The organism is Halomonas sp. ABH4_019 (assembly GCF_056159885.1).
This window is the reverse complement of the sequence record NZ_JBSWWC010000002.1, coordinates 111815-168722: the sequence shown is the minus strand read 5'-3', so window position 1 is coordinate 168722 and position 56908 is coordinate 111815. Positions and strand designations below refer to the sequence as shown.

The window sequence follows — 56908 nt, the reverse complement described above, 5'->3', positions numbered from 1 at the left end:
GATCAGCGCCCCCTTCTGGGCGCTGGTCTGTGGTATCGCGGTCTCCCTGCTGCTGGGCGAGAAGACGCTCGATCCCGAGTCAGAGAAGGCTCAAGTAGCAGACTGAGCGCGGCGGAGCAGAGGAGGGGGGAGTGATGCACGATCTCGATACCCAGGTGATCACCCAGGCGCTGGCCTGGGTCCGCGATGGCCATCCCATCTGGCTATGCACCGTGCTCTCGACCTACGGCTCGGCCCCTCGGGGGCCGGGTGCCATGCTGGTGGCGCGTCGCGACGGTCAGTATGTCGGCTCGCTATCGGGGGGCTGTGTCGAGGAGGCCTTCCTAGAGGAACTCATCGCCGGCGACTTCGAGCGGCCGGTGACCCTGCGTCGCTACGGAGAAAGTCGCGAGGAGAGCCGACGTCTCGCCCTGCCCTGTGGTGGGGTACTGGAGGTGCTGATCGAGCACCGCGCTGCCGCCGGAGCCTGGCTGGCGCATCTCGAGGCGCTGCAATTGGCTCTGTTGGGACAGCGCCGGCTGAAGCGTCGGGTCGATCTCGAGTCCGGCACCGTGCGGGCCGATAATGATGAGGAGCCTGGGGGGGCGAGCGTGGTACGACACCCCGGGGCGGTCGACATCCGTATCGGGCCCGTGTTGCGCCTGCTGCTGGCCGGTATCTCGCCGATGGCCGAGGCCTGTGCCGGCTTCGCCAAGATGTTGGGGCATGAGGTCATCGTCTGCGACCCCCGCACGGAGGCACGCGAGGGATTCCACGTCGAGAGCGTGACGGTTGTACCGCAATTGCCTTCGGCCTACATCGCGGCGGGGGGATGCCATGCCGCGACGGCCGTGGTGGCCTTGACCCATGATCCTCGCCTCGACGATCTGGCGATGATCGAGGCGGTGCGTACCGAGGCCTTCTATATCGGCGTGATGGGTTCACAGCGGACCTCGGATGCCCGCGCCACACGGCTGATGCGCTCGGGAGGGCTGTCCCAGGCAGAGATCGAGCGGATCCATATGCCTATCGGCCTCGCCATCGGCAGCAAGACCCCGGCCGAGATCGCCCTGGCCGTGGTAGCGGATATCGTGCGGGTCTACCACGGGAAATCGCGTGATGCGCTCTGACGCCGTCGTTGCCCTGGTATTGGCGGCAGGCCAGGCGCGCCGCTTCGGCAGCGACAAGCGCCTGGCGCACCTGCCACAGCGTGGGCCGCTGCTGGCCGCCTCGCTGGCTACTCTCAGGCCACATTTCGGCGAGATCCGGGTGGTGCTGGGCATCGATGATGATCCCGTACAACTGGGCATTGCCAGGGATATCGGCACTATTGTTGCCGAGATGGCAGAGCTGGGCATGGGGGAAAGTCTTGCCGCCGGTATCCGCGTGCTCAGGAACGAGAGTCAGGCTGCGGCAGTGGCAGTGATGCTGGGCGATATGCCCTGGTTGAGCGGGGATACCCTCGCTTCATTGTGCTCAAGGGCTAGTGACCAGGTGATCGTGCGACCCTTCTATAGAAGGCAAGGGGGGCACCCGGTGCTGTTCGGGCGATGTTTCTGGGGGTCGCTGGAGCGCTTGACCGGCAATGAGGGAGCTCGCTGTATAGTGGATCAATACCGCCACTGCTGTATCGAAATCGAGGTGCAGGATCCTGGTGTGGTACAGGATGTCGACCGGCCAGGCGACCTGTTCCTGGGCAGTGCATGACGGGGCTTGGGGGCTGCAGCGAGGCGCATTTTGCGACTTTGGTCTGGTGGTGACCGGTGTGCGGTCAAGAGATGGTACGCTGACGAGAACCAGCTCACCTTACATTTCTACTGACGAGGACGTCATGTCGAGTGCCCACCGCATCTTGCATGGCGAGTTTGGTCGCGTTGCCCTGCTTGACATGGACGAGTCGCTGGTGCCCCACGCCCATTCGGAATGCCATGTACTGCTCAAGGTCTCCGGGGAAGATACCTACTTCTCGGTGCGTGACCGCAGGTTGCCGCTGACCGACAGGACGGCGGTGCTCATCAACGCCTGGGAGCCGCACTTCTACGACCACCAGCGTGGTGCGGGCGATACTCTGATCCTGGCGCTGTATATTGAGCCGAGTTGGCTGGCGGCCCTGCAGCGTGGACTGGCGCTGAGTGGCCGCCCCGACTTCTTCTCTACTCCCGGCATCGAACTCACGTCCCGCATGCGACACCATGCCGACCTGCTGATCGACGCCATGTTCTGTTTCGGACTGGTGCCTCAGGACAGGCTGGAAGAGCTGCTGTGTGATTTGATGATCGGCATCACCGAGAAACACTCCGACTGGCGCCACTTAGCCAAGCTGAGAGTGGGGATGGCCAGCGACTTCTACGATGCAAGAATTCGCCAGGCGAGCCAGTTCATCCTCGACCATCCCCAGGGGGAGCTCGACATGGAGGGCATCGCCCGCCAGTGCGGTCTTTCACGCGCGCATTTCTTTACCCTGTTCAAGAAGAACACCGGCATGACGCCGCAGATGTTTGCCAACATCGGCAAGATGCGGATGGCGTTTCGCGGCCTATCCGACAATCGCTCCGGCACCCTGGGTAACTTGTCTGAAAACTTGGGATTTTCTGAGCAGGGCCACTTCACACGCTTCTTTCGCCGCCATATCGGGGCCTCACCCAGCCAGTACCAGAAGGCGATCGATGACTATTCTGCCCGTGCATCAGGAAGCTCCGTGAGTGGCTGAGAATGAGGACGCCCCGAGGTTTTATGCGCAGGGGACCACCTTGAGCACTCGCAGCTGCACGATGCCACTTCCTTCAACCACGGCCCGGAAGCGCACGTCCACGTCGCGCAGGCGTACGCCGTAGACGCGCTCCTCGGCGCCCTTTCGATAGGCGGGGCGCGGGTCCTGGGCCAGCACCTGATGGATCAGCGCGCGCAGCGACTCGCCGTCGGCCCGTGCGGCCAGGGCCGCCTCGGCGGCCGGGGCGAGGCGCACCGGCAGGGCGGCCGGGGCCCCGGGGGCGAAGCCGGCGCGGGCCTCGGGGCGCGATTCCGCCCAGGGCAGGTAGGGCTTGATGTCGAGCACCGGAGTGCCGTCGACCAGGTCGGCGCCGCGCAGCGTCAGGCGTACGCCGCCCTCGGTGTCGATGCCCTCGAGTTCGACCAGCGACAGCCCCAGACGATTGGGGCGATGGGTGCTGCGGCTGGCGAACACTCCGACCCTGGCGTTGCCGCCGAGCCGTGGCGGGCGCACCAGCGGCGTCCAGCGCTCGGGGCTCAGGTGGAAGACGAAGGTCAGCCACAGGTGGCTGAAGGTCTCCAGGCCGCGCACCGCCAGCGGGTCATCGTAGGGTGGCAGCAGCACCAGGCGGGCTCGCGCGGCGTCGGCGAGGCCCGGCTGGCGGGGGATGCCGAACTTGTCGGGGTAGTCGCTCTCGATGCGCCCGACCGGCGTCAGGGCGAAGGCGTCGGGGGTGTCGGTCATGGGGCGATCCGGTGGCTGTCGCGGTAAGGCATTGGCGCGGCGGCGCCGCTTCGGTAGTCTCTTGGCGTCTTCATCATCGCAGGAAGCCCTCCATGGGTCATATCGACACCGCACGCGGGGACGCCCCGACCACCGCCAGGGCGCCGCGGATCCTCTATCGCGAGGCCCGGGGCCAGGATGGCGCCGACCAGGCCGAGGTCTTTCACCATGCCGTCATGCAGGGCGCCATGGGGCACTACGAGCGGGCCGCACGGGAGGCCTGGGCGGCGGTGCTGCCCCGCGAGGGCAGCGCCTGGGTGGCGCGCCAGGCGCTCTATACCACCCTGGTGGCGACCTGCGACGGTCGCTGCGTGGCCTTCCTGGAGCTGGACGAGCCCCGCGGCTACGTCGAGTCGCTGTACGTCTGGCCGTCGCTGGCCCGCCGCGGCATCGGCAGCGCCCTGCTGGGACACGCCGAGCGGCTGCTGCGCGAGCGGGGCGTCGAGCGGGCGAGCATCGACGCCAGCCTGGTGATGGCCGATGGCCTCGAGCGCCAGGGGTGGCGGCGGGTGCGCGAGGAGTGGGTCGAGCGCGGCGGCCAGCGCCTGCAGCGCCGGCATCTGGAAAAGAACCTGCCGCCGCACCCGGCCTGAGGCGTCAAGCGTCCTGCTCGAGGATGCGCATCGACAGGTCGATGGCCTTGACGTCCTTGGTCAGGGCGCCGCTGGAGATGCAGTCGACGCCGGTCTCGGCGATGTCGCGCAGGGTCGTCTCGTCGACGTTGCCCGAGGCCTCCAGGGTGGCGCGCCCGTCGCCGCGGCGCACCGCCTCGCGCAGGTCGGCCAGCGTGAAGTTGTCGAGCATGATGACGTCGGCGCCGGCGTCCAGCGCCTGGTCGAGTTCCTCGAAGGTCTCCACCTCCACTTCCACCGGCAGGTCGCGGGCGATGCGCCGGGCCTCGTCGACGGCCGCGGCGATGCCGCCGCAGGCGGCGATGTGGTTTTCCTTGATCAGGAAGGCGTCGAACAGGCCGACCCGATGGTTGTGCCCGCCGCCGCAGCTCACCGCGTATTTCTGGGCCAGGCGCAGTCCGGGCAGGGTCTTGCGGGTGTCGAGGATGCGTACCCCGGTGCCCGCCAGCAGGTCCACGTAGTGCCGCGTCCGGGTGGCGGTGGAGGACAGCGTCTGCAGCAGGTTCAGTGCCGCCCGTTCGCCGGTGAGCAGGCCGCGGGCCGGCCCCTCGAGCTCGAGCAGGGCATCGCCGGCCTCTAGCCGGTCGCCGTCGGCGGCCTGCCAGTGCAGCACGACCCGGGGATCCAGGCGGCGGAACAGCTCGTCGACCCAGGCCACGCCGCACAGCACCATCGGCTCGCGGGTGATCACCCGGGCCCGGGCCCACTGTTTCTCGGGGATCAGCTCGGCGGTGATGTCGCCGGGGCCGACGTCCTCGGCCAGCAACCGGGCGGCGGCTTCGCGGATCTCTTCGGCGAGGGCATCCTGATAGTGCATGGTGGCGTGGTCTCTGTGCTGGAAAGCTTGGGACGTCCATTATAGGGGAAAGGTCACGCCAGACGTCAGGGGGAGAGATGCCGATTCACGAGGGGTGGCTGGCGGGTGCCCGCCGGGTGCCGTCACCCAACCACAATGCGCGGCCGGACGGCGAGGTGTCGCTGCTGGTGCTGCATTCCATCAGCCTGCCGCCGGGGGTATTCGGCGGCGATGCCATCGAGCGGCTGTTCACCAATCGCCTGGACCCGGCCGGGCATCCCTTCTTCGCCGAGATCGCCGACCTGCGGGTCTCGGCGCATCTGCTGATTCGCCGCGACGGCGAGTGCGTGCAGTTCGTGCCCTTCCACGGCCGGGCCTGGCACGCCGGGCGCTCGCGCTGGCGGGACGGCGGCGTCGAGCGCCGCGGGCTCAACGATTTCGCGGTGGGCATCGAGCTCGAGGGCGACGAGGTCTCGCCCTACACGGCGGCCCAGTACCGGGCGCTGGCGGCGGCCACCGAGGCGCTGATGGCGGCCTATCCGGCGCTGACGCCGGAGCGCATCACCGGCCACGCCCATGTCGCGCCGCTACGCAAGACCGACCCGGGCCCCGCCTTCGACTGGGCCTATTTCCGCCAGCGGCTGTCGCGGCGAGACAAATCTGCGTAATAAAACGTTTATATGATTTCCCGCCACGGCGCCTGGAGCGATGATGCGGCCCTTGGCGGGGCCGCGGCGGGCATCGCCGTCGATCGTGGCGAAATCGTCGCGAAGCGTGTCGCAATGGGGGCAAGGAAGGTTTTGAAAATGTTTTCCACATCTGCTTCAATTGGCAGCCGCTAGCGTTTGAGGTATCGTCGGCGCACCCGACGATATCGGTCGCGCTGACTTGTAAAACGACTACAACCTTGGAACCCCGGCATGGAGGTGATCCTTCCATGACCGCCACTCAAGCGCCACACCCCCTTGCTGCGGGGCTGTTGTTGCCCCCAACGTCATTCGGAGAGACGTCTATGAGTCTTGAGTCTAGAGAAGATCTCGATCCGGTCGAAACCACGGAATGGCTGGATTCCCTGGAGTCGGTGCTGGATCGTGAGGGCGAGCAACGCGCCCGGTACCTCATGACCCGCCTGGCCGACCGCGTGCGCCGCGACGGCATGCAGGTACCTTTCTCGGTCACGACCCCGCACCGCAACACCATTCCGGTGCACCGCGAGGCGCCGATGCCTGGCGATCTCTTCATGGAGCGCCGCATCCGTTCGGTGATCCGCTACAACGCCATCGCCCAGGTGATCCGCAACAACCGCGCGAACCCGGGGCTGGGTGGCCACATCGCCAGCTTCATGTCATCGGCGACTCTCTATGACGTGGGCTTCAACCACTTCTTCCGTGCCCCCAACGGCGACTTCGAGGGCGACCTGGTCTACATCCAGGGCCACGTGGCCCCGGGCATCTATGCCCGCGCCTACCTGGAAGGCCGCCTCACCGAGGACCAGATGGACAAGTACCGCCAGGAGGTGGACGGCGACGGCCTGTCGTCCTATCCGCACCCCTGGCTGATGCCGGACTTCTGGCAGTTCCCCACCGTGTCCATGGGCCTCGGCCCGATCCAGGCGATCTACCAGGCCCACGTCATGAAGTACGTGGACTCCCGCGAGCTCAAGGACATGTACGACCGCAAGGTGTGGTGCTTCATGGGCGACGGCGAGTGCGACGAGCCGGAATCCCTGGGCGCCATCCACCTGGCCAGCCGCGAGAAGCTCGACAACCTGATCTTCGTCATCAACTGCAACCTGCAGCGCCTCGACGGCCCGGTGCGCGGCAACTCGCGGATCATGGACGAGCTCGAGGGCGTGTTCCGTGGCGCCGGCTGGAACGTCCAGAAGGTGGTCTGGGGCCGGCTGTGGGATCCGCTGTTCGAGAAGGACACCAAGGGCGTCCTGCAGAAGCGCATGGACGAGGCGGTCGACGGCGAGTACCAGAACTACAAGGCCAACGGCGGCGCCTACACCCGGGAGCACTTCTTCGGCAAGTACCCGGAAACCGCCGAGATGGTCAAGGACATGTCCGACGAGGACATCTGGAAGCTCAACCGTGGCGGCCACGACCCGTTCAAGGTCTACGCGGCCTACCACGAGGCGGTGAACAACGCCAACGGCCGTCCCACCGTGATCCTGGCGCATACCGTCAAGGGCTACGGCATGGGTGGCGGCGACGGTGAGGCCGCCAACGAGGCTCACCAGGTCAAGACCATGGAATACGAGGCGCTCAAGAAGTTCCGCGACCGCTTCGGCATTCCGCTGTCCGACGAGCAGCTCAAGGACGTGCCCTACTATAAGCCGGACGACGACAGTCCGGAGATGAAGTACATGCACCTCCAGCGCGAGCGCCTGGGCGGCTACCTGCCGCAGCGTCGCCACGACTTCGAGGCCCTGCCGATCCCGGCCCTGGAGGACAAGACCTTCGCCTCCCAGACCGCCGGCTCCAAGGGGCGCGAGATCTCCACCACCATGGCCTTCGTGCGCATCCTGAACGGCCTGGTCAAGGACAAGCAGCTCGGCAAGCGGGTAGTGCCCATCATCCCCGACGAGGCGCGTACCTTCGGCATGGAAGGCATGTTCCGCCAGCTCGGCATCTACACCTCCGAGGGCCAGAAGTACGAGCCGGTGGACAAGGGCCAGATCATGTTCTACCGCGAGGATCAGCAGGGCCAGATCCTCGAGGAGGGCATCACCGAGGCCGGCGCCATGTCCGCCTGGATCGCCGCGGCGACCTCCTACTCGAACCACAACACCACGCTGCTGCCGTTCTACATCTACTACTCGATGTTCGGCTTCCAGCGCATCGGCGACCTGGCCTGGGCCGCCGGCGACATGCAGGCCCGCGGCTTCCTGGTCGGCGGCACCGCCGGACGCACCACCCTCAACGGCGAGGGGCTGCAGCACCAGGACGGCCACAGCCACCTGCAGGCGGCGATGATCCCCAACTGCCGCACCTATGACCCGACCTATGCCCACGAGGTCGCGGTCATCGTCCAGGACGGCCTGAAGCGCATGTTCGCCGACAAGGAGAACTGCTTCTACTACCTGACGGTGATGAACGAGAACTACGAGCAGCCGGCCCTCGAGGAAGTGCCCGCCGCGGACATCATCAAGGGCATGTACCTGCTGCGCGAGACCCAGGGCAAGAAGGCGCGGGTCCAGCTGATGGGCTCCGGCACCATCCTGCGCGAGGTCGAGGCCGCCGCCGAGATGCTCGCCGAGGAGTGGGGCGTGGGCGCCGACATCTGGAGCGTCACCAGCTTCAACGAGCTGCGCCGCGAGGCCCTGGAGATCGACCGCCAGGCGTTCCTCAAGCCGGCGGAAGAGCCGGGCAAGCCGCACGTCACGACCTGCCTGGAGGGTCGCCAGGGCCCGGCCATCGCCGCCACCGACTACATGAAGCTGTTCGCCGACCAGGTGCGCGCCTGGATGCCGACCGACTACCATGTGCTCGGGACCGACGGCTACGGCCGCTCCGATACCCGCGAGAAGCTGCGTCACTTCTTCGAGGTCAACCGCTACTTCGTCACCGTTGCCGCGCTCAAGGCGCTGGCCGACCGCGGCGAGATCGATCGCAAGGTCGTCGGCGAGGCCATCGAGAAGTACGGCATCGATCCCAACAAGCCCAGCCCGCTCGGGGTGTGAGGCGCCGATCGACCGGTGGCATGGCGGGTCCGCGGACCCGCCCCCGTGAAGAGTTTGAAGGAGCGCGACCTTGAGTAGCGAAATCATCAAAGTGCCCGACATCGGTGGCGACACCGACGTGGAAATCATCGAGATCGCGGTGTCGGAAGGCGACGTCATCGAGCCCGAGGACACCCTGATCACCCTGGAATCCGACAAGGCCTCCATGGACGTGCCGGCGCCCAAAGGCGGCAAGGTCCTCAAGGTGCTGGTCAAGGAGGGCGATACCGTCTCCGAGGGCGACGACATCGTCGAGCTCGAGGCCGAGGGCGGCGGCGACGCCGAGCCCGAGCAGCCCGCCGAGGCAGCGTCGGAGGCGCCGGCCGAGGCCGAACAGGAGGCCCCGGCCAAGCCGGAGCCGGCCGCCAAGCCCGCCGCCGGCGGCAGCCAGACCGTGGACATCAAGGTGCCCGACCTGGGCGGCTCCAGCGACGTCGAGATCATCGAGGTGGCGGTGTCCGAGGGCGACGAGGTGGCCGAAGAGGACACCCTGATCACCCTGGAGTCCGACAAGGCCTCCATGGACGTGCCCAGCCCGCATGCCGGCAAGATCGCCAGCCTGACCGTCAAGGAGGGCGATACCGTCTCCGAGGGCGACATCATCGGCACCATGCAGATCGCCGGCGGCGGTGAGCAGGCGCCGGCCGAGCAGGCCGCCCCCGAGCCCGCCGCCGAACCGGCGCCGGCCGCCGAGTCGCAGCCGGCGGATCAGCCCGCCGGCGGCGGCGAGCCCCAGCGCCGCGAGGTGCGAGTGCCGGACCTGTCCGGCTCCAGCGACGTGCCGGTGATCGAGATCGCCGCCAGTGTCGGCGACGAGGTCGCCGAGGAAGACCCGCTGATCACCCTGGAGTCCGACAAGGCCTCCATGGACGTGCCGAGCCCCTTCAAGGGCAAGCTGGTCGAGCTGACCGTCAAGGAGGGCGATACCGTCTCCGAGGGCGACCTGATCGGCTATATCGAGACCGCCGGAGAGGCTCCCGCGCCCCAGGCCGCCCCGACTCAGGGCGAAGCCAAGGCCGAGGCACCGGCCAAGCCCGAGCAGCCGGCCAAGGCCGCCGAGCCGGCGGGGCGTCCCAGCCCCGAGGCTCAGATGGCCGCCCACAAGCCGCGCGACGGCAAGCTGGTGCACGCCGGACCGGCGGTGCGCATGCTGGCCCGTGAGCTCGGCGTCGACCTCGGTCTGGTCAAGCCCAGCGGTCCCAAGGAGCGCGTGCTCAAGGACGATGTCCACGCCTACGTCAAGCAGGTGATGGCCGGCCAGGCCAAGGCACCTTCCGCGGCCCCCGCCGGTGCCGAGGGCGGCATGGGCATTCCGCCGATCCCGGATCAGGACTTCAGCCAGTTCGGCGAGGTGGAAGAGAAGAAGATGGGCCGCCTGATGAAGATGGGCGCCACCAACCTGCATCGCAGCTGGGTCAACATCCCGCATGTCACCCAGTTCGACGAGGCCGACATCACCGAGCTCGAGGCCTTCCGCAAGTCGATGAAGGCCGAGGCCGAGGCTCAGGGCGCCAAGCTCACGCCGCTGCCGTTCCTGATCAAGGCCTGTGCCTTCGCGCTGCGGAAATTCCCGCAGTTCAATGTCAGCCTGAAGAGCGATGGCGAGACCGTGGTGCACAAGAAATACGTGCACATCGGCATCGCCGTGGACACCCCGGACGGTCTGATGGTCCCGGTGATCCGCGACGCCGACCAGAAGTCGCTGATCGACCTGGCCAAGGAGTCCGTCGAGCTGGCCGGCAAGGCGCAGTCGAAGAAGCTCAAGCGCGAGGAGATGACCGGTGGCTGCTTCACCATCTCCAGCCTGGGCTCGATCGGCGGCACCGCCTTCACGCCGATCGTCAATCCGCCGGAGGTCGCCATCCTCGGTGTTTCCAAGGCGTCGATGAAGCCGGTCTGGGACGGCGCGGCCTTCCAGCCGCGGCTGACCATGCCGCTGTCGCTGTCCTACGATCACCGGGCGGTCAACGGCGCCGATGCGGCCCGCTTCACCGCCTTCCTCGGCCAGGTGCTGACCGACATCCGTCGGCTGCTGCTCTGATCGAGGCTCGGTGAGCCACGACCGACGGCGCCGCGAGGCGCCGTCGGCGTTTTCGGGCCGGGGAAGACCAAAGTGCTAGGAGGAACAGCCCGTTGAGCGCGAAGGATTTTTCGGATCGCTCGGGAGGCTGCGGCTTCGTGTCGCTTGTGTGACGACGACGGCATCGGTATGGTTCGCTATTCTCGTTTCCTCGTCTCTACGAACCATCCCAATTCCAAGGAGCTAGTTTCGATGCGTGTGATCCTCTTGGGTGCACCGGGGGCCGGCAAGGGCACCCAGGCCCAGTTCATCTGTGAGCGCTATGGCATCCCGCAGATCTCCACCGGTGACATGCTGCGTGCCGCCGTCAAGGAAGGCAGCGAGCTGGGGCTCAAGGTCAAGGAGATCATGACCACCGGCGGGCTGGTGTCCGACGACATCATCATCGCCCTGGTCAAGGAGCGCATCGCCCAGCCCGATTGCGCCAACGGCTTCCTGTTCGACGGCTTCCCGCGCACCATCCCCCAGGCCGATGCCATGAAGGAAGCCGGCGTCAAGCTCGACCACGTGCTCGAGATCGCCGTGCCGGACGAGGAGATCGTCAACCGCCTGGCCGGCCGCCGCGTGCACCCGGCCTCCGGCCGCGTCTACCACGTCGACCACAACCCGCCGAAGGAAGCGGGCAAGGACGACGTCACCGGCGAGGCGCTGATCCAGCGCGACGACGACAGCGAGGCCACCGTGCGCAATCGCCTGTCGGTCTATCACGAGCAGACCGCGCCGCTGGTCGACTACTACCAGCAGTGGGCCCAGCAGGCCCCCGAGGCCGCGCCGGCCTACCACAAGGTGGAAGGCGTGGGCAGCGTCGACGACATCACCAACCAGGTGACCGCCGCCCTCGAGAGCTGAGAAAAGTCGGGCTTCCTGCTGCGCTCGGGCTCTTTGTGAAGAGATGATCGCCGGCGGTGCTGGTTTCCGAGCCTGGCGATGCTTCGGCTTGTGCCCCCGGCTCTCGTCGCTCGCGACGGAATCCCGCGCTTTTCTGCATCCCGGTAACGGCCCGCATTGCGCGGGCCGTTGTCGTATAATGCCCCGACACTTCCCGCACCGTTAGAGACCCATGCCGATCCTGCTGGCCCTGGATGCCTCCTCGAGCGCCTGCTCCGCCGCCCTGTTGCGGCGTCGCGACGGCGCCGCCGACGAGTTGATCTCCCGCTTCGAACTCACCCCCCGCGCCCACACCCGCCGGCTGATGCCGATGGTCGACGAGGTGCTGGCCGAGGCCGGCCTGGCCCCGGCCGAGCTGGACGCGGTGGCCTATGGCCGCGGCCCGGGCTCGTTCACCGGGCTGCGCATCGCCGCCGGCACTGCCCAGGGCCTGGCCTTCGGCCTCGACCGGCCGCTGCTCGGCGTCTCGACCCTGCAGGCGCTGGCCCTCGGCGCTCATCGACGCCATCACTATCGCTACCTGATCACCGCCCTGGACGCGCGCATGGGCGAGGTCTACGCCGCCGCCTGGCAGTGCCGCCAGGGCCGGGTCGAGTGCCTCGTCGAGGAGGCGGTGCTGCCCCCCGAGCGACTGCGCCTGCCCGCCGGCCATGACGATCACGACTGGATCGGCGTGGGCTCCGGCTGGACCCTGTGGGAGGCCATGCCCGCCGAGGTGCAGGCGGGGCTCGGCCAGTGCCTGCCCGACCTGGAGGCCGCCGCCGAGGACATGGCGCTGCTCGCCGCCGACGCCTTCGTCGCCGGCGAGGGGCGGCCCGCCGCCGAGGTCCAGCCGGTCTACCTGCGCGACCGGGTCGCCTGGCAGAAGGGCCGATGAGCGCGGTCGCGGTGGCGGGCGATGCGGCCCTGGCCGCGCGCTGGGGATTGTCCGAGCGCGACGCCCTGCCGCCGGGGGAGGCGCCCGCCCTGACGCTGTGCCACGAGGATGGCCGGCTGGTGCTGGCCGGTGATCCCAGGACCTACGGCAAGCCGCTGACGGTGGATTTCGTCGCGGGCCGCGCGGCCCATCGGCGGCGCTTCGGCGGCGGGCGCGGCCAGTTGATCGCCAAGGCCTGCGGGCTGGCCAGGGGCGTCACGCCCTCGGTGGTGGATGCCACGGCGGGACTCGGCCGCGATGCCTTCGTGCTGGCGACCCTCGGCGCCGAGGTGCTGATGATCGAGCGGGTGGCGGCCATCGCCGCACTGCTCGACGACGGCCTGGCCCGGGCGCGTGACGACCTGGATACCGCCGAGATCGCCGCGCGGCTGCGCCTGGCCCATGGCGACGCCGGTCGCGAACTCGACGCCCTGGTGGCGGAGGCCGAGGTGGCGCCCCAGGTGATCCACCTGGACCCGATGTTTCCCCATCGCGAGAAGTCGGCGCTGGTCAAGAAGGAAATGCGGCTGTTCCGCGAACTCGCCGGCGACGACGCCGACGCCCCGCGGCTGCTGGAGGCGGCGCTGGACGTGGCGACCCACCGGGTGGTGGTCAAGCGGCCGCGCAAGGCGCCGCCCATCGACGGCCCGCCTCCCCGCCATGTGCTGGAGGGCAAGACCAGTCGCTATGACCTCTACGTCCACCGCTCCCTGGGCAACGCCTGAAAAGTGTCTGGGCTCGGCCATACGGCGTTAAACATCGGCTCGTGCGCGAGTCCGATCGAGGTCCTCATTGACGGCTCGTCAACTCGCACGCGAGCCCGGTCCGGCTTTTGACTCGCGACATCCATGTCGCTCGCTCTACGAGCAGCGAAGCTGCCCAAATCGGCACTCCCTGCCGATTTGTCGCTGATGCTTGCCTTGCGACCCACAAGGGTGTGGGAAGTGCGTTGGCCCGTCGGGAACGGGCCTAGCCCAACCTTCGCTCGCCGACGTTTCAGACGCCGCCTGAAACGTCTAACTATCACTGCTCCGGGCGGTCTGCCGCGGCGCCGCCTCGGACGGCGACTCTCTCCAGCCGCTGGCGCAGCGCCGGGTCGAACAGCGAACGGCTGTGCCGGGCCGCCTCGCGCAGTGCCTCGTCGTAGTGCAGACGGTCGTCGCGGACCCTCAGCCAGCCCTCGCTCGCCAGGCCTTCCACCAGGCCGTCGAACAGTCGCACATCGAAGAACTCCGGGGCCGCCCGACCGGTGAGCCGCGCCAGGCGTTCGGCGCGCTGGCGGGCGTGGTCGGCGAGGCCCTCCCGGCTGAAGTGGCCCGGCGGCTCGTCGAGCAGGGCCGCGACCAGCAGGTAGCCGCGCTCCAGGGTCGGGCGCATCAGCCGCCCCAGCATGCGCAACTGCTCGGCCTCGACCAGCCCCTCGGGACGCCGCCAGCCCCGGTCGTCGGCGACCAGCAGCCCGGCCCGGGCGAGCTGCCCCAGCATGGTTTCCAGCGCCTCGCCGAGCGAGGGCGGCGGCGCGATGGACAGCTCCTGGACCAGCACCGGCCAGCCCGGGGCCAGCAGCCCGGTCAGCGTTTCCCGGTCGTGGCGCCCATGGTGGCGGAAGGCGAAGGCCGCCAGGCCGGCCAGTGCGAAAAGGTGCAGGACGTTGTTGCGGTACCAGCCCAGACGACTGACCTGACGGGCGTCGGCGGTGACCAGGTCGCCCAGCGGATGGGGCCGATAGTCGACCAGGCCCAGGGCGCGTGCCTGGTCGATCCAGTCGCGGGGCGTTCCGCCCGGCAGGCCGTGCTGGGGAGCGCCGGGGTGCGGGCGCTGCAGCTCGGCGAGCAGGGCCAGTTGACGCTCCAGCAGCTCGGCCTCGATGGCCTGGTGAGGCGTGGACAGCAGTCCCAGGGCGACCAGGTTCACTGGATTGAGCGTGGCGGCGGCGTTGATGCGCCGGGCCAGGGTCCGGCCGAGCCGCGATACCGCCTGCGCTCGCCAGGCCGGTCGCGGATCGCCGAGGTCCCGTCGCCAGTCGGGCTGGCACTCATCCAGGAAGGCGTCCAGGGCCAGCGGTTCGCCGACGCTCACGGCCACCCGGCCATGGGGCTGGCGCAGCCGGCCGAGCACGCCGAACAGCGCCAGCGGGCTTTCCCGACGCTTGGCGCCGCCGGCCAGCTCGTGCTGATAGCTGGCCTCCTCGAGGATGCGCTCGTAGCCGATATAGACCGGCACGAACGACAGCGGTCGAGCGTCGCCCTCGCGACGGCGCAGGAAGGAGCCCAGCGTCATGGCTAGCATGCCGGGGCGCGGCGCCAGCAATCGGCCGCTGCGCGAGCGGCCGCCCTCGATGAAGTATTCCAGGCTATGTCCCCGCGACAGCAGCCGATGCAGGTATTCGTCGAAGACCCGGGCATAGAGCGCTTGGCCGCGAAAGCTGCGGCGCATGAAGAAGGCGCCGCCGCGACGCAGCAGCGGGCCGATCAGCGGCATGTCGAGGTTGCGGCCGGCGGCGATGTGCGGCGGCATCAGGCCCTCGGAATAGAGCACATAGGACAGCAGCAGGTAGTCGATATGGCTGCGGTGGCAGGGCACATAGACCAGGGTGTGGTGTCCGGCCAGGGCCTTGATCCGTTCCAGGCCGTGCACCTCGACGCCGTCGTAGAGCCGGTTCCATAGCCGCCCGAGCAGGCCGTCCATGAAGCGCAGTACCGGATAGCTCATGTTGGCGGCGATCTCCCGCCCGTAGCGTCGGGCGCGACGGCGCAGACGGTCCCGGCTGGCGGGGGCGTCGGCGGCCAGTTCGTCGATGGCGCGCTCGACGCCGGGACTCGCCACCACGCCGGCGATCAGGGTACGGCGATGCGAGAGATCCGGGCCCAGCACCCGGCCGCGGATGCGCCGGAAGTGGACCCGCAGCAGGCGGGCGACCTTGCGCTCGACGATCGCCGGATCGCGGCCGTCGGCCAGTTCCGAGAGCCGCAGCGGGGCCCCGACGTGCACTTCGAGGTCGCGGCCGTTGACCAGCACCGCCAGCAGCCGGCGCAGTCGCCCGGTGAATCGCCAGCCGTCGGCCGCCAGCAGGTGCCAGACGCCGAAGCGCTTGCCGGGCGCCCGCCCCCAGAACACGCTGACCGGCACCAGCTGCGCGTCCTGGCCGGCGTCGATCAGCCGACGCAGCGTCGTCGGTCGCGCCCGCCGGCGCCGCGCCACGGGGAGGGCGAGCAGGGCCCCCAGCGGCCGCTCGCCCAGCGGGTGGCGCGCCGCGGCGGGCGGCAGGCCGCAGCGCTCGGTCAGATGCTCGAGCAGTAGCCCATCGGACAGGGCGGGCCGCGGCAGCACGTAGACGGTCGGGAGGTCGGGGGCGAGGTCCAGGGTGGCGGGAGAGGGCTCGATCCGCCGCACCCGGACCCAGGCGGCGAGCAGCCGGCGCAGCGGGCGGCGCCACGCCCGAAACAAGTAGGCCATCCGGTTGCCTGTGTGGTCGCATGTGCGGCCAGTATACGCATGGCGGCGCCGCCGGGTCAGTGATGTCGCCACGAGCGGCGCGACGCCCGGGGCGATGCGGCAAGCGTCCGGACGACTTTCCCCGGTGGGGCAAACATGCGTCAATGAACGCTGTCATCGCGGCCAGGGAGGCCCCATGCACGGCATGTGGCGGGACGATAACCAGTTCGAGCTGCTGCCCGAGGCGGCGCGCTTCCTGCCGGCCATGTTCGAGGCCGTGGACGGCGCCCGACACTCGGTGCTGATCGAGCTCTACCTGATGGCGTCGGGGCGCCTGGCCGATGCGGTGATCGAGGTACTGGCTCGGGCCGCGGCGCGCGGGGTGTCGGTGCTGCTGCTGCTGGACGGCTATGGCGGCATGGGGCTCGCCGACGAGGATCGGCGCCGGCTGGCGTCGGCCGGCGTGGCGCTGTGTTGGTTCAATCCCCTGGGCTGGCACTCGCTGGCCCGCAACCTGACCCGGGACCACCGCAAGCTGGTGGTGGTGGACGGCGAGGTGGCCTTCACCGGCGGCTTCGGCGTCGTCGATGATTTCCTCGAGGCGTGGTACGAGGTGGCGGTACGCATCGAGGGGCCGGTGGTGGCGGACTGGGTGCGCCTGTTCTCGCGCCTCTGGGACTCGCCGATGGCGCGCGGTGCCGGTGCGCCGGCCCTGGTGCATGGCCTGGAGAGCGCCGCCGCGACCCGCGCGGGCCGGGGCGGCATGCGGGGACGGGTGGTGTGGGGGCAGGGCTATCGCTACCAGGCCATCCGCCATTCCCTGCAGCGACGGGTGAGCGGCGCCCGGCGACGCATCTGGATCTGCACGCCCTACTTCGTGCCGACCCTCAGCCTGCGACGGCGACTGGCCCAGGCCGCCCGCGGCGGCGTGGAGGTGTGCCTGCTGCTGCCCGGCGGTCGCCACGACCATCCCGGGGTGCGCTACGCCGGGCAGCGCTTCTACGGCCGCCTGCTGCGTGCCGGGGTGCGGATCTTCGAGTTCCAGCCGTCCTTCATCCACGCCAAGTTCACCCTGGCCGACGACTGGGTCAGCCTGGGATCGTGCAATTTCGATCACTGGAGCCTGCAATGGAACCTGGAGGCCAACCAGGAGGTGGAGGATGCCCGCTTCGCCACCGAGGTGGCCGAGCTCTTCCGGCGCAACTTCGCCGCCAGCCGGGAGATCCAGCGCCAGGAGTGGGCGCGTCGCCCACGACTCCAGCGCCTCCGGGAGTGGCTCTACGGCACCCTCGATGGGCTGCTGACGCGGCTGCGCTAGCTATGGGCTATGAGCTGTGGGCTATGAATTACGAAGTACAGGGAGTCTGCCCGCTGCCCGCTGCCCGCTGCCGCTTAGCGTTTCCGCTTGCCCCGTCCGGCGGGCTGCTTGCGGCGCGGCTTGGGCTTGGGCGTTTCCGGGGGGACCCGGTAGTGCAGGTAGAGGTCCAGCACCAGCTCGGGCAACTGGCCGGTCAGGGTGTCCAGCCGGTCGCCGTCCTTGGCCAGTTCGGCCATGTCCGGCTCCTCGTCGAACAGCCCGGAGAGCAGCATGAAGGGCAGCAGCAGGGTGGCGGCGGCCTCCTCGTCCTCGGCGAACCAGGCCGCCTCGTCGAGGAAGACGCCTTCCATGAAGCCGGCGCACCAGTCGCCGATCGGCGTTTCCTCGGGCGGCATGCCGCCGAGCTCGAGGTCGAAGGGCAGCTCGGGCAGGCCGCCGCCCTCCAGCACCGTGATGGCGGTGTGCCGCAGCCGCTCCAGCAGCCGCAGCACCTCTTCGCGCTCGGCGTCGTCACCGAAGGCGGGCTCGCCGTGGAAGAGTTCCGGCACCCAGGTGGCGGGGGGCACGTCGCTGGGCGACACGGCCAGGGCGACCAGGAACCCGTGAGCGCCGATCAGGTCCAGGGCGTCGGCATCGACGCGCTCGGACTCGAGGAAATCGTCGAGCCGATCCAGGGCCTCGTCGTCGAGGAGCGGCAGGGGCTGGGGCTTGTCGTCGGACATGTCTCTCCACTCGCAGGTGTCGCGCAGGGCTTTACGCCATCGAAACGGGGCGCCATTCTAGCATCCCATGACCGTTCCCGCGTTGCCCGATCCCGATCCAGAGTGGCTGGCCGGCCTCGACGCCGAGGCCGCCCGGGCGGCGCTGCTGGCGCGGACCGAGGCGGCCTGGTCGCTGTGTCGCGAGGTCCACGAGCGGCTGCCGAGACCCGGCGTGTGGCTGGACCTGCGCGGCCGCTCGGCCGGCCAGGCGCACTTCGGCCGCGGCGGGTTGCGCTTCAACCCGATGCTCTTCGACGAGAATCGCCATCCCTTTCTGGTCGAGGTGGTGCCCCACGAGATGGCCCATTGGCTGGTGCACCACCTCGAAGACGGCCACCGGGCCAGGCCCCATGGCCACGAGTGGCGCACGGTGATGCGTCGGCTGTTCGGGCTCACGCCGCGTACCACCCACCGCTTCGATACCGCCCGCTCGAGCCCCGCTCCCCATCGCTATCGCTGCGCCTGCCGGGAGCATGCCTTCACCGCCCGGCGCCATGCCCTGGCGCGCGCCGGGCGTGCCTATCGCTGCCGGCGATGCGCTCAGACCTTGGTCTACTGCGGCCTAAGGGGGCTTGGAAATTAGTCTTAAGCCTTTGTTATGAAAAAGAAAACCGCTCATACCAATGTCTAAGGGGAAGGCATGTCGTCGGGGAGGTATGCTGAAATCATCTTATGGCGCCGGTCGCCACGACCGGCATCGTCAACCTGAAGGGGCCACCCCGAGGACAGAGGCAATCCCATGAGTGATCAACCGCACGTCCATCCGGTACGCGAGGACATCGCCGCCAAGGCCTGGGCCGACAAGGCGACCTACCAGGCCATGTACCAGCGCTCGCTGGATGATCCGGAAGGCTTCTGGGCCGAGCAGGCCGAGCGCCTCGACTGGTTCCGGGCACCGACCAAGGTCAAGCACACCGTCTTCGGCGCCGACGATGTCGACATCCGCTGGTTCGAGGACGGGCGTCTCAACGCCAGCGTCAACTGCCTGGACCGCCACCTGGAAACCCGCGGCGACCAGGCCGCGATCATCTGGGAGGGTGACGATCCCAAGGATGCCAAGACCCTGACCTATCGCCAGGTGTTCGAGCGCACCTGCCAGCTGGCCAATGCCCTCAAGGCACTGGGCGTGACCCGTGGCGATACCGTCACCCTGTACATGCCGATGATTCCCGAGGCGGCGATGGCCATGCTGGCCTGTGCCCGCATCGGCGCGGTGCACTCGGTGGTGTTCGGCGGTTTCTCCCCGGACGCCCTGGCCCAGCGGGTCAAGGACGCCGGCTCCAAGGTGGTGATCACCGCCGACGAGTCGGTGCGTGGCGGCAAGCATGTGCCGCTTAAGGACAACGTCGACGCGGCGCTGAGCCGCGAGGGCACCGACGTGGCCGAGAAGGTGCTGGTGGTCCAGCGCACCGGCGGCGAGATCGACTGGAAAGAGGGTCGCGACGTCTGGTTCCACGAGCTCGTGGATCAGCAGTCCACCGACTGTCCGGCCGAGGAAATGGGCGCGGAGGATCCGCTGTTCATCCTCTACACCTCCGGCTCCACCGGTGCGCCCAAGGGGCTCAAGCACACCACCGGCGGCTACCTGCTGCACGCCGCCATGACCCACCAGTACGTCTTCGACTACCAGGAGGGCGAGGTCTACTGGTGCACCGCCGACGTCGGCTGGGTGACGGGACACAGCTATATCGTCTATGGCCCGCTGGCCAACGGCGCCACCACCCTGATGTTCGAGGGCGTGCCCAGCTATCCGACCAACGGCCGCATGGGCGAGGTGGTCGACAAGCACCGGGTCAACATCCTCTATACGGCGCCCACCGCGGTGCGGGCCCTGATGGCCCACGGCGACCACGTCATGGACTCCAGCTCCCGGGACAGCCTGCGCCTGCTGGGGTCGGTGGGCGAGCCGATCAACCCCGAGGCCTGGGAATGGTTCTACCGGGTGATCGGCAAGGAGCGCTGCCCGATCGTCGATACCTGGTGGCAGACCGAGACCGGCGGCATCATGATCGCCCCTCTGCCTGGGGCCACCGACCTCAAGCCGGGCTCGGCGACCCTGCCGTTCTTCGGCGTGCAGCCGGCGCTGGTCGACAACGAGGGCAATATCCTCGAGGGCGCCACCGACGGCAACCTGGTGATCCTCGATTCCTGGCCGGGCCAGGCGCGTTCGATCTGGAACAACCACGAGCGCTTCCTGCAGACCTATTTCGCGACCTACCAGGGCATGTACTTCACCGGCGACGGCTGCCGCCGCGACGAGGACGGCTACTACTGGATCACCGGCCGCGTGGATGACGTGCTCAATGTCTCCGGCCACCGCATGGGCACCGCCGAGATCGAGTCCTCCCTGGTGGCCCACGAGGCCGTGGCCGAGGCCGCCGTGGTCGGCTTCCCCCATGACATCAAGGGGCAGGGCATCTACATCTACGTGACCCTGGCCGACGACGTGGAGCCCAGCGACGCGCTCAAGAAGGAACTGACCCAGTGGGTGCGCAAGGACATCGGGCCGATCGCCTCGCCGGACGTCATCCAGTGGGCACCGGGCCTGCCCAAGACCCGCTCGGGCAAGATCATGCGCCGCATCCTGCGCAAGATCGCCGCCAACGAGTGCGACGGGCTCGGCGATACCAGCACCCTGGCGGATCCGTCGGTGGTCGAGGAACTCATCGAGCACCGCGCCAACCGCTGACCGGGGCTCCCCGCGGGGAGCCAGGTGACCACGGAGCCGGCCCGCGAGGCCGGCTTCTTCATGGTGCGGGACGGGATGTCGACAATGGTCCATGAGTGCTTGGGCATCGCCTCGGCCATGGGGTAACATGCCGTAAACGATAAAGCGTCCCGCAGGCGGCGGCCGGCCCCCCGCTGCTCCCGGATCCGGAGGAGAATCCATGGCCTTTGCCCAGAAATTCATCGTCGCCGATGATCATCCGCTGTTCCGCGCCGCCCTGACCCAGGCGCTGCGCCAGGTGGCCCCCCAGGCCGAGATCGTCGAGTCCGACACCATGGAGGCCACCACCGAGGTCGTCACCCGCCATCCGGATGCCGATCTGATCCTGCTGGATCTGCACATGCCGGGGGCGCATGGCTTCTCCGGGCTGATCCAGCTGCGCGGCCAGACGCCGGATATCCCGGTGGCCGTGGTCTCGGGCAGCGACGAGCTGCATGTGGTGCGTCGCGCCATCGACTACGGCGCCTCCGGCTTCATTCCCAAGTCCTCGTCGCTGTCGCTGATCGCCGAGGCGGTGGGCGAGATCCTCGACGGCGAGGTGTGGTTGCCGGAGGAGATGGCCGAGGCGCTGGGCGAGGCCGACGAGGAGGAGGCCCGCTTCGCCGAGGCCATCGCCTCGCTGACGCCCCAGCAGTTCCGGGTGCTCAACATGCTCACCGAGGGCCTGCTCAACAAGCAGATCGCCTACGAGCTGAACGTCTCCGAGGCCACCATCAAGGCCCACGTCACCGCCATCCTGCGCAAGCTCGGCGTGCACTCCCGCACCCAGGCGGTGATCGCCGCCCAGAAGCTCGAGGTCGAGCCGCCCAAGGTGGAGCAGTCCTGAGTCGAGCCACCCCCGAACGGCAAGCCGTCGGCCTGAGACGGGAAACAGAATCGCCCCCATGGTCTTGCCATGGGGGCGACTTCGTGTTGGCGACCGACCGCCCCTCCGCTAGGCGCTAGGCGCGCGGCTGGCCTGGAGCGTGCGGGTCAGCAGGGCGCGCAGGGCGGCGGGGCGTACCGGCTTGAGCAGCAGGTGGTAGCCGGCGCGCTTGATCGTCTCGGCGACTTCCTCGGTGCGATCGGCGGTGATCACGATGCCGGGCACGGCGCCGTCCAGGCGCTCGCCGAGGGCCTCCATGGCCATCAGGCCGGTGACCTCGTTGTCCAGGTGATAGTCGGCCAGTATCGCGTCCGGGTCCGAATCGAGATGGCGCAGCACCGACTTGGCACCGCCGATCGAGGTGGCGGTGAACACCTCGCAGCCCCAGCCGGAGAGCATGGCCTTCATGCCCTCCAGGATCAGCGACTCGTTGTCGATGCACAGGATGCGCTTGCCGGCCAGCTTGTTGCCGGCGCGGCGCGGGCGGCCCTCCTCGGGGCGCTCCTGCTCGCGGGCGGCCACCACCGGCACGCTGACCGCGAACACCGTGCCCACACCTTCCCAGGAGCGCACCCGGATCGGGTGGTCGAGCACCCGGCTCATGCGGTCGGCGATCGACAGCCCCAGGCCTAGGCCCTTCTCGCTTTCCTTGTGGCGCGAGGCCTGGTCCAGGCGGCGGAACTCCTGGAAGATCTCGGCCTGCTTGGCCTCGGGGATGCCGGGGCCGGAGTCCCACACCTCGATGGACAGCCGCTCGCCCTGGCGCCGGCAGCCGAGCAGCACCCGGCCCTCCTGGGTGTAGCGGATGGCATTGGACAGGAAGTTCTGCACGATGCGCCGCAGCATCTGGGCATCGCTGTCGACCCATTGCCCGGTGGAGACCACCACCAGGTCGAGGCCGCGGTCCTCCGCCATCACCTCGAACTCGGCGCGCAGCGGGCGGAAGACGTCGGCCAGGGCGAAGTGGCTGCGCCGCGGCGTCAGGGCCCCGGCGTCGAGCTTGGAGATGTCGAGCAGGGTGCCGAGCAGCTCCTCGGCGGCCTGCAGCGAGTTGTCGATGTGGCCGATGGTGCGCCGCATGTCGGTGGCGTCCATCTCCTGGGACAGCGCCGAGGTGAACAGCCTGGCGGCGTTGAGCGGCTGCAGCAGGTCGTGGCTGGCCGCGGCCAGGAAGCGGGTCTTGGAGGCGTTGGCGTCCTCGGCGACCTGCTTGGCCTGGCGCAGGGCCTGCTCGGCCTCGGCGCGTACCCGGTTCTCCTGGCGCAGGGCGGCGTTGGCCTCGGAAAGCGCCTGGGTCCGCTCGCGAACGCGCTCCTCGAGGGTCTCGTTGGTCTCCTTGAGGGCGATCTCGGCGCGCCGGCGCTCGGTGATGTCCTGGTAGAGGGCGAAGAAGCCCAGGATGGCGCCGCTGTCGCCGAAGTGCGGCGTGTAGGTGACCAGCATGTAGCGGATCCCCTCGGCCAGCGACAGCGAGACCTCGAAGCTGACCCGCTCGCCGGCGAGCGCGCGCTCGATCCAGGGCTCGCGCTCGCGGGCCAGGGCGCTGGGAATCACCTCCTGGAGGGGCTTGCCGATCACCGCGTTGCGGTCGATGGCGAAGGCCTGCTCGTAGGCGCGGTTGGTGAAGAGGTAGCGGCACTCCTTGTCGAAGTAGGCGATCAGCGCGGGCACGTTGTCGGTATAGATGCGGATGTTGTTCTCGGAGCGGATCAGCGCTTCCTCGATGCGCTTCTGCTGGGTGATGTCCTGGTAGGTGTAGACGAAGCCGCCGCCGGGCATGGGGTTGCCCTGGACCTCCAGCACGCTGCCGTCCTGGCGGTAGCGCACGTAGCGGTGGGGCTGGCCCTCGCGGATGTTGTCGAGCAGCAGCTGGACGTGTTCCTCCGGGTCTCCGGGGCCGTACTCGCCGCTGTGGGCGTTGTAGCGGAAGATGCGGTCGATCGGCGCGCCGACCCGGATCAGGTGGTCGGGGAAACGGAACAGCTCCAGGTAGCGCTGGTTCCACACCACCAGCCGCAGGTTCTGGTCGACCACGCTGATGCCCTGGTTGATGTTCTCGATGGTGGCCTGCAGCAGGGCGCGGTTGAATTCCAGCACCTGGGAGGCCTCGTCGACGATCGAGATCACATCCGAGATGCCGATGCCGCGGCCCTGGAGCGCCGAGTTGACGACGATGCGCGCCGAGGAGGCGCCGAGGACCGAGGCCAGGAAGCGTTCGGTGAACTGGATGACGTCGATGGAGGCCCGGGCGTTGTCGTCCAGCGGCGTGCCGGTGCGCCGGGCGTAGTCGTCGAAGGCCCGGCCGACCTGGTCGGCGCTCAGGAAGCGCTCGCACAGCACCTTGAGGTCGCCCACCGTGGTGGCCCCGGTCCAGGGGCGGTTCACCGAGGTCTGACGGGTCTCCACGCTGTCGACGAACAGCGAGGCCTGGATGCGCTCCACCACGCGCTGGGGCGTCATCTGGGAGACGAAGATGTAGCTGACCAGGTTCACCCCCAGCGACAGCATCACGCCGTGGGTGAAGCCGTCGCCGACGTTGAGGCCGAACAGCGAGGTGGGCGACAGCCAGCCGATGCCGAGCGGGCCGCCGTCGAGCCAGGCCTCGGGCAGCACGCCGGCGCCGATCATCGCCGGCATCAGCAGGCTGTAGGCCCAGATGGCAAAGCCGGCGTTCATGCCGACGATGACCCCCAGGCGGTTGCCACGCTTCCAGTAGAGGCCGCCGATCAGCGCCGGGGCGAACTGGGCGGCGGCGGCGAAGGACAGCATGCCGATGGCGGCCAGCGAGCTGAAGTCGCCGATCAGCTGGTAGGCGCCATAGGCCAGGGCCAGGATCACCGCGATGGTGATGCGTCGGGCGCGCAGCACCAGCCGGCCGTAGTCCCGGGCCTTGGTGTCGAACCAGCGCAGGCGGAACAGCGCGGGGATGACGATCTCGTTGGAGATCATGATCGACACCGCCACCGCGGCGACGATGACCATGCCGGTGGAGGCCGAGAAGCCGCCGATGAAGGTCAGCAGGGCCAGCCACTCGCTGCCGGCGGCCATCGGCAGGGCCAGCACGTAGCTGTCCGGGTCGACGCTGCCGTCGGCGAACAGGGTCAGGCCGGCGGCGGCCAGCGGCAACACGAAGAAGGCGAAGGCCACTAGGTAGAGCGGGAACAGCCAGCGCGCCTTGGCGGCATCGTCGCGGTGGGTGTTCTCGACCACCGCCACATGGAACTGGCGGGGCAGGCAGAGGATCGCCAGCATCGCCAGCAGGGTCTGGGCCCAGAAGCTCTGACCGAAGTCCTGCTGGGCCAGCTGGCGCTGCAGCTCGAGCTGGATGTCGGCGAAGGCCAACAGGTCGCCGAGGCCGTCGAACATGCCCCAGGTGACGTAGGCGCCGAGCACCAGGAAGGCCACCAGCTTGACCAGCGACTCGAAGGCCACCGCATGGATCAGCCCCTCGTGATGCTCGGTGGCGTCGGTATGGCGGGTGCCGAACAGGATCGCGAACAGTGCCATCACCGCGGCGACATAGAAGGCGGTGTCGCCGAACAGCGGGGCCCGGGTGATGTCCGACGCCTCGGTGAGCACGCTGAAGGAGGTGGACACCGCCTTGAGCTGCAGCACGATGTAGGGGAGGGTGCCGATCAGCGCCACCAGGCTGGCGAAGGCGGCCAGCGACTGGGTCTTGCCGTAACGCGAGGCGATGAAGTCGGCGATCGAGGTGACGTTCTGGTGCTTGGCGACGCGGATCATCTTGGCAAGCACCGGCCAGAACAGCAGCAGGGTCAGGATCGGCCCGACGAAGATGCTGGCGAACGACCAGCCCGAGGTGGCCGCCTGACCCACGGCGCCGTGGAAGGTCCAGGAGGTGCAGTAGATCGCCAGCGCCAGGCTGTAGACCACCGGACGTCGGCGGCTGGCGCCGTGGCGGCGGGCCAGCCGGTCGCCGCGCCAGGCGATGGCGAACAGCACGGCGATGTAGAGCAGCGAAACGGCGATCAGCAGCCAGCCAGCGAACATGGTCATCTCCCTCGGGTTCCCGACCATTCTAAGGCTCGCCAGAAAACTGTCCACGCTCGGCAGGTGGGAGTGGCCGGCGGTCAACCGGCCGGGATGGTCGGTCTCAGGCGTTCGGGCAGACCGCCTGGCGCAGCGGGTCGCCGTCGGCGAGCCTTCGCATGGCTTCGGTCTGCGGGCGGCCGCCCTCTTCCTCGAGCGGCACCAGCTCGCCGGAGTCGCAGTTCAGCAGGTGGGGGCGATGCGCGAGACGGTCGGCGGCGCCCATCTCGAAGCGATAGAGGATGAACTCGGCCAGTGGCTGGCCGTCGGCCCGCGAGCGCGACAGCCCGTCCTCGTCGATCACCGTGAAGGCCGTGGTCAGCGGCACCACATAGGTCCAGGGTCGCCAGAAGGCCGGCCGCTGCTCGCTGGCCACGACACGGGCCGAGTCGGGCAACTGAGAGCGCTTGTGATCGAACCAGGTGTACTCGTGGTGGACCTGGTAGGCGATCATGCCCAGGCCGGCGAAGGCCGGCACGATCCAGCGCGGCAGCCGCTGGGCGGAGAGCAGGCGCAGCAGCAGGGCGATGCCCGCCGCGCCCAGCCCGGCGAAGATCGCCGCGATCAAGTGCCAAATCATAGACAGCTTCCTGACAGCAGTCGGGCTTCCCGCAGGAAGCCCGACATGAGAGTGGGGGGCCGGCGCCGTCACGGCGCCGGGATGAGTATGACTCAGTGGTCGACGGCGGTGCCAGCGCCCTTGGGATAGCGCACGCTCTCGACCAGGTCCTGGATCTCCTGGGGCGGCTCGGCGGTCGCCCTGGAGACGGCGAAGGCCACGGCGAAGTTGATGATCGCCCCGACCGCGCCGATGGACAGCGGCGAGATGCCCAGTACCCAGTTCTCCGGGGTGTCCGCCAGGTTGTTGGTGCCCGGGATGAAGAACCAGCCCTTGTAGACGAAGATGTAGACCAGGGTGAAGACCAGGCCGGTGAGCATGCCGGCGATGGCGCCGTGGTTGTTCACCCGCTTGGAGAAGATCCCCATCATCAGCGCCGGGAACAGCGAGGCGGCGGCGATGCCGAAGGCCAGTGCCACCACCTGGGCGGCGAAGCCCGGGGGGTTGGCGCCCAGGTAGGTGGCCACGATGATGGCGACCGTCATCGAGATCCGCGCCGCCATCAGCTCGCCCTTCTCGGTGATGCGGGGATTGATGGCCCCCTTGATCAGGTCGTGGCTGATCGCCGAGGAGATGGCCAGCAGCAGGCCCGCGGCCGTGGACAGCGCCGCGGCCAGGCCGCCGGCGGCGATCAGGCCAATCACCCAGCCCGGCAGGTTGGCGATCTCGGGGTTGGCCAGCACCAGGATGTCATTGTTGACCGACAGCTCGTTGCCTTCCCAGCCGCGCGCTTCGGCGGTCGACGCGAAGGCTTCGGTGTCGTTGTAGAGCTGGATGCGGCCGTCGTCGTTCTTGTCCTCGTACTGGATCAGCCCGGTTTCTTCCCAGGTGCGGATCCAGCCGGGACGCTCCTCGTAGAGGATCGGGTTGGTCGTCGCGTCCTCGACGTTCTCGACCTGGCCGGCCATGTCGGGATAGACGGTGGTGGCGATGTTGAGGCGCGCCATGGAGGCCACGGCCGGTGCGGTCAGGTACAGCAGGCCGATGAACACCAGGGCCCAGCCGGCGGACCAACGGGCGTCGGCGACCTTAGGCACGGTGAAGAAGCGGATGATGACGTGGGGCAGACCGGCGGTGCCGATCATCAGCGACAGGGTGAACAGCACCATGTTGAGCTTGTTGTCCACGTCCGCCGTGTACTCGTTGAAGCCGAGCGCGGTGACCACCTCGTTGAGTTTGGCCAGCAGCGGCACGCCGGATTCGCTGTGATCGGAGAACAGCCCCAGCGGCGGCAGCGGGTTGCCGGTCAGCTCCAGGGAGATGAACACCGCCGGGATGGTGTAGGCGATGATCAGCACGATGTACTGGGCCACCTGGGTGTAGGTGATGCCCTTCATGCCCCCCAGCACCGAATAGAAGAAGATCACCACGGCGGCGATGATCAGGCCGGTGGTGGCATCCACCTCCAGGAAGCGCGAGAAGGCCACGCCGGCGCCGGCCATCTGGCCGATCACGTAGGTCACCGAGGCCACGATCAGGCAGATCACCGCGACCATGCGCGCCTGCTTGCTGTAGAAGCGGTCGCCGATGAACTCGGGCACGGTGAACTTGCCGAACTTGCGCAGGTAGGGGGCCAGCAGCATGGCCAGCAGCACGTAGCCGCCCGTCCAGCCCATCAGGAAGGTGGAGTTGGCGTAGCCGCCGGCGGCGATCAGGCCGGCCATGGAGATGAAGGAGGCCGCCGACATCCAGTCCGCGCCGATGGCCATGCCGTTGGTGATCGGGTGCACCCCGCCGCCGGCGACGTAGAAGTCCTTGGTCGAACCGGCCTTCGCCCAGATGGCGATGCCGATATAGAGGGCGAAGGAGGCGCCCACGAAGAGCACGTTGATGGCGAATTGACTCATGCTGGCTTACTCCCCGAGCCCGTATTGCTTGTCCAGCCGATTCATCTTCCAGGCATAGAAGAAGATCAGGACGATGAAGGTGAGGATGGAACCCTGCTGGGCGAACCAGAAGCCAAGGTCGGTGCCACCCACGGGAATGCCTGCCAGCAGCGGGCGAAGCAGGATGGCGCAGCCATAGGAAACGGCTGCCCAGACGACCAGGCAGCCGGCGATCAATCGCAGGTTCGCCCTCCAGTAGGCTTCGGCATTGGATGTCTCTTCAGCCATGATGTTGCTCTCCAGTTGTTGTTGGGGTCCGGGGCCTGCATCGGTCCGGTGGTATCGCCTGCGGGCGCGGTTGGTACGCCCGTGTCACGGCGATGTCGTGGACGCCTGCCGCGGAGTGGGCCACGGGGTGGTCGCGGGTCGCGACGTTTCCCCCGGGCTTCCCGCCTTGGCAGGACAGGGTGGACCGGCGCCACCTTCCCGGTTTCATTGTCATGACACCTCGTCGATGGGCGACGCTCGTTGCCCATCACCCAACGGTAATGCTGGTCAACAATGTCGGAAAATTCATCGCAGACTTTCGTATCATGAGTGGAAAACGATTTAAAAGGTTTTTCAATATCATAACTTAATCAGTTATTTACAGTCTGTCTTTCGTGTTTTTTCGGAAGCGTGCCGGCGGAATGTTGAACGATCGTCTATTCGATGACCGAAGGCATGCTCGGCTCTGGACGGGAAGTATTAGTACCTTGGTAGGGGCGCCGAAGGTCGATGGTCGATTTGCCGGCGTATCGCCGGTTATGACCTTGGTCGTAACCGCACGTCGGATGAAGAGGCGGTCGTCGGTTCGCGTATAACACCATGGTCTAGATTCTGGCCGGGAGTCCGGCTTTGCTACTCTGGGAGCATAGCTTTCCGCTCCCGTCAGACCTTACTCCCGGAGGCGATTCTCCGGCCCGCTGTCGAAGGGAATGGCGCGGAGGTTTCCGTGACGAGGGGCCGTCGATGGTCGATGTCGATCTCACCCAACCGCCGTTCAGCCTGCTGGATGATCCGGGGCGGGAGTGTGTGCGCGGGAGTCTCGACCTCGCCTACTTCGATCGCGACGAGATCATCCTCGAGGCCGGCCAGGCCGGGGAGAATGTGTTTCTCATCCACAAGGGCGAGGTCGCCGAGCTCGATACCTCCCGTGCCGGCGAGGACGAGCGTATCGGCCACTACACCGGCGGCGACCTGTTCGGCGCCATCAGCATTCTCAATGGCCAGAGTCGCTATCGCTTTCGCGCCGAGCAGGAGACGCTGTGCTACCTGCTGCCCAGGGCGCTGTTCACGCGGCTGTGTCACGAGCATCCGGCCTTCGCCGAGTTCTTCCGCCAGCGCCTGGCCCACAAGACTCGCCTGCTCAGCGAGCGACGCGCCGATGGCGGCATCAGCATGGCCGGCTTCATGCTGGCGCGGGTGGCCGAGTGCATGCGCCCGCCGCTGTGCCTCGACGCGGACGCCTCGATTGCCGAGGCGGTGCGTCGCCTGCACGAGGGGCATGCCGACAGCCTGCTGGTGAAAGGCGCGGCCGGCCCCGGCATGGTCACCAAGACCGACCTGCTGGAGGCGCTGGTCCTCGAGGGGCACGGGGCGGATAGCCCGCTCGCCTCGCTGGCCCGGTTCGCGCTGATCACCGCACGGCCCGACCAGTACCTCTTCGAGGTGCTGGTGATGATGACCCGTCATCGCGTGGAGCGGGTGGTGGTCGTCGAGGAGCAGGCGCCGGTGGGGGTGGTGGAGCTGACCGACGTGCTCAGCTTCTTCTCCAGCCGCAGCCATGTGGTGAGCCTGCAGGTGGAGCAGGCCGACGACATGGCGTCGCTGGCCGCGGCCAGTCGTCGCACGCCCGAGCTGGTCAGCGCGCTGATGGCCCAGGGCGTCAAGTTGCGCTTCGCCATGGGCCTGCTCGCGGCCCTGAACGGGCGCATCATCCACAAAGCCTGGGCGTTCTCGATCGCCGAGCGCTATCGCCGTGACAGCTGCCTGATGGTGATGGGCAGCGAGGGGCGCGGCGAGCAGATCCTCAAGACCGACCAGGACAATGGGCTGATCCTCGACGACGGCCTGGACTGGCCGGACTGCATCGAGCGGATGGCTGACTTCACCGAGACGCTGGTGGGCCTGGGCTATCCGCGCTGTCCGGGCAATATCATGGTGTCCAATCCCGACTGGGTGGGCAACGAGCGTCAGTGGAAGGCGCGCATCGCCCGCTGGGTGGAGCAGCGCGACGGTGACAGCCTGATGAAGCTGGCGATCATGCTCGATGCCCAGGCGGTAGCCGGCAAGGCGGCGCTGCTCGAGCGGGTTCGGTCCGCGCTCTTCGAGCAGGCCTCCCGGGACGAGCTGTTGCTGTCGTATTTCGCCCGGCCGGTGCTGCGCTTCTCCACGCCGCTGACGCTGTTCGGCTCGTTGAAGAAGCCCCAGCACGGCATCGACATCAAGAAGGGCGGCATCTTCCCGATCGTGCACGGCGTGCGGGTCATGGCGCTGGAGCGCGGCATCTCGGCGACCGGGACCCTGGAGCGCCTGGATGCCCTGGTGGCGGATGGACGGCTGGACGAGCGCTTCGCCGAGGACCTGGGCGAGGCCCTGGCGCTGTTCACCCAGCTGCGCCTCGAGCAGCAGCTCGCCCGTCGCGAGGCCGGGGGGGCGCCGCCCAGCGCCGAGCCGGACCGGGTGGTGGTGCAGTCGCTGTCGTCGCTGGAACGCGACCTGCTGCGCGAGGCGCTGCATATCGTCAAGGACTTCAAGCAGCGGATCTCGCACCGCTATCACCTGGAATATTCATAGGGGCCTGACACGCCTCGCCGTACGGGAGCCCGATATGCTCAGAACCCTGCGCCGCGTGGTCGACCGCCATCGCCATGCCCATGGCCGCTATGGCTGGCTCTTCCATCCCTATACCGGGGAGGAGCTGGTGGCGCTGGCCGTCCAGGACACCGGGGGCGAGGCTCGGCTGGCCGAGCCGCTGGTCATCGCCGCGGTCCGCCTGCGCGGCGATCGAGTGCTGACCAGTGAATCGCTGGAGCTGCGCCTGGCCCGGCCGTCGGGCCTCGACGTCGAGAGCCTTCGCCACCACGGCCTGCGCGGCATCGACCTGGCCGATGGGGTGGCCATGGACCGGGCCCTGGACGGCCTGCTGGATTTCGTCGGCAATCGACCGCTGGTGAGCTGGCGGCTGGATCGAGAGCTCGCGGTGCTCAACCGCCCGCTACGCGCCCGGTTCGGCTTCGACCTGCCCAATGCCGGCATCGACCTGGCCCAGCTCTACCAGCGCCGCCAGCGCCATCATCATCCGCAACTCGAGCCGCTGGTGCCCTTCTCGCGAGCCGCCGAGCGCCTCGGTGTCCCGGTGATGGGGCGGCACAGCGCCCTGGGCACGGCGGTGACCACCGCCCTGATGCACCTGCGACTGGCACGGGACGCCGCCGCGCCCCGCCACAGTGGCTGACCCGGTGCATCGCCAGTCCCTGGCGAGGGTGATAGCATAGGCGCCCGTTCCACTCCTGAAGCCCTGGCAGCGCCGTGACCATGCAAGATGCCGTGACGTTCGATCCCCGCCCCGCCGACGCGCCGTCCTCCGCCGGGACGCCTGCGCCTGCCGCCGCCGCGAAGGCCAAGCGCGAGTTCAACAAGCTGCACAAGCGCCTGCGCCGCCAGGTCGGCAACGCCATCATCGACTTCGACATGATTCGCGAGGGCGACAAGGTGATGGTCTGCCTGTCCGGTGGCAAGGACAGCTACACCATGCTCGAGATCCTGCGCAGCCTGCAGCGCAACGCGCCGGTGAACTTCTCGCTGGTGGCGGTGAACCTCGACCAGAAGCAGCCCGGATTCCCCGAGCACGTGCTCCCCGAGTACCTGGATGGCATCGGCGTGGACTACCATATCCTCGAGCGCGACACCTACTCGGTGGTCAAGGAGAAGACCCCGGAAGGCAAGACCACCTGTGCGCTCTGCTCGCGCCTGCGGCGCGGCTCGCTCTACGGCTATGCCGAGGAGATCGGCGCCACCAAGATCGCGCTGGGCCACCATCGCGAGGACATCCTCGAGACGCTATTTCTCAACATGTTCTTCGGCGGTAGCCTCAAGTCGATGCCGCCCAAGCTGCTCTCCGACGACGGCAGGAACATCGTCATCCGCCCGCTGGCCTACTGCCGCGAGGCCGATATCGCCGAGTTCTCGCGGCGGATGGAATTCCCGATCATCCCCTGCAACCTGTGCGGCTCCCAGCCCAACCTGCAGCGTCAGGTGGTCAAGGAGATGCTCGCCGAGTGGGAGGCCAAGCACCCCGGTCGCCTGGAGAGCATGTTCAAGGCGGTGACCAACGTGGCGCCCTCGCAGCTGGCCGATCGCGAGCTGTTCGACTTCGCCGGCCTCGAGGACAAGCAGGCGAAGATGCTGGCCGACCGCATCGACCTGCACAACGAATAGCCGGGCTTCGCCCGGAGCTGGAAGAACGCCGGCTTCGCGGGCTCAAGCTGGAAGCTTGAAGAAAACCCGGCCGGGCTTCGCCCGGAGATTGAAGTCATAAGCTGGAAGAAAACCCTTGATCCCGAAGTCGCCGGGCTCATGCTGTCTTCCAGCTTCCAGCTTCCAGCTTCCAGCTTCCAGCTTCCAGCTTCCAGCTTCCAGCTTCCAGCTCACGCGACAGCGTGCTAGTGACAACCTTCCTCTTCGGCCAGCCGAACCAGGCCCTCCAGGTCGAGGATATTGACCTCGCGGCCGGAAACGGCCACCAGGCCCTGATGCTGGAAGCGGCCCAGGATGCGGCTGACGGTCTCCACCGCCAGCCCCAGGTAGTTGCCGATATCGGCCCGCGACATGGAGAGCCGAAAGCTGTACGGGGAATAGCCGCGACGGCGGAAACGGTCGGAGAGGCTGGCGAAGAAGGTCGCCAGGCGCTGGTCGGCGGTCTTGCGCGACAGTAGGCGCATCATGCGGCGATCGTCGCGCATTTCCTTGCTCATGCTGCGATAGAGCTGGGTGCGCAGCTGGGGCAGTCGTTCCGAGAGGGCGTCCAGGCGGTCGAAGGGGATCTCGCACACCGTGGTGGTTTCCAGGGCGATGACCGAGCCCGGATAGGTGGCCTCATCGATGCCGTCGAGCCCCACCAGCTCGCTGGGCAAGTAGAAGTTGGTGAGCTGGTCGTCGCCGCCGCCCTCGCTGGTGACCTGCTTGAGGCTCCCCGAACGGACCGCATAGACGCTGGTGAAGGGGCTGCCCTGGCGAAACAGCGACTCGCCCTTCTTGAGCGGCGAGCGTCGACGGATGATGGCGTCGAACTGGTCGATGTCCTCCAGCTCGAGGGCCAGCGGCAGGCACAGTGAACTCAGGCTGCAGTTCCCGCAGCGGGTCTCGTGCAGCAGCGAGCGACGCCGGCCGGCGGCGTTATCAGGCATGCTGTCCTCCTTGATATAAGCACGCCTCTCATTATGGCGGATGGGGATCGGCCTTTGCCATGGCATCAATGATGGCCGGCATGTCCCGCGTCGTGTGACTCGTCTGGGGACGTCCCGCCGTGTGCCCCGTCGGTGGGCGATTGGCCGTGGGTCATGTCGGCGTGTTCCGTGCCGTGGGCCATGCCGGTGTGTTCCGTGCCGTGGGCCATGTCGGAGTGTTCCGTGCCGTGGGCCATGTCGGCATGTTCCGTGCCGTGGGCCATGTCGGCGTGTTCCGTGCCATGCGCCATGCCGGCGTGCATTCCGCCGTGATCCATGCCGCCGGGCCGCAGGCCCCATAGCTGCCAGACGGCGAAGCCGATGATCGCCACCGCGGCCAGGCTGCGGGTCGCCGGGTGGCGAATCAGCGTCGCGAGCCGGCGGGCGGCCAGGCCGGTGGCCAGCAGCGCCGGCAGGGTGCCGAGGCCGAAGGCCGCCATCATGGCCGCGCCGCGAGCGGCATCGGCGCTGGCCAGGCTCCAGGCCAGCATCGAGTAGACCAGGCCGCAGGGCAACCAGCCCCAGATGGCCCCCAGTGCCACCGCCTGGGGCACTTTCACCACCGGCATCAATCGCCGGCCGACCGGCTCCAGGTGGCGCCACAGCCGCTTGCCGATCGCTTCGACCCTGAGCAGCCCCTTCCACCAGTCGGCGATGTAGAGCGCCATCAGGATCAGCATCGCCGCCGCCAGCACCTGGAGCGCCAGGCGCGCCCCGGGCGCCACGCCGACCAGGGTGCCGAGACCGGCGGCCAGGGCGCCGGCCGCCGCATAGCTGGTGATGCGCCCCAGGTTGTAGCCCAGCAGCAGGCCGGTCAGGCGGGCCGGATGACGCAGGCTCGGGGGGACGGCGAAGCTCAGGGCGCTCATGATGCCGCCGCACATGCCGATGCAGTGGGCGCCGCCGAGCAGGCCGAAGACGAAGGCCGTGGCCAAGGGGGGCAGGTCGAGTCCGGTAGGGTTCATTCAGGAATCCTTGTGGGGGTCGCGGGGCCGGTCGTCGGAGCGTGAAACGGGGACGTCGCCAGGCTCGGGCGGTGACGACGGTGGCCGGTCGTCGTCATCGTCGAACAGGATGCGATGGGCGGGGCCCTCGAGGTCCTCGAACTGGTCATGGCGGACCGCCCAGAAGAAGGCCCCGACCGCCAGGCCGAGCAGGACCAGCGACAGCGGAATCAGCAGGTAGAGAATGCTCATGGGCGCTCCGTCGAGGCGACGGGAGAAGGCCGGGCCAGGCGCAGGGCGTTGCCGACCACCACCAGCGAGCTGGCCGACATGCCGAGGGCGGCCAGCCAGGGGGGCACCCAGCCCAGCGCCGCCGGGGGCAGCGCCACCAGGTTGTAGGCCAGCGCCCAGCCGAGGTTCTGGCGGATGACCCGGCGCGTGGCGCGGCCGATCTCGATGGCCTCGACGAGCCGCCCCAGGCGCGGGCCGAGCAGCACGGCATCGGCCCGGGTGCGGGCCAGGTCGGTGGCGCCGTTCATGGCGATGGCCAGGTCGGCGCCGGCCAGCACCGGCACGTCGTTGATGCCGTCGCCGACCATCGCCACTCGCTGCCCCTCGGCCTGCAGGGCGCGCAGCCGGGCCAGCTTGTCCTCGGGGCTCGCCCGGGCCCGCCATTCGTCGATGCCCAGCCGCTCGGCCAGGGCCCGGGTGGGCGCCTCGCCGTCGCCGGACAGCAGTTCCACCGCCAGGCCTTGCGCCTTGAGGGCGGAGAGGGTCTCGGCGGCGTCCTCGCGCAGCCGGTCGTGCAGGGCGAACCAGGCCCGCGGTTCGCCCTCTTCACCGAGCAGCAGCCAGTGGGCATCGCCCGGGGGAGGAGCCAGCGCCACGGCGGCGGCCCCGGGCGCGGCGAAGTCCGGCCGGCCGAGCCGCCAGCGCCGACCGTCGATTCGGCCCTCCAGGCCCTGGCCGGGGCGGCCGATCACCTCGTCGGCGACCCGATCCCCCCGTCGGTGGGAGCGAAAGGCCCGGGCGATGGGGTGTTCGGAGTGGGCCTCCAGGGCCGCGGCCACCGCCGCCAGCCGCTCGCCATCGTCGCCGTCCAGCGGCACCGTGCGTGCGAGCCGCATCTCGCCGACGGTCAGGGTGCCGGTCTTGTCGAAGATCACCCGGTCGAGCCCCGGCAGGGTCTCCAGGGCGTCGGCCCGGGTCAGCAGCAGGCCGCGACGATAGAGCCGACCGTGGCCCGCGGTCAGGGCGGTGGGCGTGGCCAGCGCCAGGGCGCAGGGACAGCTGACCACCAGCACCGAGAGGGTGACCCAGAAGGCCCGGCCGGGGTCGACGAGGCTCCACACCAGCGCCGTGGCGGCGGCGATCAGCAGCACCTGGAGCACGAAGTGGTGCGCCAGCCGGGCGGCCTGGCGGGCGAGCCGCGGCCGGCTGGCGAAGGCCCGGTCGGTGAGGTCGAGCAGGCGCGCCGCCCGGGCATCGCGGCCGGCATGGGTCACGCGCACCGTCAGCGGGCTCTCGACGTTGTGACTGCCGCCGGTCACGGCGTCGCCGACGCCGCGGGCGACCGGCAGCGGCTCGCCGGTGAGCATCGCCTCGTCGAGACTGGAGGCGCCGGCCTCGATCACTCCGTCGGCGGGCACGCCATGGCCGGGCTTGACCAGCACCCGGTCGCCGGGGGCGAGCTCGCTGGCGGGCAGGATACGTTCCTCCCCGTCGGCGCCGAGACGGATCGCCGACAGCGGCAGGATCTCGGCCAGGGCATTGCCGCGGCGTCCGCTGCGCCGCCGGGCGCGCACTTCCAGGTGGCGCCCGAACAGCAGGAAGAAGGTGAACATGGCCGCGGAATCGAAATAGACGTCGCCGTGGCCGACGATCACCGCCCAGGCGCTGGCCAGGTAGGCGCTGGCGATGGCCAGCGAGACGGGCACGTCCATGCCCAGCTGGCGGGCGCGCAGGTCGCGCCAGGCGCCGGCGAAGAACGGCTGGGCGGCGTAGAGCACCACCGGCGTGGTCAGGGCGAAGGCCAGCCAGTGGAAGAGGGCGTCGAAGTCGGCGCCGAGCCCGTCATCGCCGGCCACGTAGAAGGGAATCGAGAACATCGCCACCTGCATCATGCCCACCGCGGCGACGATCAGCCGGCGAACCTGGCGACGTTCCTCCTGCTGCAGGCGGTGCTGGGCGAGGTCGGGCTCATAGGGCTGGGCCGGGTAGCCGATGGCCGCCAGCTCGGCCAGCACCCGCGATAGGGTGACGCGCTCGGTGTCCCAGTGGACCCGGACGCGGTGCTGGGCGAGGTTCACGGCGCTGGCGGTGACGCCCTCCAGGGCATTGAGGCGGTGCTCGATGAGCCAGGCGCAGGCCGCGCAGGTGATGCCCTCCACCGCCAGGGTGGCGTGGACGCCGTCGTCGTCGGCATGCACGAAGCGATCCTGCAGTCCCGGGTCGTCGAACACCGCCCAGGTCTCGGCCCGGGCCGCCCGGCGGTCGTCGGGACGTTCCGGCAGCTCGGTGCGGAAACGGTAGTAGCTGGCCAGGCCGCCGTCGATGATGGCCCGGGCCACCGCCTCGCAGCCGGGGCAGCACAGGGGGTGGACGGTGCCGTCGAGGGTCAGCGTCCAGGGCGAGCGCTCGGCGACCCCGCCGCCGCAATGGTAGCAGGCGGGCGTCTCGACGCTTGGGGAGGCGGCGGTCGTGGTCATGGCGCTGGCTCAGATCCCCGGGGCCAGGGGGATCGCGTCCTCGGTGGGGAAGCGGGCCTCGCCGGTCAGCCGCCAGGCGGCCCGGGGGCCCTCGTCGGGCTGCAGGTGCAGATACCAGCGATAGCGCAGCGGCGCGTCGAGCATGGTCACGTAGCGGCCGGCGTGGACATGCTCGAGCGTCAGCAGGCGATCGCGCTGGCTCTCGGTGGGGAAGATCAGCTTGAGCGCCAGCCGCTCGGGACGCGCCTCGCCGCTCAGGTCGACGACGATGTCGCCGGTGGCCGGATCGGCGCGCAGGGTGGCGGCCAGCCCCAGCGCCTGGGCGTGCCGCTGCTTGGCGATCTGCTGGTTGATGGCCAGGCCTTCCTTGTAATAGTCCTCGGCGACGGTGCCGTCGAAGTAATGGATCGACAGGGTCAGGTAGACCAGGCTGAAGGTCACCGAGGACCCCAGCAGGCCGATCAGGAACCAGGGCCAGAACTGCTTGTACCAGGGGGGGATGGGCTCGTGTTCCGCCGTCATCAGCGGGTCTCTCCTATGAAGCGGCTGTCGCGTTCGAGGCGGATGTCGGGATCGTCGACGGCCTCCAGGCGCAGCAGGATCTCGTGGCTGGGGCGCTCGAGGGACGCGGCGGGGGCGGTGACCTCCACCACCAGCCGGCGCGACTGGCCGGCGGGCACGCTGAGCCGGCGGGTGTCCAAGGACAGCCCCGCCAGGCCCGAGGCCGCGAGCCGGTAGGCGTGCTCCTCGCGGTCCAGGTTGCGCACGGTCAGGGTGTAGACGTTGCGAATCCGGCCGTCGTCGGTCAGCTGGAACAGCTGGTGGCGGTCGCGCTCGACCTCGAGACCCAGCGGCGTGCGATCGCCGAGTGCCCAGACGAACAGGCCGATCATCACCAGCAGTGCGGCCAGATAGCCCAGCAGGCGCGGGCGCAGGATGCGCGTCGTCCGGCCCTCGAGGGCGTTCTCCGTCGTGTAGCGGATCAGCCCGCGGGGATAGCCCATGCGCTCCATGACGCCGTCGCAGGCGTCGATGCAGGCCGCGCAGCTGATGCATTCGTACTGCAGCCCGTCGCGGATGTCGATGCCGGTGGGGCAGACCTGCACGCACAGCTCGCAGTCGATGCAGTCGCCGTGGCCGGCCTCCCGGGCCTGAGGACGGTCGAGGCGCCGGCTGCGCCGGCCGCGGGGTTCGCCGCGGGCGGCATCATAGGAGACGATCAGGGTGTCGGCATCGAACATCACCCCCTGGAAGCGGGCGTAGGGGCACATGTAGATGCAGACCTGCTCGCGCAGCCAGCCGGCGTTGAGATAGGTGAACAGCGTGAAGAAGCCGATCCAGAAGTAGGACCAGCCGTGGGCCTCCAGCCGTGGCAGTTCCACCGTCAGCGTGCGGATCGGCGTGAAGTAGCCGACGAAGGTCAGGCCGGTAGCGGCGGCGATGGCCAGCCAGACGGCGTGCTTGGCCAGCTTGCGGCTGGCCTTGTCGGCGTCCCAGGCGCGCCGGTCGAGCCTGATGCGGCGGTTGCGCGGCCCCTCGAGGCGATGTTCGACCCAGATGAACAGGAAGGTCCAGACGCTCTGCGGGCAGGCGTAGCCGCACCACAGGCGACCGGCGAACACGGTGATGAAGAACAGGCCGAAGGCGCAGATGATCAAGAGCCAGGACAGCAGCATGAACTCCTGGGGGTAGAAGGTGGCCGCGAAGACATGGAACTCGCGGCCGGGCAGGTCGAACCAGACCGCCGGCCGGTCGCCCCAGCCGAGCCATGGGGTCAGGAAGTAGGCCAGCATCAGCGCCCAGTTGGCGCCGCGCCGCAGGCGCTGGAAGAGGCCCTGGATCTCGCGCACGTAGAGGTGGCGACGGCTGACGTACATGGCCTGGGTGACGGTCTGTCCGGGCGCGTGGTGGTCCACGGGCGGCGGGGTGACGTCACGGAAGGGAATCTTGTCGCTCATGACGGGCTCTCGACAGGCGGCCCGGCGGAGGAAGGCGTTCCCGCCACCGGGGCGCTCGGCGGGGAAGCGAGACGGCTCCCTTCCCCCGAGTGGGCCGTGACCGCCTCAGTCGCGGCGACTGAGGCCGTAGACATAGGCGGCCACCAGGTGGACCTTGTCCTCGCCGATATAGGCGGCCTGGGCGGGCATATGGCCGTTGCGCCCGTTGCGCAGGGTCTCGCCGATGGAGGCCTCCAGCGACTGGCCGGGGCGGCGGTACAGCCAGGTGCCGTCGCTCAGGTCCGGGGCGCCGAGGGCCTGGTTGCCGGTGCCGTCGGGGGCGTGGCAGGCGGCGCACACCGAGGCGAACAGCGCCGCGCCCTGCTCGGCGCGGCGGGCATCCTCGGCCTGGCCGGACAGCGACATCACGTACTGGGTCAGGTTGCCGATGTTGTCCTCGCCGAGCTGCTGCCAGGCCGGCATCATGCCGCTACGCCCGTTGGTGATGGTGGTCACGATGCTGTCCGGCGTGCCGCCGTACAGCCAGTCGTCGTCGACCAGGTTGGGGAAGCCGTAGCCGCCCTGGGCGTTGGAACCGTGGCAGATGGCGCAGTTGTTGAGGAAGATGCGCTCGGCGACCCGCATGGCCTCGCCGTCCCGGGCCAACTCCGGGATCGGCACCTGCTGGTAACGGGCGAAGATCGGCGCGTAGCGTTCCTCCGCCTGGGCCACCTCTTGTTCCCACTGGCCCTCCTGGGTCCAGCCCAGCAGCCCGGCGTAGTTGCCGAGGCCGGGGTAGAGCACCAGGTAGCCCAGGGCGAAGATCACCGTGCCCACGTAGAGCTGGAACCACCAGCGCGGCAGCGGGTTGTCGTACTCCTCGATCTCGTCGGCGGTGTGGCCGGTGGTCTCGACGTTGCCCTCGTCGTCCGCGGCCTTGTCGGTCTTGCGGTTGGCGAACAGCACCCAGGCGCTGATGGCGATGGTGCCCAGCGTGATGACGATGATCCAGGCGCTCCAGAAACCGGAGAGGGAGTCACCCCAGAGATGGTTCATGTGTTGTCGTCTCCCTTGTCGTGTCGGGCCGCGGCGTTCTCGGCGCCGCTCGAGTCACGGTGCACTCGCTCCTCCTCGTCGGCGAAGGGCAGGTTGGCCGCTTCGTCGAAATCCGGCTTGCGCCGCTTCGAGTAGGCCCACCAGGTCAGGCCGATGAAGCTGATCAGCAGGAGGGCGGTGATGATGCCGCGGAGGGTTCCGGTATCCATGTCAGCGCGCGTCCTTCAGCACGGTGCCGAGTTGCTGCAGGTAGGCCACCAGGGCGGTGATTTCGCGTTCGCCGCGCACCGCGTCGCGGGCGCCGGCGATCTGCTCGTCGCTGTAGGGCACCCCCAGCGCGCGCATGGCGCGCATCTTGTCGGCGATGTGCTCGCCGTCGAGGGTGTTCTCGAACAGCCAGGGATAGGCCGGCATCACCGATTCCGGCACCACGTCGCGGGGGTTGTACATGTGGGCGCGGTGCCAGTCGTCGCTGTAGCGGCCGCCGACCCGGGCCAGGTCGGGGCCGGTGCGCTTGGAGCCCCACAGGAAGTTGTGTTCGTAGACCGACTCGCCGGCCACGCTGTAGTGGCCGTAGCGCTCGGTCTCGGCGCGGAAGGGGCGGATCATCTGGGAGTGGCAGCCCACGCAGCCCTCGCGGCGGTAGATGTCGCGCCCGGCGAGCTCCATGGCCGAGAGCGGCTCGAGGCCCTCCACCGGCTCGGTCGTCTGCTTCTGGAAGAACAGCGGCACGACCTCGGCCAGGCCGCCGAAGCTGATCACCACCAGCACCAGCACGGCGAGCAGGCCGACGTTCTTTTCGACGATCTCGTGTCTCATTGGCGTTCTCGTTCCCTGTTAGGCGGCGGCGTTCTGGGGCAGCGGCCGGCGCAGGCTCTCCCGGCGGCGCACGGTCATGAAGACGTTCAAGGCCATGATCAGCATGCCGGCGACCCAGCACAGGCCGCCGATCATGCGCACGATGTAGCCCGGGCCGCTGGCCTCGACGGATTCGATGAAGGAGTACATCAGGGTCCCGTCGGGATTGACCGCACGCCACATCAGGCCCTGCAGGATGCCGTTGACCCACATGGCGGCGATGTAGAGCACGGTGCCGATGGTGGCCAGCCAGAAGTGCGCGGCGATCAGCGGCACCGAGTACATCTCGGTGCGGCCGTAGAGACGCGGGATCAGGTGATACATGGAGCCGATGGTGATCATCGCCACCCAGCCCAGGGCGCCGGCATGGACGTGGCCGATGGTCCAGTCGGTGTAGTGGGAGAGGGCGTTGACGGTCTTCACCGCCATCATCGGGCCCTCGAAGGTGGACATGCCGTAGAACGACAGCGCCACCACCAGAAAGCGCAGGGTGGGGTCGGTGCGCAGCTTATGCCAGGCGCCAGAGAGTGTCATCATGCCGTTGATCATGCCGCCCCAGGAGGGCGCCAGCAGGATGATCGACATGACCATGCCCAGCGACTGGGCCCAGTTGGGCAGGGCGGTGTAGTGCAGGTGGTGCGGGCCGGCCCACATGTAGACCATGATCAGCGCCCAGAAGTGGACGATCGACAGGCGATAGGAATAGACCGGGCGCTCCGCCTGCTTGGGCACGAAGTAGTACATCATGCCGAGGAAGCCGGCGGTCAGGAAGAAGCCCACCGCGTTGTGGCCGTACCACCACTGGGTCATGGCATCGATGGCGCCGGAATACAGCGAGATCGAATACATGGCCGAGACCGGAATCGCCGCGCTGTTGACGATGTGCAACACCGCCACGGTGAGGATGAAGGCAGCGAAGAACCAGTTGGCCACGTAGATGTGCGAGGTCCGGCGCCGCTTGATGGTGCCCAGGAAGACGATGGCATAGCTGATCCACACCACCGCGAGCAGGATGTCGATCGGCCATTCCAGCTCGGCGTATTCCTTGACCTCGGTGTAGCCCAGCGGCAGGGTCACCAGCGCCGCCAGGATCACCGCCTGCCAGCCCCAGAAGGTGAAGGCGGCCAGTCCGTCGGAGACCAGGCGCGTCTGGCAGGTTCGCTGTACCACGTAGTAGGAGGTGGCGAACAGCGCCGAACCGCCGAAGGCGAAGATCACGACGTTGGTGTGCAGCGGACGCAGGCGGCCGAAGCTGGTCCACGGCAGGCCCAGGTTCAGCTCGGGCCACACCAGCTGCGCGGCGAGCGTGACGCCGAAGAGCATGCCCACGATGCCCCAGACGACGGTCATGAGCGCGAACTGCCGCACGACCTTGTAGTTGTAGGTAGGATGTTCCAGTGCTCTGCTCATGTCAGGTTTCCATCGAACGCGGTGGAGGGAGACGCGCTGGGGCGGCAGTCTAACCCGAGCCGTTCACCCGCAAGATGATGCCGATCAAGTCCAGGCCGAGGGGCGGGACCGGCCAGCCGGTCGTCTCTTGTAGCGCCAGTATAGAGTAATTGTCGCCACTAAGTGTATACAATGATTGAATACAAAGCATCGGCGCCCGAGGATCTGGGCGCCGGTTCGACCGCGATGCACGCCCAGCGCCTCGACGTCGAGGGCCTGGGGCCATTGGAGCGCGTCGGCGAACCCCGCCTGGGGCGCCTGCTGCTGGCGCATGGCGCCGGCGCGGGCCAGGACTCGTTGTTCATGCAGCGGCTTCGCCAGGCGCTGGCCGAGCGGGGCGTGCAGACCCTGGCCTTCGAGTTCGCCTACCTGCAGCGCATGCGCGAGGAACGGCGACGACGCCCGCCGCCGCGGGTCGAGATCCTGGTCGACGAGTTCGCCCGCTGGCGCGAGGGCGTGTCGTGGCTCGAGCCCGGCCCGCTGTGGCTGGGGGGCAAGTCGATGGGCGGCCGGGTGGCCAGCCTGCTGGCCGCCAGGGAGGGGGCGCCAGGGCTGGCGCTCTGTGGCTATCCGTTCCATCCACCGCGCAAGCCGGCGTCGCTGCGCCTCGATCACTGGCCGCGTCTGACCTGTCCGACCCTGGTGGTTCAGGGCACGCGGGATCCCTTCGGCACCCGCGACGAGGTGGCCGGCTATGCGCTGCCGCCGGTGGCAGAGCTGCACTGGCTGGAAGACGGCGACCATGACTGGAAGCCGCGGCGCGTCTCGGGTCGCGATCAGCCGTCGCTGATCGACGAGGGCGCGGCGGCCATCGCCGCGGCCATGGAACGCCACGTCGCCGCCGGGGGGTAGCGGCCAAGTGGATGAATGTTCTGCCGTTCTCCGCTGGCCGATCGAGGAGGGAATGAAAAAAACGCGTTGACAATGAACGCAGTTCCCGTAGAATGCAGCGCCACGTGACCGGGGGTGGTTAGCTCAGCTGGGAGAGCACCAGCCTTACAAGCTGGGGGTCACAGGTTCGAACCCTGTACCACCCACCAGTGCCCTGCACTGACCCGATCATGTCGCAGAAACGAGTGCGGACCGGTAGTTCAGTTGGTTAGAATGCCGGCCTGTCACGCCGGAGGTCGCGGGTTCGAGTCCCGTCCGGTCCGCCAGCGTTTTCTGCACCGCATCATCAGTTGCGGACCGGTAGTTCAGTTGGTTAGAATGCCGGCCTGTCACGCCGGAGGTCGCGGGTTCGAGTCCCGTCCGGTCCGCCACGATGACGCCACAACCTAAGCAGTACGCGTGGGCGATTAGCTCAGTTGGTTAGAGCACCAGCCTCACATGCTGGGGGTCACTGGTTCGAGTCCAGTATCGCCCACCACGCGGACCGGTAGTTCAGTTGGTTAGAATGCCGGCCTGTCACGCCGGAGGTCGCGGGTTCGAGTCCCGTCCGGTCCGCCATCTGCTCCGAATTCCGAAAGCCCCGTGGTCCTCGCCACGGGGCTTTTTCGTGTCTATCTTTCTAGCGCCCCGTCGCCCTCTCACTTGGCCGCATCCTGTCGCGAGGGTGGCCTGCGACTTCCCCTGGCGGTGGCACGGAACCCGCACGATGTCTTGCCGGGGCTTTGCGGTTCGCACGAGGCTATCATACAGTTGTTTTAATTTCCGTCGACCGACCCGAGGAGCCACGACCGTGACCGCCTTCCCGAACCTGTTCCGTCCCCTCGAGCTGGGGCCGCTGAGCCTGCCCAACCGGGTATTGATGGGCTCGATGCACACCAACCTGGAGGAGGCGCCCGACGGCTTTGCCCGCCTGGCCGCCTTCTATGCCGAACGGGCCCGGGCGGGGGTATCGCTGATCGTCGGCGGCGGCATCGCCCCCAATGCCGAGGGAGCCGTCTTCGCCGGTGCCGCGACGCTCGAGCGTTCCGACCAGGTGGCGGATCATCGGCGGGTGACCGCGGCGGTGCAGGCAGAGGGTGGCCACATCTGCCTGCAGATCCTGCATGCCGGGCGCTACGCCTACACCGAGGCGCCGGTGGCGCCGTCGGCGATCCAGGCGCCGATCAATCCCCGCGCGCCGCGCGCCTTGAGCGAGGAAGACATCGAGCGGACGCTCGAGGACTACGTGCGCTGCGCGAGCCTGGCCCGGGAGGCCGGTTATGACGGCATCGAGGTGATGGGCTCTGAGGGCTATCTGATCAACCAGTTCGTGTGCCGGCGCACCAACCGGCGCGAGGACGCCTGGGGCGGATCCTTCGAGAACCGCATTCGCTTCCCGGTGGAGGCGGTGCGACGGATTCGCGAGGCGCTGGGGCCGGATTTCCTGATCATCTTCCGGCTATCGATGATCGATCTGGTGGAGGAGGGCAGCACCCACGAGGAGGTGGTCGCCCTGGGGCGCGCGGTGGCGGCCGCGGGCGCCGATGCGCTCAACACCGGCATCGGCTGGCACGAGGCGCGGGTGCCGACCATCGTCACCAGCGTGCCGCGGGCGGTCTTCGCCGAGGTCACCCGGCGGATGCGGGCCGAGATCGCGGTGCCGCTGATCACCACCAACCGCATCAACATGCCCGAGGTGGCCGAGCGGCTGCTCGCCGAAGACTGCGCGGACATGGTCTCCATGGCGCGGCCCTTCCTGGCCGATCCGGCCTGGCTGGCCAAGGCACGGGCGGGGCACGCCGAGGAGATCAACACCTGCATCGCCTGCAACCAGGCCTGCCTGGATCACACCTTCCAGGGCAAGCTGACCTCCTGCCTGGTCAATCCGCGGGCCTGTCACGAGACCGAGCTGGTCGTCGCGCCGGCCGCCGAGGCGAAGCGGGTGGCCGTGGTGGGCGGGGGGCCGGCGGGGCTTGCCGCCGCGGTGACCGCCGCCGAGCGGGGGCACGCGGTGACGCTCTTCGAGCGCCAGTCGACGCTCGGTGGCCAGTTCAACCATGCCCGGCGGATTCCCGGCAAGGAGGAGTTCGACGAGACCCTGCGCTACTACCGGGTGATGCTCGACAAGCATGGCGTGACCGTGCGGCTCGGGGCGGAGCCCGAGCTGCACGCGCTGCACGGTTTCGACGAGGTGGTGCTGGCCACCGGCGTGCGGCCCCGTCGCCTCGAGCTGCCCGGCATCGACCATCCCAAGGTGATCTCCTATCCGCTGGCCATCCAGCACCCGGAGCGGGTCGGGCCGCGGGTAGCGATCATCGGGGCCGGTGGCATCGGCTTCGACGTGGCGGAGCTGCTGACCCACGTCGGCGCCGCCGCACCGGACGCCGCGGCCTGGTGCGACGAGTGGGGCGTGGACCTGTCGGTGTCGACGCCCGGGGGGCTGCGGGCGCCCGAGCCCCCGCCGGTGTCCCGGCGGGTCACCTTGCTGCAGCGCAAGGCGTCGAAGCCCGGTCGCGGGCTCGGTACCACCACCGGCTGGGTGCATCGTGCCTCGCTGCGTCATCGCGGCGTCGAGATGCTGGCCGGCTGCGAGTACGTGGGCATCGACGATGCCGGCCTGCACATCCGCGTGGACGGCGAGCCACGCTTGCTCGAGGTCGATTCGGTGGTGATCTGTGCCGGCCAGGAGGCGGTCCGTGACGGGCTCGAGCCGCTGCGTGAGGCGGGTGTCTCGGTGCATGTCATCGGCGGCGCCCTGGAGCCCGCCGAGCTCGATGCCAAGCGCGCCATCGACCAGGGTGTCCGCCTGGCCGCCACGCTGTGAGGAGCAGGGCGGATGGGGGCGTTCGTTGAAAATATGCCCGTCTCGGGATGAACCGCCGAGGGTTCGAGGGCTCATAGGGATAGTAGTCGTGCGTTGAAGGCTGCGGGCGCCATCGTCCGGTTGAGCTGTCTACGCTGAAGCTACCCACCCGGCCGTCGCGCGAGGGTTATGCGGCCGGAGCCCCGGGCTTCAAGGAGGCATCGATGAGCATCTTCGATCATGTGCAGAACCGCTTCGAACGCACCCAGCAGGAAGAAATGAGCCTGCAGGAATATCTGGAACTCTGCCGTGAGGACCCCTCGGTCTATGCCAGTGCGGCCGAGCGCATGCTGGAAGCCATTGGCGAGCCCGAGGTGATCGACACGGCCAAGGACCCCCGTCTATCACGGATCTTTTCCAACAAGGTCATTCGTCGCTATCCGGCCTTTTCGGAGTTCTACGGCATGGAAGAGGCGATCGAGCAGATCGTGGCCTACTTCCGCCACGCCGCCCAGGGCCTCGAGGAGAAAAAGCAGATCCTCTATCTGCTCGGCCCGGTCGGTGGCGGCAAGTCGTCGCTCGCCGAGCGGCTCAAGCTGCTGATGGAGCATGTGCCCTTCTATGCCATCAAGGACTCCCCGGTGCAGGAGTCGCCGCTGGGGCTGTTCTCGCCGGAGCACGACGGTGAATTGCTCGAGAAGGAGTACGGCATCCCGTCGCGCTGCCTGAAGAGCGTGATGTCACCCTGGGCGGCCAAGCGGCTCAAGGAGGCCGGGGGCGACATCAGCCAGTTCCGGGTGGTACGCCTGTATCCGTCGCGACTCAACCAGATCGCGATCTCCAAGACCGAGCCCGGCGACGAGAACAACCAGGACATCTCCTCGCTGGTCGGCAAGGTGGATATCCGTCAGCTCGAGCTCTACTCCCAGGACGATCCGGACGCCTACAGCTTCTCCGGTGGCCTGTGCCGGGCCAACCAGGGGTTGATGGAGTTCGTCGAGATGTTCAAGGCACCGATCAAGGTGCTGCATCCGCTGCTGACCGCCACCCAGGAGGGCAACTACAATCCCACCGAAGGCATGGGGGCGATCCCCTTCGACGGCATCATTCTGGCCCACTCCAACGAGAGCGAGTGGCAGACCTTCCGCAACAACCGCAACAACGAGGCCTTCCTCGACCGGGTGTATATCGTCAAGGTGCCCTACTGTTTGCGGGTGACCGAAGAGATCAACATCTACAAGAAGCTGCTCGAGCATTCCACCCTGGCCGAGGCGCCTTGTGCGCCGGATACCCTGCGCATGCTGGCGCAGTTCTCGGTGCTCTCGCGGCTCAAGGAGCCGGAGAATTCCAGCGTCTATTCCAAGATGCGAGTCTATGACGGCGAGAACCTCAAGGACACCGATCCCAAGGCCAAGTCGATTCAGGAGTATCGCGACGCCGCCGGGGTCGACGAGGGCATGGATGGGCTCTCCACCCGCTTCGCCTTCAAGATCCTGGCCAAGGTGTTCAACTTCGACAATGTCGAGGTGGCGGCCAACCCGGTGCACCTGCTCTACGTGCTCGAGCAGCGCCTCGAACAGGAGCAGCTGCCCAAGGAGACCTTCGAGCGCTACCTGCGCTTCATCAAGGAGTTCCTGGCGCCGCGCTATGTGGACTTCATCGGCAAGGAGATCCAGACCGCCTATCTCGAGTCCTACTCCGAGTATGGCCAGAACATCTTCGATCGCTACGTCACCTACGCCGACTTCTGGATCCAGGACCAGGAGTACCGGGATCCGGAGACCGGCGAACTGTTCGATCGCCAGTCGCTCAACGAGGAGCTGGAGAAGATCGAGAAGCCGGCCGGCATCTCCAACCCCAAGGACTTCCGTCACGAGGTGGTCAACTTCGTGCTGCGGGCCAGGGCCCAGAACAATGGCATGAACCCGAGCTGGCAGTCCTACGAGAAGCTGCGCGGGGTGATCGAGCACAAGATGTTCGCCAACACCGAGGAGCTGCTGCCGGTGATCTCCTTCAACGCCAAGGCCTCGACGGCGGACCAGAAGAAGCACGAGGATTTCGTGGCCCGGATGGTCGACCGTGGCTATACCGAGAAGCAGGTGCGACTGCTCTCCGAGTGGTACCTGAGGGTGCGCAAGTCGCAGTAGCCCACGAGGGCCGAGCAGGGCGCCGCTGGGCGGCGCCCTGCACAAGCGAGTGGCAGCCTAGGAGGTCCGCATGACCTACTTCATCGACCGCCGTGCCAATGCCAAGCACAAGAGCGCGGTCAATCGCCAGCGCTTCCTCGATCGCTATCGCACCCATATCAAGCGTTCCGTCGAGGAGGCGGTCAACCGTCGCTCCATCACCGACATGGAGCGCGGCGAGAAGGTCTCGATCCCGGCGCGAGACATCTCGGAGCCGGTCTTTCAGCACGGTCCCGGGGGCAAGCGCTCGATCATCGCCCCGGGCAATCGGGAGTTCGTCGAGGGGGATCGCCTGCGTCGTCCCGGCGGCGGAGGCGGCGGCGGGGCCGGCGAGGGCGGTGCGTCCAATCAGGGCGAGGGCATGGACGAGTTCGCCTTCACCCTGTCCCGGGAGGAGTTCCTGGACTTCGTCTTCGATGGCCTGGAGCTGCCGCACCTTGAACGCAAGAACCTGGTGGACCTCGATGAGGTGCGCCCGGTACGGGCCGGTTTCACCCGCGACGGGGTGCCGGCGCGGATCAACATCGTGCGCTCGATGCGCGAGGCCCAGGCGCGGCGCATCGCCATGCGCGGCCCCATCCGGCGAGCCCTGCGCGAGGCCCAGGAGGCGCTGGAGGCCGAGGAGCGCAAGGATCCGGTGCTGCGCAATCCGGCGCGGATCGGCGAGCTTCGGGCCGAGATCGAGCGCCTCGAGAAGCGCCTCGAGGCGGTGCCCTTCATCGACACCTACGACCTGCGCTACAACAACCTGATCAACCAGCCCCAGCCGTCGAGCAAGGCGGTGATGTTCTGCGTCATGGACGTCTCGGGGTCCATGACCCAGGCCCACAAGGACATCGCCAAGCGTTTCTTCCTGCTGCTCTACCTGTTCCTGGAGCGCAACTACGAGAAGGTCGAGCTGGTCTTCGTGCGCCACCACACCGCCGCCAAGGAGGTCGACGAGGAAGAGTTCTTCTATTCCCGCGAGACCGGCGGCACCATCGTCTCCAGTGCCCTGACCCTGGTCGACGAGATCATCCGCGATCGCTATCCGCCGACCCAGTGGAACCTCTACGTGGCCCAGGCCTCGGACGGCGACAACTGGGACGACGACTCCCTGACCTGCCGCGACCTGCTGGCCAACGCCCTGATGCCCCGGTTGCAGTACTTCACGTACGTGGAGATTACCCCCCATGCGCACCAGGCGCTGTGGGAAGAGTACGAGCGGGTGGAGGCTGAGTACCCGGATCGCTTCGCCATGCGCCAGATCGTGGAGGCCGGCGACATCTACCCGGTGTTCCGCGAACTGTTCCGCCGCCGCACCGTGCAGCCATGAGGCGAGGCCAAGGAGGCAGCATGACCGATCGCAAGCCCATCGCCAGCGGCTCCGACTGGAACTTCGAGACCCTCGAGGCCTTCGAGACCGAGATCGCGCGGCTGGCCGACGAGTATCGGCTGGATACCTACCCCAACCAGATCGAGATCATCACCACCGAGCAGATGATGGATGCCTACGCCAGCGTGGGCATGCCGGTGGGTTACCACCACTGGTCCTTCGGCAAGCAGTTCCTGGCCGTGGAGCAGGCCTACCGTCGCGGCCAGATGGGGTTGGCCTACGAGCTGGTCATCAACTCCGATCCCTGCATCGCCTACCTGATGGAGGAGAATACCCTGATGATGCAGGTGCTGGTCATGGCCCACGCCTGCTATGGCCACAACTCCTTCTTCAAGGGCAACTACCTGTTCCGGACCTGGACCGACGCCGGCTCCATCGTCGACTACCTGCTGTTCGCCCGGCGCTACATCGCGGAATGCGAGGAGCGCCACGGCGTCACCGCCGTGGAGCAGCTGCTCGACGCCTGCCACGCCCTGCAGAACTATGGCGTCGATCGCTACAAGCGCCCCTCGCCGGTGTCCGCCGAGGAGGAATCCCGTCGGCAGAAGGAGCGCGAGGCCTACCTTCAGGCCCAGGTCAACACCCTGTGGCGGACCATTCCCGGTCGTCCCCGGGAAGACGGCGGAGAGAGCTTCGCGGATGAAGAGGATCCACTGGGCCTGCACGCCGGCGGGCGCTACCCGCCGGAGCCCCAGGAGAACCTGCTCTACTTCATCGAGAAGAACGCGCCCCTGCTGGCGCCCTGGCAGCGCGAGGTGGTGCGCATCGTGCGCAAGCTCGCCCAGTACTTCTATCCCCAGCGCCAGACCCAGGTGATGAACGAGGGCTGGGCGACCTTCTGGCACTATACCCTGATGAATCGCCTCTACGACGACGGCCTGGTGGACGAGGGGCTGATCCTGGAGTTCCTGCAGTCCCATACCTCGGTGGTCCAGCAGCCGCCCTTCGACCACCCTCACTTCGGCGGCCTCAACCCCTATGCCCTGGGCTTCGCCATGTTCACCGACCTGCGGCGGATCTGCGAGCATCCTACCGAGGAGGACCGCCACTGGTTCCCGGATACCGCCGGCAGCGACTGGCTCGAGACCCTGCACTTCGCCATGCGCAACTTCAAGGACGAGTCCTTCATTCAGCAGTACCTGTCGCCGAAGGTGATCCGGGACCTCAAGCTGTTCATGGTGCTCGACGACGACCAGGACGAGATGCTCGAGGTGTCCGCCATCCACGACGAGCGTGGCTACCAGCGGATCCGCGACGGGCTGGCCATCCAGTATGCGCTGTCGGTTCGCGAGCCCAACATCCAGATCTGGTCGGCGGATATCCGCGGCGACCGCTCGCTGACCCTGCGGCATGTCCAGGACAGCCGCCGCCCGCTGGCGCGCAGTGTCTATCCGGTGATGCGCCATCTCCACCAGCTGTGGGGCTTCCCGGTGAAGCTCGAGTCCCTGGAGGGCGAGGAGGTGGTGCGTCATTACCACTGGCCGTTGCCCGAGGATGAGCAGAAGGAGGAGTGAGTCGCGGCCGGAAACCACACGGCCCGCGCCGGATGGCGCGGGCCGTGTGCGTTGCGGTGGGGCTCAGGCCTGGGCGGTCCAGGATTGGCACCAGCCCTTGGGCTTGACGCTGTTCTGGGGGAACAGCTGGCAGCCCTTGGTCTCGGCCTGATAGAACATGCAGTTGTCGCAGGTTTCGCCTTCGGCATAGGCCGGATTGTCGCTGGCGTCGCCGGCAACCTCGACATAGTTCAGTGCCTTGGCCTGATCGCTCTCGGGGTCCAGCAGTGGCAGCTCCTGGGCGAAGGCGGTACGGGACAGGATCCCGGCGCCGAGCGGCAGGGCGGCGAGGCCCAGCAGGCTGTGGCGGATGAAATCGCGACGGCTGTGATTGGCCATGTCGACTCCTCATTCTTTTGCTTGGTTCTGGTCACGGTCGGTGGTTATGGCGTCCATGCAGGTGCAGCGTCGATACCGATATCGCACCGGGATCCGGCTTCCTTCTGGTTAGCCTAGGCAAAGTGTATACATTTTGCCAGGTGTAAGTGTATACATTTTTTGCCGAGCGCTGCCGCCGGTGGGCGCCCGACCCTGCGGCGCGGGATTGGGCGTGCCGCTCCTGTCAGACCGATAGCGCGCCGCCGGGTTCTGTTCCGGGCGCCATGCGGCGGTGCGCGAGCGTGGTGGTGCGCGACCGTGTCGGGTGCCGATGGTGCTGCCTCGGCGAGGACGCTGTTATACTCGCGGCAGTGATGGCGGAGACCCGCCGAGTGCCCGATGCCAGAGGGAGAGAGCCCCATGCAGAATGCCGTGATCCTGATCAACACCGAGAAGGGGCAGGTCAACGCCGTGGCCCAACGGCTGGCCGAGGTGGACGGCATCAGCGAGGTGTTCTCGACCTGCGGACGCTACGATCTGGTGGCCATCGCCCGGACGCGTGACTTCGAGGGCCTGGCGGAGCTGGTCACCGGACGGCTCAACGAGGTCGAGGGCATCCGCGAGACCGAGACCCTCAACGCCATGCAGGTTCATTCCCGCCACGATCTCGAGACCATGTTCTCGCTGGGCTGGTAAGGCCCGCCGGTGCTGCAGCGCCTCATTCGCCTGCCGTCATGGCGCGGTTCGCTTCGCCGCCTGGGCATCGCCGTGCTCTTCGCCGCGGTGGGCAGCGGGCTGTGGTACGTCGAGGAGCGCGAGGTCCGCGATCGGCTCAGCTGGATGGGCGTGCCGACCTGGCAGCGCCTGACCCCGCTGAGCCTGCACCGGGTGCTGCGCAACGACGGTTTCCTGGTGGGCTGGTCGGACGTGCGGGTCAGCCCGCTGTGGGCCAGCTATGTGCTGCGCGACGATCGGGCGGTTGATGTCGGCGAGCGCCCCGGCTTTCGTCGCGACTGGCGCACGCTGTGGCCGGTCACCCCGGACAGCTACCTGCGCAGCGGCTACGACCGCGGTCACCTGGCACCCAACTACGCCATCGCCCGTGTGCATGGCCCTGCCGCCCAGTACGATACCTTCCTGATGAGCAACATGGTCCCGCAGCGGCCTGACCTGAACCGCCGCCTCTGGCAGCGCCTGGAGGAGGTGGTGATCGATCGCTTCGTGCCGCGTCACGGCACCCTGCAGGTCATCGACGGGCCGGTGTTCGATGCGGACATCACCCGGGGCATGTTGCGCCGGGTCGGCCTGGTGGAGGTGCCGGAGGCCTTCTACAAGATCCTGATGGTACCGGGCGAGCGCCCCCGGGCGCTGGCCTTCGTGATGCCCCAGGAGGTGCGCGGCGACGAGCCCCTCGATCGCTTCGTGGTCAGCATCGATCGCATCGAGGCGCTGACCGGGCTGGACTTCTTCCCGAACCTGCCGGATGCCGCCGAGCGTGCCCTGGAAGGGCGGGTGGATGCTGCGGGCTGGGGGCTTGCGGCGGTGGCGAATCTGCCGGGTCGCTTCGACTGAACGAGGCGGGCGGTGGTCAGTGGCTCGGAAAGGCGATGAACGCGTCGCCGAGCTCTGTAAACCGCAGACGCAAAAAAACCGCAACGTGTGCGGCCGGAGATATAAAATGATATGGCGATGTAGGGCGAGGAGAAAGCCTCGACGCTCCGCTCTGTCTGCATAACGCGAAATGGTGCCCAGGAGAGGACTTGAACCTCCACGTCCGTAAGGACACTAGCACCTGAAGCTAGCGCGTCTACCAATTCCGCCACCTGGGCGCGTCATGCATATCGTCGTGTTCCGGGCCATCGCGTGAGCGATGAATGGTGCCCAGGAGAGGACTTGAACCTCCACGTCCGTAAGGACACTAGCACCTGAAGCTAGCGCGTCTACCAATTCCGCCACCTGGGCGAAACACGAGCGATTCGAGCTGATAAAGAGCGTGATACGAAAGCCGTTACTGGCAGTGTATCAAATGGTGCCCAGAAGAGGACTTGAACCTCCACGTCCGTAAGGACACTAGCACCTGAAGCTAGCGCGTCTACCAATTCCGCCATCTGGGCAAGTGGCGCGTATAGTACCGTATCTCGCCGGGAATGCAACCCCCGATCGGCCAGGCGGCGGGATTTTTCGCTGCTGTCGCCCCCTTGCACGTCCGATCATGGTTGGGTGCACCTCGTCGCGACGCTATACTGCCGCCATGACAATATATCCCGATCGCATCATCGCATGCCCGCGGCGCCAGAGCGCCCTCACCCCCATGCCGTCCCCGACCCTGCCAAGGATGCACTCCGCATGAATCATTGGACGCTCGAAGGCGATACGCACGCCAGCCGCGAGGCCCACAAGTACGACAAGCCCGCGCCCAGCCGCGAGTACCTGCTGGCCCGGCTGGAGGAGCACGGCAAGCCCGTCACCCACGAGGCCATGAGCCAGATGCTGGGGCTCGACGACGAGGACCTGCAGGAGGCCGTGCGCCGCCGGCTGTCGGCCATGGAGCGCGATGGCCAGGTGCTGCGCAATCGCCGCGGCGCCTATGCGCTGATCGACAAGCTCGACCTGATCAAGGGGCGGGTGCTGGGTCACCGCGACGGCATCGGCTTCCTGCTTCGCGATGACGGCAAGAAGCCCGACCTGGTGCTGCCGCCGCGGCAGATGCGCCGGGTCTTCCACAACGACCATGTGCTGGTGCGGGTCAGCGGCCGCGATCGCCGTGGCCGCGACGAGGCCACCATCGTCGAGGTGCTGGCGCGCAATACCCAGACCATCGTCGGCGTCTACCGCGAGAACACCCCCGAATTCGGCGTGCTGATCCCCGAGAACCCGCGCATCGCCCAGGAAATCATCATCCCCCACCACGCCAGCGGCGGGGCCAAGGATGGCCAGGTGATCTCGGCCAACATCGTTCAGCAGCCGGCTACCCGGGTGCAGCCGGTGGGCGAGGTCGTCGAGGTGATGGGCGAGCGCATGGATCCCGGGATGGAGATCGACATCGCCATCCGCAGCTACGAGATCCCCTGCGAGTTTCCGCCCGAGGTGCAGGACCAGATCGCCGGCATGTCCGCCGAGGTCGCCGAGGACGACAAGGCGCATCGTGTCGACCTGCGCGACGTGCCGCTGGTGACCATCGACGACGAGTCCGCCAAGGACTTCGACGATGCCGTCTGCGCCTGGAAGACCAAGTCCGGCAGCTGGAAGCTGCTGGTGGCCATCGCCGATGTCTCCCACTACGTGCGGCCCGGCAGCCCCCTGGACCAGGAGGCGATCAGCCGCGGCAACTCGGTGTACTTCCCGGGGCAGGTGGTGCCGATGCTGCCGGAGCTGCTGTCCAACGGCCTGTGCTCGCTGAATCCCGACGTCGACCGCCTGGCCATGGTCTGCGAGATGAACATCTCCCAGAAGGGCGCGATCAGCCGCTATCGCTTCTATGAGGCGGTGTTCCGCTCCCACGCCCGGCTGACCTACAACAAGGTCGCCTCGATCCTCGACGACGAGGACGAACAGGGCGAAGCGCTGCGCGAGCAGTACCGCGACCTGGTGAAGCCGCTCGAGAACCTGCATTCCCTCTACAAGGTGCTGCGCGGCGCCCGGGAAGAACGCGGTGCCATCGACTTCGAGACCACCGAGACGGCGATCGTCTTCAACGACGAGCGCAAGATCGAGAAGATCGTGCCGCGCTCGCGCAACGACGCCCACAAGATCATCGAGGAGTGCATGCTGGCCGCCAACGTGGCCACCGCCCGCTTCCTCGACAAGCATGACCTGCCGGCGCTGTACCGCATTCACGAGCGGCCCTCGCCGGAGCGCCTCGACAAGCTGCGCCTGTTCCTTAACGAGCTGGGGCTGTCGCTGCCCGGCGGCGACGAGCCGACGCCCCAGGACTACCGGGCGCTGGCCGAGACCATCCGCGGCCGCGACGACGCCGATATCATCCAGACGGTGATGCTGCGCTCCATGAGCCAGGCGGTGTACTCGCCCCAGAACGAGGGCCATTTCGGCCTGGCCTATCCGGCCTATGCCCACTTCACCTCGCCGATTCGCCGTTACCCGGACCTGATCGTGCACCGGGCGATCCGCTCGGTGATCCGCGGCCCGCGCCAGACCAACACCGTGCTGCGGGCCGAGGGAGCGCCGGTGGAGCCGCCGAGCAAGTGGTGCCCCTATACCTTCGAGCAGATGCTCGAGCTGGGCGAGCACTGCTCGATGACCGAGCGCCGCGCCGATGACGCCACCCGCGACGTGGAGAGCTGGCTGAAGTGCGAGTTCATGTCCGACAAGCTGGGCGAGACCTATGACGGCACCATCGCCTCGGTGACGCAGTTCGGCATCTTCGTCAGGCTCGATACCTTCTATGTGGAAGGCCTGGTGCACGTCACCTCGCTGCCCTCGGATTACTATCACTACGAGCCGGAGAAGCACCGCCTCAAGGGCGAGCGCAGCGGCATGAGCTATCGGCTCGGCGATGGCGTCTCGGTGCAGGTGGCTCGCGTCGACCTGGACGATCGCAAGATCGACTTCGAGCTCGCCGACGACAAGCCCCGGCCCCAGCGCAAGCCGCGCAAGTCGCGCGGCGGCGGCCAGGGAGCGCCCAAGGGCGGCGCCGGCGACCAGGCCGGCGAGGGCGACAAGGGCGGCCGCAAGCGCCGTCGTCGTGGCCCACGTCGTCGCTGAGGGCCGGGGTGATCGCATGTCGATGAAGAAGAAGCCGAAAGCGGCGCCGCGCCGCGGACCCAGGCCGCCGGGCGGCCTCGAGGCCGTCCATGGCGTGCACGCCGTGCGGGCGCTGCTCGCGCGGGGCGAGGCGCCCCGCGAGCTGTGGCTGCAGGAGGGGGAGGCCGCCGGTCGCCTCGCCGAACTGGTCGGCCAGGCTCGGGCGCGTGGCGCCCGCGTCAGCGCCCATCCTCGTGACGACCTGGACCGCCTCGCCCAGGGCGCCGCCCATCAAGGCATCGTGGCCTTTTGTCCGCCGCTGGCCTTCGAGGCCGAGGCCGCCCTCTGGCATCGGCTCCAGGGCTGGTCGAACGTCGAGCCGCCGCTGCTGCTGGTGCTCGACGGCGTCACCGACGTCCACAACTTCGGCGCCTGCCTGCGTAGCGCCGATGCCGCCGGCGCCCACGGCGTGGTGGTGCCCAAGGACAAGTCGGCGCCGCTCAACGCCACGGTGCGCAAGGTGGCCTGCGGCGCCGCCGAGAGCGTGCCGG

The 56908-nt window shown here is 68.1% G+C and carries 46 protein-coding genes, 8 tRNA genes and 1 pseudogene (2 of these 55 cut by a window edge); 32 read left to right on the top strand and 23 right to left on the bottom strand.

Annotated elements, in window-relative coordinates; all coding sequences use genetic code 11:
* From ACXAFN_RS07940 to ACXAFN_RS07925, 4 genes are all read left to right on the top strand, one after another.
* Positions 1–106, top strand: partial view of a benzoate/H(+) symporter BenE family transporter gene (locus tag ACXAFN_RS07940; RefSeq protein WP_474987738.1) — the final stretch only. It extends 1172 nt beyond the left edge of the window; the window shows 106 of its 1278 coding nt (coding positions 1173–1278); its start codon lies beyond the left edge, outside the window; it ends in the stop codon at positions 104–106.
* Between the two features lie 28 nt (positions 107–134).
* Complete coding sequence (locus ACXAFN_RS07935) at positions 135–1109, top strand: XdhC family protein (protein WP_474987737.1); 975 nt, start codon at positions 135–137, stop codon at positions 1107–1109.
* Positions 1099–1686 carry a nucleotidyltransferase family protein gene (locus ACXAFN_RS07930; RefSeq protein ID WP_474987735.1) on the top strand — a complete coding sequence of 196 codons (588 nt, stop codon included), beginning with the start codon at positions 1099–1101 and terminating at the stop codon, positions 1684–1686. The genes ACXAFN_RS07935 and ACXAFN_RS07930 overlap by 11 nt, the downstream gene beginning before the upstream one ends.
* A gap of 124 nt (positions 1687–1810) precedes the next feature.
* Entirely contained in the window at positions 1811–2689 is an 879-nt protein-coding gene (locus ACXAFN_RS07925; protein ID WP_474987734.1) for a helix-turn-helix transcriptional regulator, read from the top strand.
* 21 nt (positions 2690–2710) lie between these two features.
* Here the strand turns inward: ACXAFN_RS07925 and tsaA are convergent, their stop codons facing one another.
* Entirely contained in the window at positions 2711–3433 is a 723-nt protein-coding gene (gene tsaA / locus ACXAFN_RS07920) for a tRNA (N6-threonylcarbamoyladenosine(37)-N6)-methyltransferase TrmO (protein WP_474987732.1), read from the bottom strand.
* A gap of 92 nt (positions 3434–3525) precedes the next feature.
* Here tsaA and ACXAFN_RS07915 point away from each other — a divergent pair, with 92 nt between their 5' ends.
* Positions 3526–4065 (top strand): GNAT family N-acetyltransferase, encoded by a 540-nt coding sequence (locus tag ACXAFN_RS07915; protein ID WP_474987730.1) that lies wholly within the window; start codon positions 3526–3528, stop codon positions 4063–4065.
* 4 nt (positions 4066–4069) lie between these two features.
* Here ACXAFN_RS07915 and nadC read toward each other — a convergent pair whose 3' ends face one another.
* The gene (gene nadC / locus ACXAFN_RS07910) at positions 4070–4921 is read right to left on the bottom strand and encodes a carboxylating nicotinate-nucleotide diphosphorylase (RefSeq protein WP_474987728.1); all 852 of its coding nucleotides are present in this window, start codon (positions 4919–4921) and stop codon (positions 4070–4072) included.
* Positions 4922–4998: 77 nt separating this feature from the next.
* Here nadC and ampD point away from each other — a divergent pair, with 77 nt between their 5' ends.
* From ampD to ACXAFN_RS07880, 6 genes are all read left to right on the top strand, one after another.
* The gene (gene ampD, locus ACXAFN_RS07905) at positions 4999–5568 is read left to right on the top strand and encodes a 1,6-anhydro-N-acetylmuramyl-L-alanine amidase AmpD (RefSeq protein ID WP_474987727.1); all 570 of its coding nucleotides are present in this window, start codon (positions 4999–5001) and stop codon (positions 5566–5568) included.
* A 344-nt stretch (positions 5569–5912) separates the two neighbouring features.
* A complete protein-coding gene (gene aceE, locus ACXAFN_RS07900; protein WP_474987725.1) occupies positions 5913–8585 on the top strand; it encodes a pyruvate dehydrogenase (acetyl-transferring), homodimeric type in 2673 nt (890 codons plus the stop codon).
* Between the two features lie 70 nt (positions 8586–8655).
* The gene (aceF, locus tag ACXAFN_RS07895; RefSeq protein ID WP_474987724.1) at positions 8656–10665 is read left to right on the top strand and encodes a pyruvate dehydrogenase complex dihydrolipoyllysine-residue acetyltransferase; all 2010 of its coding nucleotides are present in this window, start codon (positions 8656–8658) and stop codon (positions 10663–10665) included.
* Between the two features lie 231 nt (positions 10666–10896).
* A complete protein-coding gene (adk, locus tag ACXAFN_RS07890; protein WP_474987722.1) occupies positions 10897–11553 on the top strand; it encodes an adenylate kinase in 657 nt (218 codons plus the stop codon).
* A 211-nt stretch (positions 11554–11764) separates the two neighbouring features.
* The gene (gene tsaB, locus ACXAFN_RS07885) at positions 11765–12469 is read left to right on the top strand and encodes a tRNA (adenosine(37)-N6)-threonylcarbamoyltransferase complex dimerization subunit type 1 TsaB (protein WP_474987720.1); all 705 of its coding nucleotides are present in this window, start codon (positions 11765–11767) and stop codon (positions 12467–12469) included.
* Positions 12466–13233, top strand: a complete 768-nt coding sequence (locus tag ACXAFN_RS07880; protein ID WP_474987718.1) for a class I SAM-dependent methyltransferase — start codon at positions 12466–12468, stop codon at positions 13231–13233. Before tsaB ends, ACXAFN_RS07880 begins: the two co-directional genes overlap by 4 nt.
* 298 nt (positions 13234–13531) lie before the next feature.
* Here the strand turns inward: ACXAFN_RS07880 and plsB are convergent, their stop codons facing one another.
* On the bottom strand, positions 13532–15964 hold the full coding sequence (gene plsB, locus ACXAFN_RS07875; protein WP_474987717.1) for a glycerol-3-phosphate 1-O-acyltransferase PlsB: 2433 nt from the start codon (positions 15962–15964) through the stop codon (positions 13532–13534).
* A 175-nt stretch (positions 15965–16139) separates the two neighbouring features.
* Here plsB and ACXAFN_RS07870 point away from each other — a divergent pair, with 175 nt between their 5' ends.
* Complete coding sequence (locus tag ACXAFN_RS07870) at positions 16140–17261, top strand: phospholipase D-like domain-containing protein (RefSeq protein ID WP_474987715.1); 1122 nt, start codon at positions 16140–16142, stop codon at positions 17259–17261.
* 74 nt (positions 17262–17335) lie between these two features.
* Here the strand turns inward: ACXAFN_RS07870 and ACXAFN_RS07865 are convergent, their stop codons facing one another.
* Positions 17336–17983 (bottom strand): YecA/YgfB family protein, encoded by a 648-nt coding sequence (locus ACXAFN_RS07865; RefSeq protein WP_474987713.1) that lies wholly within the window; start codon positions 17981–17983, stop codon positions 17336–17338.
* A 67-nt stretch (positions 17984–18050) separates the two neighbouring features.
* Between ACXAFN_RS07865 and ACXAFN_RS07860 the strand changes: the two genes are divergently transcribed.
* The 3 genes from ACXAFN_RS07860 to ACXAFN_RS07850 all read left to right on the top strand — a co-directional run bounded on the left by ACXAFN_RS07860 (position 18051) and on the right by ACXAFN_RS07850 (position 21576).
* Positions 18051–18605 (top strand): SprT family zinc-dependent metalloprotease, encoded by a 555-nt coding sequence (locus tag ACXAFN_RS07860; protein ID WP_474987711.1) that lies wholly within the window; start codon positions 18051–18053, stop codon positions 18603–18605.
* A gap of 156 nt (positions 18606–18761) precedes the next feature.
* Positions 18762–20711 (top strand): acetate--CoA ligase, encoded by a 1950-nt coding sequence (gene acs / locus ACXAFN_RS07855; protein ID WP_474987710.1) that lies wholly within the window; start codon positions 18762–18764, stop codon positions 20709–20711.
* Positions 20712–20910: 199 nt separating this feature from the next.
* The gene (locus ACXAFN_RS07850; protein WP_474987708.1) at positions 20911–21576 is read left to right on the top strand and encodes a LuxR C-terminal-related transcriptional regulator; all 666 of its coding nucleotides are present in this window, start codon (positions 20911–20913) and stop codon (positions 21574–21576) included.
* Between the two features lie 108 nt (positions 21577–21684).
* Here ACXAFN_RS07850 and ACXAFN_RS07845 read toward each other — a convergent pair whose 3' ends face one another.
* The 4 genes from ACXAFN_RS07845 to ACXAFN_RS07830 form a co-directional block, all read right to left on the bottom strand.
* Positions 21685–25626, bottom strand: a complete 3942-nt coding sequence (locus tag ACXAFN_RS07845; protein ID WP_474987707.1) for a hybrid sensor histidine kinase/response regulator — start codon at positions 25624–25626, stop codon at positions 21685–21687.
* A gap of 103 nt (positions 25627–25729) precedes the next feature.
* Entirely contained in the window at positions 25730–26245 is a 516-nt protein-coding gene (locus ACXAFN_RS07840) for a hypothetical protein (RefSeq protein WP_474987705.1), read from the bottom strand.
* A gap of 92 nt (positions 26246–26337) precedes the next feature.
* The gene (locus ACXAFN_RS07835; protein ID WP_474987703.1) at positions 26338–28131 is read right to left on the bottom strand and encodes a sodium:solute symporter family protein; all 1794 of its coding nucleotides are present in this window, start codon (positions 28129–28131) and stop codon (positions 26338–26340) included.
* A 6-nt stretch (positions 28132–28137) separates the two neighbouring features.
* The gene (locus tag ACXAFN_RS07830; protein ID WP_474987702.1) at positions 28138–28398 is read right to left on the bottom strand and encodes a DUF4212 domain-containing protein; all 261 of its coding nucleotides are present in this window, start codon (positions 28396–28398) and stop codon (positions 28138–28140) included.
* Positions 28399–29121: 723 nt separating this feature from the next.
* Between ACXAFN_RS07830 and ACXAFN_RS07825 the strand changes: the two genes are divergently transcribed.
* From ACXAFN_RS07825 to ttcA, 3 genes are all read left to right on the top strand, one after another.
* Positions 29122–30948: a putative nucleotidyltransferase substrate binding domain-containing protein gene (locus ACXAFN_RS07825; protein ID WP_474987701.1), complete on the top strand. Its 1827-nt coding sequence runs from the start codon at positions 29122–29124 to the stop codon at positions 30946–30948.
* Positions 30949–30982: 34 nt separating this feature from the next.
* Positions 30983–31609, top strand: a complete 627-nt coding sequence (locus tag ACXAFN_RS07820; protein WP_474987699.1) for a 3'-5' exonuclease family protein — start codon at positions 30983–30985, stop codon at positions 31607–31609.
* Positions 31610–31689: 80 nt separating this feature from the next.
* On the top strand, positions 31690–32592 hold the full coding sequence (gene ttcA / locus ACXAFN_RS07815) for a tRNA 2-thiocytidine(32) synthetase TtcA (protein WP_474989087.1): 903 nt from the start codon (positions 31690–31692) through the stop codon (positions 32590–32592).
* A 42-nt stretch (positions 32593–32634) separates the two neighbouring features.
* On the opposite strand, the gene ACXAFN_RS07810 is transcribed toward ttcA, so the two are convergent.
* From ACXAFN_RS07810 to ccoN, 11 genes and pseudogenes are all read right to left on the bottom strand, one after another.
* On the bottom strand, positions 32635–32805 hold the full coding sequence (locus ACXAFN_RS07810; RefSeq protein WP_474987697.1) for a hypothetical protein: 171 nt from the start codon (positions 32803–32805) through the stop codon (positions 32635–32637).
* A gap of 11 nt (positions 32806–32816) precedes the next feature.
* Positions 32817–33560 carry a fumarate/nitrate reduction transcriptional regulator Fnr gene (gene fnr / locus ACXAFN_RS07805; RefSeq protein ID WP_474987695.1) on the bottom strand — a complete coding sequence of 248 codons (744 nt, stop codon included), beginning with the start codon at positions 33558–33560 and terminating at the stop codon, positions 32817–32819.
* 317 nt (positions 33561–33877) lie between these two features.
* A pseudogene (locus tag ACXAFN_RS07800) lies at positions 33878–34564 on the bottom strand (sulfite exporter TauE/SafE family protein); the annotation flags it as partial.
* Entirely contained in the window at positions 34565–34795 is a 231-nt protein-coding gene (gene ccoS / locus ACXAFN_RS07795; protein ID WP_474987693.1) for a cbb3-type cytochrome oxidase assembly protein CcoS, read from the bottom strand. It abuts the pseudogene before it with no gap.
* Entirely contained in the window at positions 34792–37251 is a 2460-nt protein-coding gene (locus tag ACXAFN_RS07790) for a heavy metal translocating P-type ATPase (RefSeq protein WP_474987692.1), read from the bottom strand. Before ACXAFN_RS07790 ends, ccoS begins: the two co-directional genes overlap by 4 nt.
* A 9-nt stretch (positions 37252–37260) precedes the next feature.
* Positions 37261–37773: a FixH family protein gene (locus tag ACXAFN_RS07785; protein WP_474987690.1), complete on the bottom strand. Its 513-nt coding sequence runs from the start codon at positions 37771–37773 to the stop codon at positions 37261–37263.
* The gene (gene ccoG, locus ACXAFN_RS07780; RefSeq protein WP_474987688.1) at positions 37773–39209 is read right to left on the bottom strand and encodes a cytochrome c oxidase accessory protein CcoG; all 1437 of its coding nucleotides are present in this window, start codon (positions 39207–39209) and stop codon (positions 37773–37775) included. The genes ACXAFN_RS07785 and ccoG overlap by 1 nt, the downstream gene beginning before the upstream one ends.
* Positions 39210–39314: 105 nt before the next feature.
* Complete coding sequence (gene ccoP / locus ACXAFN_RS07775) at positions 39315–40244, bottom strand: cytochrome-c oxidase, cbb3-type subunit III (RefSeq protein WP_474987686.1); 930 nt, start codon at positions 40242–40244, stop codon at positions 39315–39317.
* A complete protein-coding gene (locus ACXAFN_RS07770) occupies positions 40241–40453 on the bottom strand; it encodes a cbb3-type cytochrome oxidase subunit 3 (RefSeq protein ID WP_474987685.1) in 213 nt (70 codons plus the stop codon). Before ACXAFN_RS07770 ends, ccoP begins: the two co-directional genes overlap by 4 nt.
* Position 40454: 1 nt before the next feature.
* Positions 40455–41063, bottom strand: a complete 609-nt coding sequence (gene ccoO, locus ACXAFN_RS07765; protein WP_474987683.1) for a cytochrome-c oxidase, cbb3-type subunit II — start codon at positions 41061–41063, stop codon at positions 40455–40457.
* An 18-nt stretch (positions 41064–41081) separates the two neighbouring features.
* Complete coding sequence (gene ccoN / locus ACXAFN_RS07760; protein WP_474987681.1) at positions 41082–42512, bottom strand: cytochrome-c oxidase, cbb3-type subunit I; 1431 nt, start codon at positions 42510–42512, stop codon at positions 41082–41084.
* A 225-nt stretch (positions 42513–42737) separates the two neighbouring features.
* Between ccoN and ACXAFN_RS07755 the strand changes: the two genes are divergently transcribed.
* From ACXAFN_RS07755 to ACXAFN_RS07710, 10 genes are all read left to right on the top strand, one after another.
* On the top strand, positions 42738–43403 hold the full coding sequence (locus tag ACXAFN_RS07755; protein WP_474989086.1) for an alpha/beta family hydrolase: 666 nt from the start codon (positions 42738–42740) through the stop codon (positions 43401–43403).
* 112 nt (positions 43404–43515) lie between these two features.
* Positions 43516–43591: transfer RNA gene (locus tag ACXAFN_RS07750), tRNA-Val, on the top strand.
* Positions 43592–43631: 40 nt separating this feature from the next.
* Positions 43632–43708, top strand: a tRNA-Asp gene (locus ACXAFN_RS07745).
* Between the two features lie 28 nt (positions 43709–43736).
* Positions 43737–43813: transfer RNA gene (locus ACXAFN_RS07740), tRNA-Asp, on the top strand.
* A gap of 30 nt (positions 43814–43843) precedes the next feature.
* A tRNA-Val gene (locus ACXAFN_RS07735) sits at positions 43844–43920 on the top strand.
* A gap of 3 nt (positions 43921–43923) precedes the next feature.
* A tRNA-Asp gene (locus tag ACXAFN_RS07730) sits at positions 43924–44000 on the top strand.
* A 232-nt stretch (positions 44001–44232) separates the two neighbouring features.
* Positions 44233–46245, top strand: coding sequence for an FAD-dependent oxidoreductase (locus ACXAFN_RS07725; RefSeq protein WP_474987679.1), 2013 nt, complete (start codon positions 44233–44235; stop codon positions 46243–46245).
* Between the two features lie 203 nt (positions 46246–46448).
* Entirely contained in the window at positions 46449–48371 is a 1923-nt protein-coding gene (locus ACXAFN_RS07720; RefSeq protein ID WP_474987677.1) for a PrkA family serine protein kinase, read from the top strand.
* Positions 48372–48441: 70 nt separating this feature from the next.
* A complete protein-coding gene (locus ACXAFN_RS07715) occupies positions 48442–49725 on the top strand; it encodes a YeaH/YhbH family protein (protein ID WP_474987676.1) in 1284 nt (427 codons plus the stop codon).
* A 20-nt stretch (positions 49726–49745) separates the two neighbouring features.
* Positions 49746–51299 (top strand): SpoVR family protein, encoded by a 1554-nt coding sequence (locus ACXAFN_RS07710; protein ID WP_474987674.1) that lies wholly within the window; start codon positions 49746–49748, stop codon positions 51297–51299.
* A 63-nt stretch (positions 51300–51362) separates the two neighbouring features.
* On the opposite strand, the gene ACXAFN_RS07705 is transcribed toward ACXAFN_RS07710, so the two are convergent.
* Positions 51363–51677, bottom strand: a complete 315-nt coding sequence (locus tag ACXAFN_RS07705) for a high-potential iron-sulfur protein (protein WP_474987672.1) — start codon at positions 51675–51677, stop codon at positions 51363–51365.
* Between the two features lie 399 nt (positions 51678–52076).
* Between ACXAFN_RS07705 and ACXAFN_RS07700 the strand changes: the two genes are divergently transcribed.
* Both ACXAFN_RS07700 and ACXAFN_RS07695 read left to right on the top strand, forming a co-directional pair.
* Positions 52077–52352 (top strand): Lrp/AsnC family transcriptional regulator, encoded by a 276-nt coding sequence (locus ACXAFN_RS07700; RefSeq protein WP_474987671.1) that lies wholly within the window; start codon positions 52077–52079, stop codon positions 52350–52352.
* Between the two features lie 9 nt (positions 52353–52361).
* Positions 52362–53228, top strand: a complete 867-nt coding sequence (locus tag ACXAFN_RS07695) for a DNA/RNA non-specific endonuclease (RefSeq protein ID WP_474987669.1) — start codon at positions 52362–52364, stop codon at positions 53226–53228.
* Positions 53229–53398: 170 nt separating this feature from the next.
* Here ACXAFN_RS07695 and ACXAFN_RS07690 read toward each other — a convergent pair.
* The 3 genes from ACXAFN_RS07690 to ACXAFN_RS07680 all read right to left on the bottom strand — a co-directional run bounded on the left by ACXAFN_RS07690 (position 53399) and on the right by ACXAFN_RS07680 (position 53770).
* Positions 53399–53485 (bottom strand) — tRNA-Leu (locus ACXAFN_RS07690).
* Positions 53486–53531: 46 nt separating this feature from the next.
* Positions 53532–53618, bottom strand: a tRNA-Leu gene (locus ACXAFN_RS07685).
* Positions 53619–53683: 65 nt separating this feature from the next.
* Positions 53684–53770: transfer RNA gene (locus ACXAFN_RS07680), tRNA-Leu, on the bottom strand.
* A 232-nt stretch (positions 53771–54002) separates the two neighbouring features.
* Here ACXAFN_RS07680 and rnr point away from each other — a divergent pair.
* Together rnr and rlmB are read left to right on the top strand one after the other, a co-directional pair.
* On the top strand, positions 54003–56378 hold the full coding sequence (rnr, locus tag ACXAFN_RS07675; RefSeq protein WP_474987667.1) for a ribonuclease R: 2376 nt from the start codon (positions 54003–54005) through the stop codon (positions 56376–56378).
* A gap of 22 nt (positions 56379–56400) precedes the next feature.
* Positions 56401–56908, top strand: the 5' portion of a protein-coding gene (rlmB, locus tag ACXAFN_RS07670) for a 23S rRNA (guanosine(2251)-2'-O)-methyltransferase RlmB (RefSeq protein ID WP_474989084.1). The gene runs 290 nt beyond the window's last position; only the first 508 of its 798 coding nucleotides appear in the window; it begins with the start codon at positions 56401–56403; its stop codon lies beyond the right edge, outside the window.

Coding starts and splice junctions, on each gene's coding strand:
- ACXAFN_RS07935 (WP_474987737.1), top strand. CDS start 135: ATGCACGATCTCGATACCCAGGTGATCACCCAGGCGCTGGCCTGGGTC.
- ACXAFN_RS07930 (WP_474987735.1), top strand. CDS start 1,099: ATGCGCTCTGACGCCGTCGTTGCCCTGGTATTGGCGGCAGGCCAGGCG.
- ACXAFN_RS07925 (WP_474987734.1), top strand. CDS start 1,811: ATGTCGAGTGCCCACCGCATCTTGCATGGCGAGTTTGGTCGCGTTGCC.
- tsaA (WP_474987732.1), bottom strand. CDS start 3,433: ATGACCGACACCCCCGACGCCTTCGCCCTGACGCCGGTCGGGCGCATC.
- ACXAFN_RS07915 (WP_474987730.1), top strand. CDS start 3,526: ATGGGTCATATCGACACCGCACGCGGGGACGCCCCGACCACCGCCAGG.
- nadC (WP_474987728.1), bottom strand. CDS start 4,921: ATGCACTATCAGGATGCCCTCGCCGAAGAGATCCGCGAAGCCGCCGCC.
- ampD (WP_474987727.1), top strand. CDS start 4,999: ATGCCGATTCACGAGGGGTGGCTGGCGGGTGCCCGCCGGGTGCCGTCA.
- aceE (WP_474987725.1), top strand. CDS start 5,913: ATGAGTCTTGAGTCTAGAGAAGATCTCGATCCGGTCGAAACCACGGAA.
- adk (WP_474987722.1), top strand. CDS start 10,897: ATGCGTGTGATCCTCTTGGGTGCACCGGGGGCCGGCAAGGGCACCCAG.
- tsaB (WP_474987720.1), top strand. CDS start 11,765: ATGCCGATCCTGCTGGCCCTGGATGCCTCCTCGAGCGCCTGCTCCGCC.
- ACXAFN_RS07880 (WP_474987718.1), top strand. CDS start 12,466: ATGAGCGCGGTCGCGGTGGCGGGCGATGCGGCCCTGGCCGCGCGCTGG.
- plsB (WP_474987717.1), bottom strand. CDS start 15,964: ATGGCCTACTTGTTTCGGGCGTGGCGCCGCCCGCTGCGCCGGCTGCTC.
- ACXAFN_RS07870 (WP_474987715.1), top strand. CDS start 16,140: ATGCACGGCATGTGGCGGGACGATAACCAGTTCGAGCTGCTGCCCGAG.
- ACXAFN_RS07865 (WP_474987713.1), bottom strand. CDS start 17,983: ATGTCCGACGACAAGCCCCAGCCCCTGCCGCTCCTCGACGACGAGGCC.
- ACXAFN_RS07860 (WP_474987711.1), top strand. CDS start 18,051: ATGACCGTTCCCGCGTTGCCCGATCCCGATCCAGAGTGGCTGGCCGGC.
- acs (WP_474987710.1), top strand. CDS start 18,762: ATGAGTGATCAACCGCACGTCCATCCGGTACGCGAGGACATCGCCGCC.
- ACXAFN_RS07850 (WP_474987708.1), top strand. CDS start 20,911: ATGGCCTTTGCCCAGAAATTCATCGTCGCCGATGATCATCCGCTGTTC.
- ACXAFN_RS07845 (WP_474987707.1), bottom strand. CDS start 25,626: ATGTTCGCTGGCTGGCTGCTGATCGCCGTTTCGCTGCTCTACATCGCC.
- ACXAFN_RS07840 (WP_474987705.1), bottom strand. CDS start 26,245: ATGATTTGGCACTTGATCGCGGCGATCTTCGCCGGGCTGGGCGCGGCG.
- ACXAFN_RS07835 (WP_474987703.1), bottom strand. CDS start 28,131: ATGAGTCAATTCGCCATCAACGTGCTCTTCGTGGGCGCCTCCTTCGCC.
- ACXAFN_RS07830 (WP_474987702.1), bottom strand. CDS start 28,398: ATGGCTGAAGAGACATCCAATGCCGAAGCCTACTGGAGGGCGAACCTG.
- ACXAFN_RS07825 (WP_474987701.1), top strand. CDS start 29,122: ATGGTCGATGTCGATCTCACCCAACCGCCGTTCAGCCTGCTGGATGAT.
- ACXAFN_RS07820 (WP_474987699.1), top strand. CDS start 30,983: ATGCTCAGAACCCTGCGCCGCGTGGTCGACCGCCATCGCCATGCCCAT.
- ttcA (WP_474989087.1), top strand. CDS start 31,690: ATGCAAGATGCCGTGACGTTCGATCCCCGCCCCGCCGACGCGCCGTCC.
- fnr (WP_474987695.1), bottom strand. CDS start 33,560: ATGCCTGATAACGCCGCCGGCCGGCGTCGCTCGCTGCTGCACGAGACC.
- ccoS (WP_474987693.1), bottom strand. CDS start 34,795: ATGAGCATTCTCTACCTGCTGATTCCGCTGTCGCTGGTCCTGCTCGGC.
- ACXAFN_RS07790 (WP_474987692.1), bottom strand. CDS start 37,251: ATGACCACGACCGCCGCCTCCCCAAGCGTCGAGACGCCCGCCTGCTAC.
- ACXAFN_RS07785 (WP_474987690.1), bottom strand. CDS start 37,773: ATGACGGCGGAACACGAGCCCATCCCCCCCTGGTACAAGCAGTTCTGG.
- ccoG (WP_474987688.1), bottom strand. CDS start 39,209: ATGAGCGACAAGATTCCCTTCCGTGACGTCACCCCGCCGCCCGTGGAC.
- ccoP (WP_474987686.1), bottom strand. CDS start 40,244: ATGAACCATCTCTGGGGTGACTCCCTCTCCGGTTTCTGGAGCGCCTGG.
- ACXAFN_RS07770 (WP_474987685.1), bottom strand. CDS start 40,453: ATGGATACCGGAACCCTCCGCGGCATCATCACCGCCCTCCTGCTGATC.
- ccoO (WP_474987683.1), bottom strand. CDS start 41,063: ATGAGACACGAGATCGTCGAAAAGAACGTCGGCCTGCTCGCCGTGCTG.
- ccoN (WP_474987681.1), bottom strand. CDS start 42,512: ATGAGCAGAGCACTGGAACATCCTACCTACAACTACAAGGTCGTGCGG.
- ACXAFN_RS07755 (WP_474989086.1), top strand. CDS start 42,738: ATGCACGCCCAGCGCCTCGACGTCGAGGGCCTGGGGCCATTGGAGCGC.
- ACXAFN_RS07720 (WP_474987677.1), top strand. CDS start 46,449: ATGAGCATCTTCGATCATGTGCAGAACCGCTTCGAACGCACCCAGCAG.
- ACXAFN_RS07715 (WP_474987676.1), top strand. CDS start 48,442: ATGACCTACTTCATCGACCGCCGTGCCAATGCCAAGCACAAGAGCGCG.
- ACXAFN_RS07710 (WP_474987674.1), top strand. CDS start 49,746: ATGACCGATCGCAAGCCCATCGCCAGCGGCTCCGACTGGAACTTCGAG.
- ACXAFN_RS07705 (WP_474987672.1), bottom strand. CDS start 51,677: ATGGCCAATCACAGCCGTCGCGATTTCATCCGCCACAGCCTGCTGGGC.
- ACXAFN_RS07700 (WP_474987671.1), top strand. CDS start 52,077: ATGCAGAATGCCGTGATCCTGATCAACACCGAGAAGGGGCAGGTCAAC.
- rnr (WP_474987667.1), top strand. CDS start 54,003: ATGAATCATTGGACGCTCGAAGGCGATACGCACGCCAGCCGCGAGGCC.